This is a genomic window from Brevundimonas sp. (assembly GCF_031412435.1).
Classification (GTDB): Bacteria; Pseudomonadota; Alphaproteobacteria; order Caulobacterales; family Caulobacteraceae; genus Brevundimonas.
In genome coordinates, this window is the sequence record NZ_JANODA010000082.1 from 1 (window position 1) to 42,294 (window position 42,294).

Sequence of the window (42,294 nt, forward strand, 5' to 3'; positions counted from 1 at the left end):
GTGGGCGTCAGTGGCGGCCAGCTGTCCGGTGCCCAGGTCCAGGCCATCCGCAATGTGGTGGCCTCCTCGGTCACCAATATGAAGCCCGAGCGGGTCACACTGACCGACACCTCCAACCGAACGCTGGCGGCAGGCGCGGACGCAGGCGGCTTCAGCGCTGCCTCCGCCGAAGAAGCCAAGAGCTCGACCGAGGCCCAGCTTCAGGCCCGCATCAAGGACATCGTCGAGGGCGTCGTCGGCGTCGGGGCTGCCCGCGTCCAGGTCACCGCCGATATCGACCACAGCCGCTCGACCACCCAGCAGCAGGTCTATGACCCCGACGGCCAGGTCGTCCGCTCGACCTCGACGAACGGCTCCGAAAGCCAGGACACGACCGGCCAGGCTGACGGCGGCGCCACGGCGACCAACAACATCCCCGGCGGTCAGGCCCCCAATGTCACGCCCATCGGCTCCACCGACACCCAGAACACCGAGACCACCAACTACGAAATCTCCAATACCACCACCACGACGGTGAAAGAGGCCGGAGAGGTCAAGAAGCTGGCCGTGGCCGTGGCTGTCGACGGCAAATATACGCCTCCGGCCAGCGGCGACGGCGAGCCCACCTATGCGCCGGTCTCTGAAGAGGACCGCGCCAAGATCGAGGCCTTGGTCAAGGCGGCCGTGGGCTTTAACGCCGAGCGCGGCGACATCGTCCAGGTGACGGCGGTGCGTTTCAACCGCGACACGGCGGCGGTCGGTGGCGAGGAGGCGGGGTCGTCGCTGTTCAACTTCACCAAGGACGACATCATGCGCGGTGTCGAGCTGCTGGTTCTGCTGATCACGGGTCTGCTGCTGATCTTCTTCGTCCTGCGCCCGCTGTTGAAGTCGGCGAGCGGTCCCGGCGGCGTGCCCGCCCTGGCCGGCGCGGGCGGCGGCCAGGGCGGCGTCACCTCGCTGCAGACCAGCGTCGTCGGCGGCGCGGCCGGTCAGTTGATGGCCCCGTCGGAAATCGATCAGAGGCTCGATATCGCCCGGATCGAGGGTCAGGTGAAGGCGTCGTCGGTCAAGAAGGTCGCCGACTTCGTCGAGAAGCACCCGGATGAGTCGACCGCCATCCTGCGCGGCTGGGTTCACGAAGGCTGATGGTCGCCCGGGTGGCCAGCAAGAAAGCGTCCGTGGACGACGTCAAGAAACTGACCGGTCCGGAAAAGGCGGCTGTCATCCTGCTGGCGCTCGGCGAGGAGCATACCCGCCTGTGGCAAGGGCTGGACGACGACGAGGTCAAGGAAATCTCTCAGGCCATGGCGGGTCTGGGCACGGTCAGCGCCTCGGTGGTCGAGGAGCTGATGGTCGAGTTCGTGTCGGGCATGAGCGGCTCGGGCGCCGTTATGGGCTCGTTCGAACAGACCCAGCGACTGTTGGCCGCCTTCCTTCCGCCGGAACGTGTCGATGGCCTGATGGAGGAAATCCGTGGTCCCGCCGGCCGGACCATGTGGGACAAGCTGGGCAATGTGAACGAGGCCGTTCTCGCCAACTATCTGAAGAACGAATACCCCCAGACGGTCGCGGTCATCCTGTCGAAGGTGAAGCCCGACCACGCCGCTCGCGTTCTGACGTCCCTGCCTGAGGACTTCGCCCTCGAATGCGTCCAGCGGATGCTGCGTATGGAGCCGGTTCAGCGCGATATCCTCGACAAGATCGAACAGACGCTGCGCACCGAGTTCATGTCGAACCTGGCCCGTACCTCGAAGCGGGACAGCCACGAGGCGATGGCGGACATCTTCAACTCGTTCGACCGCCAGACCGAGGCCCGGTTCATTGGCGCTCTGGAAGAGCGGAACCGCGAAAGCGCCGAACGCATCCGCGCCCTGATGTTCGTCTTCGAGGACCTGAACAAGCTGGACCCCGGCGGCGTTCAGACCCTGCTGCGGTCGGTCGAGAAGGATTCCCTGGGCCTGGCCCTGAAGGGCGCGTCCGAGACCCTGCGCGAGATGTTCTTCACCAATATGTCCGAGCGCGCGTCCAAGATCATGCGCGAGGACATGGAGTCGATGGGCCCCGTCCGTCTGAAGGACGTCGACACCGCCCAGATGGCCATGGTCCAGGTCGCCAAGGATCTGGCGGCGCGCGGCGAGATCATGCTGGCCGGGGCCTCCGGCGACGACGAGCTGATCTACTGACATGACCGATCACGCCCCCATCAACAGCCGGCCCTTCTCCTTCGACACCGAGTTCGACGGTCAGGGATCGGTCGTGCGCGCCTCGACGTTCCGCCCGACCAAGCGCGCCTACATGCCGTCCGAGGTCGAGGCCCTGGTCGCCCAGGCCCGGTTCGAGGCGCGCGAGGCGGCGCTGGCCGAAGCCTCCAGCATCGAGGCCATGGGCGTCGCCGCCATCGGTCAGGCGCTTGCTCAGGCCATCCCCGCCCTGACCCACGTCGCCCGGACCCACCGCGAACAGTCAGCAGGCCTCGCTCTCGCCGCCGCCCGGGTCATCGCCGCCGCCGCCCTCGAGCGTCTGCCGATCGGCCCGCTGCAGTCGGCGCTGGAGACCCTGGGCCAGGAAATCGACGGGTCGCCCCGTCTGGTCGTCCGCGCCTCAGGCCTGGAGCCGGGCGTGCAAGAGAAGATCCAGGCGATCTGTGTCGACGCCGGCTTCACCGGCGTGGTGGCCTTCCGCGAAGACCTGTCCCTGCCGCTGGCCGCCTTCCAGCTGGAATGGGCCGACGGCCGCGCCGACTTCGATCCCGCCGCCGCCGCCGATCGTATCGCGACCGCCCTGAACTCCGCCCTGGCCTCCGAAGCCGGGCACGCCGAACCCCTCATCAACGGAAGTGACCTCTGATGGCCGCCGACGATCTCGCTTTGGAAGAGTTTCCGGAGTCCACAGCCCTCGCCATGGTTGACGACACCGGGGACAAGTCCGCCGCCGACCTGTCGACCGTGTTCGACGTGCCGGTGAACATCTCCGCCGTCCTGGGCAAGGCTCATATGACGGTGGCGCAGCTGCTGAAACTCAATCGCGGGTCGGTGCTCGAGCTGGACCGCAAGGTCGGCGAGGCCATCGATATCTTCGTCAACAACCGTCTGGTCGCTCGCGGGGAGGTCGTCGTCGTCGAGGATCGCCTGGGCGTGACCATGACGGAAATCATCAAGACAGAGGATTCGGCCGCCTAGGGCGCGCCGGTTCCGGTACGGATTAAGGGAGAAGACCCATGCGGCTTCTGGTGGTCGGACGGCTTTCGGGCCAACTCGCGGCGGCGGTGAAGATGGCCATGGCGCACGGCGCCAAGGTCAGCCACGTCGAACGCACGGATCAGGCGACGGAGCAGCTCCGGCGCGGGCAGGGGGCCGACCTGCTGATGGTCGACTACAACCTCGACATCGGGGCCCTGATCGCCGCCAACGATGCTGAGCGCATCTTCGTGCCGGTCGTGGCCTGTGGGGTCGACAACGATGCGGACAAGGCCGCCGCCGCCATCCGCGCCGGGGCCAAGGAGTTCATTCCGCTTCCGCCGGACGCCGACCTGATCGCCGCCGTCCTGGCCGCCGTCGCCGACGACGAGCGCCCGCTGATTTCCGCCGATCCGTCGATGCAGGCCGTGATCAAGCTGGCCGACCAGGTGGCCCGCTCGGAAGCCTCCATCCTGATCACCGGCGAGAGCGGCGTCGGCAAAGAGGTCATGGCGCGCTATCTGCACCAGCACTCCAAGCGTGCCGAGCGGCCGTTGATCAGCGTCAACTGCGCCGCCATTCCCGACAACCTGCTTGAATCCGAGCTGTTCGGGCACGAGAAGGGCGCCTTCACCGGCGCGGTCGCCCGCCGGATCGGCAAGTTCGAGGAGGCCGACGGCGGCACCCTGCTGCTGGACGAAATCAGTGAGATGGACGCCCGGCTTCAGGCCAAGCTGCTGCGCGCGATCCAGGAGCGGGTCATCGACCGCGTCGGCGGGACCAAACCCGTGCCGGTCAACATCCGCATCATCGCCACCTCCAACCGCGACCTTGCCAAGGCCGTTGCGGAAGGCGTGTTCCGCGAAGACCTTCTGTACCGCCTGAACGTCGTCAACCTGCGCCTGCCCAGCCTGCGCGAACGGCCCGGTGACGTGGCCGTGCTGGCCGATCACTTCGTCAAGAAATACGCCGCCGCCAACGGCGTGCCGGTCCGGCCGCTATCGCAGGACGCACGGCGGGCGCTTGCCGCCCACCGCTGGCCGGGCAACGTCCGGGAGCTGGAAAACGCCATGCACCGCGCAGTCCTCCTGGCCGTCGGCGCCGAGATCGACGCCGAGGCCATCCGTTTGCCAGACGGCCAGCCGTTGACGGGCGTCATCGCCGGTTCCGACGCGGGGCCCGCCGCCCGGGCCGCCCAGACCGCCGACGCCGTCTCGCGCGCCTATGTCGGCCAGACCGTCGCCCAGATGGAAAAGACCCTGATCCTAGACACCCTGAGCCACTGCCTGGGCAACCGGACGCATGCGGCCAACATCCTGGGCATCTCGATCCGGACCCTGCGCAACAAGCTCAACGAGTACGCGGACGAGGGCACGCGGATCATGGCGCCCCAGACGGGCATCGCCACGACCGCCTACGGCGCGAACGCGGCGTGATCGCCATTCTCACAGGGGCCGGCTCGCCGGCAATCCCCGCCTGTTCGCGGACGCCCTCGGGCGACCGCGCATGACCGACACGCCGGTCATGATGAAGGACGGTATGGCCCGTCCGACCGGCGGCGACATCCGCGGCTGGCTGATGCGCGGCGAGGTCGGGATGGCGATCGGCGTGATCGGCGTCATCCTGCTGCTGATCCTGCCGGTCCCGAAGTTCCTGCTCGACCTGCTGCTGGCCATCAGCCTCGTCTCGTCGGTGCTGATCCTGATGACGGCGCTGATGATGAAGCGTCCGCTGGACTTCGCCATCTTCCCGACTGTGCTGCTGATCTCGACCCTGTTCCGGCTGGGCCTGAACCTGGCGTCCACCCGTCTGGTTCTGACTCACGGGCACGAGGGCCACGACGCCGCCGGTCAGGTCATCAACGCCTTCGGCGCCCTGATGATGGGCGGCAGTTTCATCATCGGCATCATCATCTTCGCTATCATCCTGGTGGTGAACTTCGTGGTCATCACCAAGGGTTCGACCCGGATCGCCGAGGTGAGCGCCCGCTTCACCCTGGACTCCATGCCGGGCAAGCAGATGGCCATCGACGCCGACCTGTCCAGCGGTCTGGTCACCGAGGATCAGGCCAAGCTGCGCCGCAAGGAACTGGAGCAGGAATCGACCTTCTTCGGGGCCATGGACGGTGCGTCCAAATTCGTGCGCGGCGACGCCGTCGCCGGTCTGATCATCGTCGCCATCAACGCCATCGGCGGCATCCTGATCGGCACGATCCAGCATGGCCTGCCGGTCGGCGAGGCGGCCAACACCTATATCCAGCTGACCATCGGCGACGGTCTGGTCACCCAGGTTCCCGCCATCATCATCTCGATCGCCGCCGGCTTCCTGGTGTCCAAGGCCGGCGTCGAGGGCTCGGCCGACAAGGCCCTGGTCCAGCAACTGGCCACCAACCCCGTCAGCCTCGGCATGGTTGCCGCCGCTTCCGCCCTGCTGGCCCTGATCCCCGGCATGCCGATCATCCCCTTCGCGGCCCTGGCCATCGGGGCCGGCTACATGGCCTGGCATCACGGGCGCGCCAAGCTGAAGCCCCAGCCGACCGAGGCCGAGCTGGCCGCCGCCGCAAACGCGGGCAAGCCAAAGGATGACGCGGAAGAGCCGATCGGCACGGCCCTGACCATCGACGAGGTCAAGATCGAGCTGGGCTATTCGCTGCTGACCCTGATCAATGATCTGGAGGGCCGCCGCCTGACGGATCAGGTCCGCGCCCTGCGCCGCGCCATGGCGCAGGAGTTCGGCTTCGTCATGCCGTCGGTGCGCATCCTCGACAACATGCGCCTGCCGACCCAGGGCTACGCCATTCGCATCAAGGAGATGGAGGCCGGCGCCGGCGAGGTCCGTCTGGGGTCGCTGATGGCCATGGACCCGGCCGGACGTCAGGTCGAGCTGCCGGGCGAACACACCAAGGAGCCCGCCTTCGGTCTGCCCGCGACCTGGATCGACGAGAGCCTGCGCGAAGAGGCGACGTTCCGGGGCTACACCATCGTCGATCCCTCGACGGTGCTGACCACCCATCTGACCGAGATCCTGAAGGAGAATATGGCGGATCTGCTGACCTATGCCGAGGTGCAGAAGCTGCTCAAGGAACTGGGGCCGGAAGAGAAGAAGCTGGTCGACGAACTGGTGCCCTCGGTCGTCACCGTCACCACGCTGCAGCGGGTGCTTCAGGCCCTGCTTCGCGAGAAGGTTTCGATCCGGGATCTCGGCGCCATCCTTGAGGGCCTGGCCGAGGCGGCGCCGCATTCCTCGTCGGTCACCACCCTGGTCGAACACGTCCGCACCCGACTGGCGCGCCAGCTATGCTGGCAGCACAAGGCCGAGGACGGGGCCCTGCCGATCATCACCCTGTCGCCCGACTGGGAGGCCGCCTTCGCCGAGGCCCTGGTCGGTCAGGGTGAGGACAAGCAGCTGGCCATGGCGCCGTCCCGGCTCCAGGACTTCATCCGCAATGTCCGCGACGTCTTCGAACGCGCCGCCATGTCGGGCGAGAGCGCGGTCCTGCTGACCGGTCCGCAGATCCGCCCCTACGTCCGCTCGATCATCGAACGCTTCCGCGGCCAGACGGTCGTGATGAGCCAGAACGAAGTGCATCCGAAGGCGCGTCTGCGGACGCTGGGGTCGGTCTAGTCGACCCGTACGAACCCGCCGGCCGAGGCCGCGCGGGCCGCTTCGTTGGTGGGTCGGGCGATCAGACCGGACTGGGTGATCCAGACCTCGTAGGTCGCGCCATTCGCCATCGGCATGTAGGCGGCGGAGCCGTAGAGGGTGTCCACGGCGTCGATGTAGCGACGATACCGTCGCGCCACGTCCCAGACGCTCAGGTTCCAGGGCGCCCAGGCCAAGGGGCCCGTCTTTACGTCGCCGCCGGACAGGGCGTGGACGCTCCGGGCGCCCGTCCGTTCCTGTTCGATGTTCTGATAGCGGCCCGAAAGGCGATCGAGCCGGTACTGGGAATCAAGCCCGACGACGTTGGCCCACGGCTTCCATTTCAGGACCTGGGCCTCCATCCGCCATTCGTCGCCGTTGACGGGATAGACGGCCGTTCGCGCCGGCAGTTCGCCCTGCGCCGGCTGGGCCACCACGACCTCGAAATACTGGGGCGCCAGTTGACGGATCGACAGGCTCGCCACCGGCCGCTCATAGGTCAGGCGCGAATAGGTCTGGACGTTCTGGCCCAGAAGGGCCGCGCCGAGGCCCGCCGCGACCAGGGCGGCGCCTCCGGCGGTGCCGAAAAGACCGCCGAAGAACTTGCCCCGGAACAGTGAAGCCAGTCCGGCGAACAGAATCAGGACGCCGATGATGGCCAGGGCCGTCGGCGCGATCCACCACCACCAGAACATTATACCTACTCCCGAAACAGCACAGCTTGTTAACGTAACACTGTGGTCCTGCACAGCTTGCGTCGCGAATGACTTCGCTGGACACGCGAATGTGCGACGCTAAAGCTTGCACCGCATGTCGTCGATCTTTCCCCAAACCCTCTCGCAATTCGGCCGGTTCCTGCGTCAAGGCACCCTGGGTCGCTCGATCTTCCTGCTTCTGGCCGGCGCCATCGCCCTGCTGCTGCTGGTCAACCTCTCGACGTTAGTCCTGATTCAGCGAACGGCGGCCTTCAACGAGCAGGTGGACGCCACCTGGCAGGTGCGTCGCGCCGCCCGGAGCGTCCTGCTGAATATCAAGGACGCCGAGGCCGCCCAGCGCGGCTATCTGCTGACCGGCCAGACAAGCTTCCTGCTGACCTACGACCAGAGCGCACAGGCCGCTCCCCAACTGCTGGACCGGCTGAACGCGCTCGCCGGAGATGACGAGGTCGGCCAAGCTTCCGTGGAGGCCCTGACCCGCCTGTCGCGCGACAAGGTCCTGGAGATGTCCAGCATCCTCGACCTGTCCCGTCGGGGACAGACCGCACAGGCGCTGGATCAGGTCCGCTCCGGTCGAGGCAAGACCCTGATGGAGCAGATGGACACCGAGATATCCACCCTCGATTCCCAGCTCGGCGCGCGCCTGTCGGCCCAGCAGGCCAGATCCGAGGGCTCGGCGGTCTTCACCATCATCGTCAATGCGATCGCCGGCGCGTTGATCCTCGTCCTCGGCGCCATCGTCGCGGTGCTGGTTCGTCGGTATCTGATGGACCTGGCGAGGGCGCGCGCCGATCTCGATCGTGTCAACGCCGGGCTGGAGGACACGATCAAGGCCCGCACCGCCGCCCTGACGCGCGCCAACGAGGAGGTGCAGCGGTTCGCCTATATCGTCAGCCACGATCTGCGTTCGCCGCTCGTCAACGTCATGGGCTACACCGCCGAGCTGGAGCAGGCGGGCAGGACCATCGATCTGCAACTGACAAAGGTCGAGACGGTCGCGCCCGATCTGATCGAACAGGACGCCATCACCGCCGCGCGCGAAGATGTGCCCGAGGCGATCGGCTTCATCCGCGCCTCGACGGAAAAGATGGATCGTCTGATCAACGCCATTCTGAAGCTGTCGCGTGACGGCCGACGCGGGCTCACTCCGGAAACGATCGACGTCGGTGAGATGGCGAAGGCGGCGGCGGACAGTATCCGCCACCAGCTCGAGGAAACGAACACGGCGTTCGTCGTGGGCGAGATGGTCCCCTTCGAAAGCGACCGTCTGTCGATCGAACAGATCATCGGCAACCTGATCGAGAACGCCGTAAAATATTCCGACGCCAATCGCCCCAACCGGATCGAGGTCAGCGGGCGCGATCTGGGCGGCGGCTGGGTCGAGTTCGCCATCGCCGACCAGGGGCGCGGCATCGCGCCCAAGGACCACGAACGCATCTTCGAACTGTTCCGCCGGTCAGGCCGTCAGGACCGGCCGGGGGAGGGGTTGGGCCTCGCCTTCGTCCGGAACAGCGTTCGCCGTCTTGGCGGCTCCATCGACGTCGACTCCGCCCTTGGCGAAGGCTCGACATTCCGCCTGAAATTCCCCAAACGCCTGATCCTCGACGAGGCCGGAGACACCCAGTGAGCGCACCCGTAAAAATCGTGATGGTCGAGGACGACCACGGCCACGCCAAGCTGATCGAGAAGAACATCCGTCGGGCCAATATCTCCAACGAGATCGTCCACTTCGACCACGGCCAGCCGGCGCTGGACTATCTGTTCTCGGAAGAGGTCAGGGCCAACGGGCCGATGTTGATCCTGCTGGATTTGAACCTGCCGGATATGAGCGGGACCGACATCCTGGCCGAAGTCAAGCGGGACGAGCGCCTGAAGCGCGCCCCTGTCGTCGTCCTGACCACAACCGACGACAAGACCGAGATCCAGCGCTGCTACGACCTTGGCTGCAACGTCTACATCACCAAGCCCGTGGACTACGAAAGCTTCGCCGGCGCTATCCGTCAGCTGGGTCTGTTCCTGTCCGTCATGCAGGCGCCCGAGATAGAATGACGACCGAAAGGCCGCCCATCCGGCTGCTCTACATCGACGATGACCGCGGCCTGTCGCGGCTCGTGCAGAAGGAGCTCGGCCGTCACGGCTATGACGTCACCCTTGCCGCCGACGGGGACGAGGGCGTGGCGGCGCTGGACGCGGACGACTTTGATATCTGCGCGCTGGACCACTATATGCCCGGCCGCGACGGTCTCGACGTCCTGCCCGACATCCTGCACCGCCCTGCGCCCCCGCCTGTCGTCTATGTGACGGGAGCCCAGGAGGGGCGGATCGCCGTCGCCGCCCTGCGCGCCGGGGCTGCGGACTATGTGATCAAGGACGTGTCGGAGGACTTCACCGCCCTGCTGCGTTCGGCGCTGGAAGACGCATTGCTGCGTCGCCGGCTGGAGCGCGAGAACGAGGAGGCCCAGGAGCAGGTCCGGGTCGCCCGCGACCGCGCCGAGGCCATGCTGCGCGAGGTCAATCACCGCGTCGGCAACTCGCTCCAGCTTGTCTCGACCTTCATGTCGCTGCAACTGCGCCACATGGCCGACGAGGGCGCCCGCGATGCGCTCCGCGAAGCTCAGGCCCGGATCGAGGCCGTCGCCCACGTGCACCGCCGCCTCTACACCTCCGGCGACATGGAATCGGTGGACATGCAGGCCTATCTGGACGGCCTGGTCGGCGAACTGACCAAGTCGCTGGGATCGGATGCGTCCTCGCCCAACATCACGCTTCAGGCAGAACCGATGAAGGTCTCCACCGACCAGGCCGTGTCGCTGGGTGTCATCGTCACAGAACTCGTCACCAATGCCGTGAAGTATGCCTACGTCGCGGGCGAGGCGGGCGAGATCCGCGTCATCCTCCGCCCCGACGAGACCGGTCGCGCCATCCTGACGGTCGAGGACGACGGTCCCGGTCTTGGCGACGGCAAGCCCAAGGGCACTGGGCTGGGCGGCAAGATCATCACCGCCATGGCCTCGGGCCTGCGCTCGGCCGTCGAGATCGACGGGGCGCACAAGGGCGTCCGCGCGCGCCTGGCCTTCGATCTGTGAAGTCCTCGCTTCAGTTCGGCCACGCCGATGCCGGCGTCGACTATCTGTACCGCCCTGCGACTTTCGGCCTGGTTTTCCATGACGAGAAGATCGCCTGCGTCCGCGTGACCCGCGACACGCCCTACCATGACCTGCCGGGCGGCGCAGTGGACGGCGACGAGACCGAGGAACAGGCCCTGGTCCGCGAGTTCGTGGAAGAGACGGGCATGACCGTCCGCCCGATCGAGCGCATCGCCGAGGCCGGCCAGTATTTCCGCAAGTCGGATGGGGTCCCCGTCAACAATGTCGGCGGCTTCTGGATCGCCGAAATGCTGGCGCTGGATCCGTCCCGCAAGGTCGAGGACGACCACCAACTGGTCTGGCTCCACCCTCGCACGGCGCTCGCGGAACTTCGCCATGACGCCCACGCCTGGGCTGTCGCCGCCTGGCTGAGGCACAGAGTCTAAGCGGCGCCATACGGAACAGGCTCCGTCCTGAATCGCTCCCTATGTCGAAGTGTCGTCATAGTGGCGACGCCGAATTCAGGAGCCTCCCCATGGCTGATCATGATCGCATCGAAGGCGCCGCCAAGAACATCGGCGGCAAGGTCAAGGAAGGCGTCGGCAAGGTCACCGGCGACGAAAAACTGAAGGCCGAAGGCCGGGCCGAACAGGTCGAAGGCAAGGTCCAGAATACCGTCGGCGGCATCAAGGACGCCATCAACGACAAGCACTGATTTTCGTCCCAATGACGAGAACGAAGGCCGCCCCCCGGGGCGGCCTTTTGCTGTCTGGCCTCAGTCCTTGCCAAACAGCCGGAACGACAGGCCGCCGTCGCCGGCGTTCTCCGCCCGGCAATCGCTGACGAAGGCCACCGATCCTCCCTGGCGTTGCGGACGGGGGCGACAATCCGGAACTGTCGGCGTCACGGTCGCTGCGGCTTGGCGCTCGGGCACGCCGCACTCAATAGGATATTTCCCGTCGTCGCCCGGCGTCGCCAGGCACGGAACCGGCTCCCCCGCAGGCCTCAGCCCCGCCGGCAGACGGTCGCCGAGCGCGGCGGACAGTTCGACCCGCACCCGCGCCTGACAGACGTCGAGAGGCTCACGGCTCACCAGCGGGCTGCACTGGGACCGTTCCCAGGCGAAGGGATCGGCAAGGGCCCAGGCGGGCAGGTCGCTGGCCGGGGCCGCGATCTCGGCGGGTTCGGCTTCGGGCACAGGCGCCGAGGCTTCCCAAACGACGGCCTGCTGCAGAACCATGGCCATGGCCAAGGCGAAGGCGGTCAGCATCGGAAACTCTCCTGAACTGCAGCCACGCTCGCACGAAACGCCTGTTTTCGCACCTCACGCCTGCGTGTCAGCGTGTCAGCGCCCGCATCGCGCGGTCCAGCCCGTCCAGCGTCAGCGGGTACATCCGTTCGTCCATGACCTCGCTGAGCAGTTTGACCGAGGCCGTATAGCTCCAGAACCGTTCGGCCACCGGGTTCAGCCACACCGACTTGCCCCATTGCAGTCGCGCGCGCCGCATCCAGACCGCGCCGGCCTCTTCGTTCCAGTGCTCGACCGAACCGCCGGGCATCGTCACCTCATACGGAGACATTGTCGCGTCGCCGACGAAGATGGCGCGCCAGTCGCCCGGGTATTTGTTCAGCAGGTCCCAGGTCGGGATCTTCTCGGCATGGCGACGCCGGTTGTCCTTCCACACCCCCTCGTAGAGGCAGTTGTGGAAGTAGAAGAACTCCAGGTTCTTGAATTCGGTCTTCGCCGCGCTGAACAGCTCCTCGCAGAGCTTGATATGGCCGTCCATCGAGCCGCCGACGTCGAGGAACAGCAGCACCTTGATGGTGTTGCGCCGCTCCGGCCGCATGCGGATGTCCAGCCAGCCCTGACGCGCCGTGCCGTCGATCGTGCCGTCGATGTCCAGTTCCTCGGCGGCGCCCTCGCGTGTGAAGCGGCGCAGGCGGCGCAGCGCCACCTTGATATTGCGCGTCCCCAGTTCGACCGTGTCGTCCAGGTTCCTGTATTCGCGCTTCTCCCAGACCTTGACGGCCCGGCCGTGCTTTGGCTGGCCGCCGATGCGCACGCCCTCGGGATTGTAGCCGCCGTTGCCGAAAGGACTGGTCCCGCCGGTGCCGATCCACTTATTGCCGCCCTCGTGGCGCTTCTCCTGCTCCTCCATCCGCTGCTTGAGCGTCTCCATCAGCTTTTCGAACCCGCCCATGGCCTCGATCTCGGCCTTCTCCTCGTCGGTGAGGAACTTGTCATTGAGCAGTTTCAGCCAGTCTTCGGGAACGTCCAGGCTCGGCTCCTCGCCCGCCCCGTTCGTCTCGATGCCCTTGAACACCGTGCCGAACACCTGGTCGAACCGGTCGTAGTGTTTCTCGTCCTTGACCAGCACGGCGCGCGACAGGTGATAGAAGTCCTCGACCCGGCCCCCGGCCACGTCCTTGTCCATGGCCTCCATCAGATGGAGCCATTCCTTTGTGGAGACCGGAACTTTCGCCTGCCGCAGGGCGGCGAAGAAGGGGAGGAGCATGGCAGATAACCTGAGCCTCGATCAGCCGCGCCGCAAGATGAACTCGTGGTCCCGCCAGGCGCCGACGGGATACAGGTACTCGCCGGCCTTCGTGAACCCGTAGGCATCGTAGAGCTTCTGCGCCTTCCGGTTGCCGCTCCAGACACCGATCCACAGCGGCCCGTCGGTGTTCGCCTCCATCCACTCCAGCGACAGCGTCAGCAACCGGGTCCCAAGGCCCAGTCCTTGCGCCGCCTTACCGACATAGAGACGGCGCAGCTCCATGTTCCCGGGCGTGGCGTCCGGGTGGGGGAGAGTGTTCGGACCGGTGTTGGCGAAGGCCAGCAGTTCGCCGTTGCGATCCGCCACCCACCAGGCCGCGCCCGGCTCGGCCAGCTTCTTCGCCGTCGCGCCCGTCGAGAAGCTGGCGTCCAGAAAGGCCTCAAGATCATCGGCGGGATAGGGGATGGCGAACCCGTCCTCCGCCACGAAGGTGTCGATGAAGGTCTGGCGGCCCAGCGCGCCGAGGGCTTCGGCGTCTTCGGGGCGAGGGGGGCGGATCACGGCGTCGGTCATGGGGAGGGTTTGCCGCCAACCTGCGTTTTGCTCAACCCGCTTGGGTCTGCGAAGACTCGCTTCTATCGTGCCCCCATGCCCGTCGCCCTGTTCACCCACACCGACATGATCGCCCACGCCCCCGGCGCGGGCCATCCCGAACGTCCCCAGCGGCTGGCCGCCGTCCTCGCCGCGCTGGAGGACGCCGACCTGAACCTCGACCGCCGCGACGCGACCGAGGCCGCCGTCGCCGACCTGGAGCGCATCCACCCCGCCGCCTATGTCGCCCGGATGATTGAGGCCTCGCCCGCGACCGGGCTGGCCCAACTGGATGCCGACACCATCCTGTCGCCCGGCAGCGTGCGCGCCGCCCGCCTTGCCGCAGGAGCAGCCGTCGATGCGGTTCGGGCTATCGCAAATGGGCAGACCCAGCGCGCCTTCGCCGCGGTACGCCCGCCCGGCCATCACGCCGAGCCGAACCAGGCCATGGGCTTCTGCCTGTTCTCGAATGTCGCCGTCGCCGCTCGCGTCGCGCAGTCACTGGGCATGGCGAAGGTCGCCGTGGTCGACTTCGACGTCCACCACGGCAATGGCACCCAGGCCGCGTTCGAGGCCGACCCGACCCTGTTCCTCGCCTCCATCCATCAGATGCCCCTGTATCCCGGCACCGGCGCCATGTCCGAAACCGGGGTCGGCAATATCGTCAATGCGCCGGTTGAGCCGCACGCGGCCCGCGAATCATGGCGCGCCACCTTCTCGGGCGGACTGATGCCCGCGCTCGACGCGTTCGCGCCCGACCTGATCATCATCTCCGCGGGGTTCGACGCCCACCGGCGCGATCCGCTCGCCCACCAAAGCCTTGAGGCCGAAGATTTCGCCTGGGCGACCCGTGCGGTGCTGGAGGTCGCGCGGCGACATTGCGGCGGCAAGGTTGTCTCTTCGCTGGAGGGCGGTTACGACCTCGAAGGACTGGGTCAATCGGCCCTCGCCCACGTGCGGGCCCTGGGGGAGGCGTAAGGAAGGTCCATGTCGGCGCCCTGTTATCCTGGGCCGTCTTTCCTTTCATCCGCAGCATGACGTCAGACAGTGTCGAACAAGATGCCGGCCAGATGCTGAAGCCCTCGCGCCCCGGCTCGATCACACTCGCCCGTCACGGCGAGCCGGCCCTGTCGCGCAAATGCATGCTGACGTCTGACCAGTACCGCGACTGGTGGGCGAAGTATGAGCTGGGCGGCCTGCTGGCCGGCCAGACCCCGCCGCCGGAACTGCTGGCGACGGCGGCCGGCGCCGGCGTGATCTTCGCCTCGACCCGCCAGCGCGCGCAGGAAACCGCCAATGCCGTCTCGGCTGGACGCGAGATCACGTCCGACGTGATGTTCATCGAGGCGCCCCTGCCGCCGCCGCATTTCCCGTCCTGGTTCAGGCTGCCGCCGAAATACTGGGGCGCCGTCGCCCGCTTCTGGTGGCACGCCTTCGATCATCACGAGGGTCAGGAGACCCGTGCCCAGGCCGAGGCCCGGGCCGAACAGGCGGCGCAGCGGCTGATCGCCCGCGCCGAGACCGGCGAGGATGTGCTCGTTCTCGCTCACGGCTATTTCAATCACATGGTCGGCGCCCGGCTGAAGGTCGACGGCTGGAGGCTGGTTCACAACCAGGGCTTCAAATACTGGTCCCAGCGTCGCTACGAGCGCGGCTGATCGCCGTTTACCCTGCAACGCCGGTTCCCCGTTGAAGCGAAAGCGGCTCGCCTCTAGGGTCGATCCGATGTCAGACGCCGCTCCCCCCATCCCTGCCGATCTCAGCTTCGAAGATGCACTGTCGCGTCTGGAGACCATCGTCTCGCGCCTCGAGTCCGGCCAGGCTCCGCTGGAGGAATCCATTACGCTCTACGAAGAGGGCGCGCGCCTTAAGGCCCATTGCGAAGCCCGGCTCAAGGCCGCCCAGCTGCGCGTCGAGAAGATCGTCGTCGGTTCGGATGGCCAGGCAAGGGGCGTCGAGCCGGCCGAGTTCGGATGATGGAGGCCGCGATCGCCTCTCCCGGGACCGACCGCATCGCCTTCGACGACTTCCTCAAGGTCGACATCCGGGTCGGCGAGGTCGTGCGCGCCGAGCCGTTTCCGGAGGCTCGCAAGCCCGCCTACAAGCTGACCATCGATTTCGGCCCGGACATCGGCATCAAACGCTCCTCGGCCCAGATCACCCGCCACTACACCCTCGACCAGCTGACCGGCCGCAAGGTCGCGGCGGTAGTCAACTTCCCCCCGCGCCAGATCGGCCCCTTCATGTCCGAGGTCCTGACCCTGGGCTTCCCCGATGCGGACGGCGAGGTCGTTCTGGTCGGCGTGGATCGCGACGCGATGATCGGCGGGCGGTTGTTCTGATGAAACTCGCCGCCAACGCCCCGCCCCAGACCGTCGCCGAGCGCGTCGCCGAGGTCGCCGACCTCGTCACCGTCGCCCTGGACGAACTGCTGCCGCGCGCCGACGGTCCCGAGTCCCGCCTGACCGAGGCCATGCGCTATGCGGCGCTCGGTCCGGGCAAGCGGCTGCGGCCCTATTTCGCCATGGAGGCGTCGCGGCTGTTCGACATCGACGAGCGGCCGGTGCTTCGCGCCGCCTGCGCCCTGGAATGCGTCCACGCCTACAGCCTGGTCCATGACGACCTGCCCGCGATGGACGATGACGACATGCGCCGGGGCCGGCCGACTGTTCACATCGCCTATGACGAGGCGACGGCCATCCTTGCCGGCGACGCGCTCCAGACCGCCGCCTTCGACATCATCCTGCATCCGGACACGCACGAGGACGCCGCCATCCGGTGCGCCCTGGCCGCCCGGTTGTCCCTGGCCTCGGGCGCGCGGGGCATGGCCGGCGGCCAGATGATCGACCTGCTGGGCGTGCGCGACGATCTCGGCGGCGTCGCCCGGATGCAGCGGCTGAAGACCGGCGCCCTGTTCACCTATGCCTTCGAAATTCCTCTGATCATCGCCGGCGCCTCGGACGATCAGTGTCAGGCCCTGACCGCCTTCGCCCACGACATCGGGCTGGCCTATCAGATCGTCGACGATCTGCTGGATGTCGACGGCGACGAGACCGTCCTTGGAAAGGCCGCCGGCGGCAAGGACGCCGCCCAGGGCAAGACCAATTTCGTCACCCTTCTGGGCGTCGATCAGGCGCGGCATCGCGTCGCGCATCTGGCCGATCAGGCCCGCAGCCACCTCGACCTGTTCGGTCCCGACGCCGAAAACCTCAAGTCGAGTGTGGACTTCGTGCTAAACCGTCGGTCCTGACGCGCGTTAGAGTTCTAGATGCCTGACACCCCCTTGCTCGACACAGTCCACGTCCCCGCCGACATGCGCGGTTTCGACGCCGCACAGCTGCGTCAGCTGGCGGACGAGCTTCGGGCCGAGACGATCGACGCCGTGTCCACGACGGGCGGCCACCTCGGCGCGGGTCTCGGGGTGGTCGAACTGACGGTCGCGCTCCACCACGTCTTCGATACGCCCAGGGACATCCTGATCTGGGACGTCGGCCACCAGTGCTATCCGCACAAGATCCTGACCGGCCGTCGCGACCGGATCCGCACCCTGCGCATGGGCGGAGGCCTTTCGGGCTTCACCAAGCGGAGTGAGAGCGAATACGACCCGTTCGGCGCGGCCCACGCCTCGACCTCGATCAGCGCAGCGCTCGGCTTCGCCGCCGCCCGCGATCAGAAGGGCGAGAAGAACAGGGTCGTAGCCGTGATCGGCGACGGCTCCATGTCGGCCGGCATGGCCTATGAGGCAATGAACAACGCGGCCGAGACGACCGGCCAGCTGACGGTCATCCTTAACGACAACGACATGTCGATTGCGCCCCCGGTCGGCGGCATGAGCGCCTATCTGGCCAAACAGGTCTCGGGCGGCGCCTACCGGAACTTCCGCGAGTTCGGAAAGAAGGTCGCCGAACACATGCCCCGCCCGTTCCGCAATGCGGCGCGCAAGGCCGAGGAATACGCCCGCGGCATGATCGTCGGCGGCACCTTCTTTGAGGAGCTCGGCTTCTACTACATCGGCCCGGTCGACGGGCACGACATGGATAACCTGGTCCCCATCCTCAAGAACGCCGCCGCCATTACCGACCGGCCGGTCCTCGTCCATGTCGTGACCCAGAAGGGCAAGGGATACGCCCCCGCCGAAAGCAGCGCCGATAAACTGCACGCGGTGGTCAAGTTCGACGTGGTTTCCGGAAAGCAGAACAAGACCGTCTCCAACGCCCCCAGCTACACCAAGGTGTTCGGGACGGAGCTGATCAAACGGGCCGGGCGCGATCCGTCCATCGTCGCCATCACCGCCGCCATGCCCTCGGGCACAGGTCTCGATCTGTTCGGACAGGCCTTCCCCGACCGGACCTACGATGTCGGCATCGCCGAGCAGCATGCGGTGACCTTCGCCGCTGGTCTGGCCGCCGACGGCATGAAGCCCTTCTGCGCCATCTATTCGACCTTCCTCCAGCGCGGTTATGACCAGGTCGTCCACGACGTGGCGATCCAGAAACTGCCGGTCCGCTTCGCCATGGACCGCGCGGGACTCGTGGGCGCCGATGGCTCGACCCACGCCGGATCGTTCGACATCGGCTACATGGGCGCCCTGCCGGGCATGGTGCTGATGGCGGCCGCCGACGAGGCGGATCTGGCCGCCATGATCGCCACCGCCTGCGAGATCGATGACCGTCCGTCCGCCTTCCGCTATCCGCGCGGCGACGGCGTCGGGGTGGAAATCCCCGAATTCTCCGCCCCGCTGGAGATCGGCAAGGGTCGGATCGTCCGCGAGGGCACGGCCGTCGCCATCCTGTCGTTCGGTACGCGCCTGCAGGAATCACTGAAGGCCGCCGACATCCTGGCCGCACACGGCGTCTCGGCCACGGTCGCCGACGCCCGCTTCGCCAAGCCGCTCGATCATGACCTGATCACCCGCCTGGCGCGCGAGCACGAGGCCCTGATCACGGTCGAGGAGGGCGCCATGGGCGGCTTCGGCGCCTTCGTGCTTCAGTATCTGGCGAGCGTGGGCGCGCTGGATGCCGGGTTGAAGATCCGCACCCTGCATCTGCCCGACGTTTTCCAGGATCAGGACAGCCCGGCGGCGCAGTATGTCGAAGCGGGACTGGACGCCGAGCATATCGCGGCGTCGGCGCTCAAGGCGCTGGGTATCGACCGCCTACCGCTCTCCCAGCGGGAGAGGGCTTGAGCGAACGGCGGCGACAGCCGTCGTCCTTGCGCACAAGGTTGAAGAGCTGGCGCTGACCGGTGAGGGCATGACCCCTCACTCTTTCGGCCAGGACGCATCGCTAACGCTTTGCGGGCCTCAGGCCCTCTCCCGACGGGACAGGGGAGCTTCTCAGGCCGCCGCCTTCACCACATTGCCTTCATCCAGCAGCACCACGGTCGGCGACCACTGGCGGGCCTCATCGGCCGGCAGCTGGCCGTAGGTCACCACGATGACCTTGTCGTTCTTCTGCACCAGACGCGCGGCTGCGCCGTTGACGCCGATGACCTTCGACCCGCGCGGGGCCTCGATCGCATAGGTGGTGAACCGGGCGCCGTTGGTGATGTTCAGCACATCGACCTGCTCGTTCGGGAAGATGCCGGCGGCATCCAGCAGATCGCCGTCGATGGCGATCGAGCCTTCATAGTCCAGGTCGGCCTGGGTCACCGTAGCGCGGTGCAGCTTGGCCTTCATCAGGGTGACCAGCATGGGAGGTGCGGTCCAGTCATGACGCGGGGCGATAGGCCCCCGCTCGCAGACGGGGGATATAGGGATTTCCCGCCTCGTCATCAATCGCGATGCTGCGAATGCGAAATGACCACTCCTGACGGATTCCCCTGTTACCCGACGTTCATTTGACCGCAACGCCCCCGCCACTATGTTCAGGACAGGTCGACCCTGGCCGCCGGACCGGACGCTCCCCCGCCCATGAAACAATTCTTCCTGACGGTGCTCGGTGTCTTCACCGGCCTGATCCTGTTCGTCGTCGTCCTGCCGATCGTGTTGATCATCGCGGCGGCGGCGTCCTCCAGCGAGCCGGCCACGCCTGCCAACGCGGTCCTGGAGCTGGATCTGCGCGAAGGCATCACCGATCAGGTTTCGACCAATCCGTTCGCCGCCTTCGGGGGCTCGGGCCTGTCGGTCGTCGGCATCGTCGACACCCTGGCGCAGGCCGAGAAGGACGACCATGTCAAAGTCCTGCTGGTCCGTCTGCCGGAAGCGGGCCTGGCCCCTGCCGCCGCCGACGAGATCCGTCAGGCCGTCCGCCGCTTCCGCGCGTCGGGCAAGCCGGTCATCGCCCATTCCCAGGGCTTCATGCCCCTCGGCACGGTGATCTCCAGCTATATGGTCGGCGCCGCCGCTTCCGAGCTGTGGATGCAGAACACCGCCAACTTCCAGGCCACGGGCTTCTCCGCCGACAGCGTCTTCCTGGGCCGCGCGTTCGAAAAATACGGCGTCCGCGCCGAGTTCGAGCAGCGCTACGAATACAAGAACGCCGTCAACGAGTTCACCCAGTCGGACTACACCGGCCCGCACCGCGAGGCGATGACGGCCTGGATGACGTCCATCTATGACTCGGCCCTGGCCAACGCCGCCTTCGACCGCAAGGTCGAGGCCCCGGCGCTGAAGGCCACGATCGAGGCGGGGCCCTATTCCGCGACCCAGGCGCTCCAGCTCAAACTCGTCGACAAGATCGGTCAGGTCGAGGAGGCGGAGGCGGAAGCCAAACGCCGCGCCGGAAACGGCGCCGACATCATCGAGTTCTCCGACTACGCCTCGTCCCAGGGCGAGCGGATGGGCGCGGGCCGCGACGCCATCGCCATCGTCGGCGGCGAGGGCGCGATCATGACCGGGACGGGCGGAGGCGGCGGCTTCGGCGGCGGATCCTCCATCGCTTCCGACGCCACGGCCGAGGCCATCTACGACGCCATTGAGGACAAGTCGGTCAAGGCCATCGTCTTCCGCGTCTCTTCGCCCGGCGGATCGCCGGAAGCCTCCGAACAGATCCTGGCCGCCGTCCGCGCGGCCAAGGCGGCGGGCAAGCCGGTCGTGGTCTCAATGGGCGACTACGCGGCCTCCGGCGGCTACTGGATCAGCTCCGAAGCGAACTGGATCGTGGCCCAGCCCTCGACCCTGACCGGCTCCATCGGCGTGTTCGGCGGCAAGTTCGTGGTGTCCGAGGCGCTCGGGCGCTTCGGCGTCGACCTGCGCGGCCTGACGGTCGGCGGGCAGTACTCCGACGCCTTCAGCCCCTCGTCCGGCTTCTCCGAATCGCAGCGCGCCGCCTTCTCCGCCTCGATGGACCGCACCTATGAGGAGTTCGTCCAGCGCGTGGCGACCGGTCGTCGCATCCCCATCGCCCGTGTGCGCGAGATCGCACGCGGCCGCGTCTGGACCGGCGCGCAAGGCAAGACGCTTGGCCTCGTCGACCAGCTGGGCGGCCTGACCGAGGCGATCGGCAAGGCGCGTGAACTGGCCAATATTCCCGAGAATCAGTCGGTTCGCTTCAAGCGCTTCCCTGAGCCGCAGTCACCGTGGGAGGCTCTGTCCGAGGCCTTCGGCGTCCAGTCCGAGGCAGCCCGGGCGCTGGTCGCGCTTGGCGGCGTCATGGCTGACCCGCAAGCTCAGGCCATCCTGTCGCGAGCAGAGACCGAGCGGATGCGCGGGCAGGGGGCCTCGGTCCTGGCCGATCAGCCGCTGTAAACGATCCGGGTGCGACGATTAACACTCGCCTGTGAAGCGGCTGGTCATTGACGGTTCAGCTCCGGGGACCGACATTGGGGGTTCAGGCGTTTTGCGGAACGCTCGACAAGGAATAGAGATGACGCAGGATCCGTTCGCCACCCTGGGTGTCCAGAATCGCCGTCGGCCCCAGGGCCTTCTCGCGCCGATCATGTGGCTCGGTGGCGTGATTGCGACCGTGGCGGCCCTGACCGTGGGCGCGCTGCTGGCGGTCTTCACCGCCGCAGCCGTCGCCGTGATCGCGCTGTGCGCCAGCATCCTGATCTTCTTCGCCGGTCTTGCCATGCGCGCCCGTCGCCGCGTCACCGTTCGCGCCCGTCGCAATGACGATGTGATCGAGGCCGAGAAGGTCGGCGACACCTGGGTCGCCTACGGGTGGGAACGTAACGGGCGCTAAAGCCGCCTATGCTGACCATCACCGAGGCGCCCTCGCCGAATTTCGACCAGCGTCGCGGCCCGCCCGACATGGTCCTGCTCCACTACACCGGCATGCAGACCGCCGAGGCCGCCGTCGCGCGCCTGCGCGATCCCGAGGCCGGGGTGTCGGCCCACTACGTCATTGACGAGGACGGCTCGGTCCTGCGCCTCGTGCCCGAGGAGCGCCGCGCATGGCACGCCGGCAAGTCCTGGTGGAAGGGCGAGACCGACATCAACGCCGTCTCCATCGGCATCGAGATCGTCAATCCGGGCCATGAGTTCGGGTACCGGGACTTCCCCGACGCCCAGATCGCCTCCGTCGTCACCCTGATCGACGAGATCCGGACCCGGTGGGCCATCGAGGATGCGCGCATCCTCGGCCACTCCGACGTCGCCCCGACCCGAAAGCAGGATCCGGGCGAACGCTTCCCCTGGAGGACGCTGGCCGAACACCGTCAGGGCCTGTGGTTCGAGCCCGCCCGGGAGCGCATCGCCGCCCTCGGCGTCCCCCTGGCTGTCGGCGATGAGGGCCTCGGCGTCCACGTCCTGCAGGCGGGCCTGCACCGCCTCGGCTACGAACCCCTGCCGGACGGCAAATACACCGACGAAACCCGCATCACCGTCGAGGCCTTCCAGCGTCACTGGCGTCCCTCCCGGGTCGATGGCGTCGCTGACGGCGAGACCCGGGCGACCCTGATGGGGGTGCTGCAGCTCGCGACGGCGGAAAGCATCACCGGCGTCCTGAATTGACCTTGCGGCGCAAAGCGTCCACCTAGCCCTCGCCAGACGGCCGGGCGGTCGCGGCGGGACTTGCTCCCGTCGAGGAAAGTCCGGGCTCCACGGTGAAAAGGCGGCGGGTAACGCCCGCCCGGGGTGACCCGAGGGACAGCGCCACAGAAAGCAAACCTCCTGCGTTTCGGCGCGGGAAAGGGTGAAAGGGTGGGGTAAGAGCCCACCGCGTCTCTGGTAACAGCGACGGCATGGCAAGCCCCGCCTGGAGCAAGACCGAATAGGGACGTCGCGCGGGTTCGCCCGCAGGGTTCACCGCCCGAGGCGTCCGGGTAGGTCGCGAGAACCATCCGGCGACGGGTGGTCCAGAGGAATGATCGTCACGTCTTCGGACGGACAGAACCCGGCTTACAGGCCGTCTGGCATTTTCTCTTTTTGGCGGGCTACCGCTCGCGACGCGGTCGCTCGCTGTTTGAGCCCGGTTCTTCCCCGACGGGGAGGATTGCGGGTGCCGTTAACCCCTTCGACCAAACCGGGGCGCACTATCCCCAGCCTGTTAATACTTGCGATGTTCTGTGTATGTTCTGATTTATGCTGTCGCGACGCTGCAACATCCCCAACTTGGTTAAATATCGTCAACCAATCCCATTGAGACCCAGTCCATCCCATGCTATCCCATAACAACGATGCGGGGATTGGCGGCGCCGGCTTTTCGGGCGCGGGGATGAACTCTTGGGGCGGGCCGACAGGCTCGATTGGGACGGGCGTGTTTCTCGGAACCAGTGAGAAGCAGCTGGACGGCAAGCGCCGCCTCCTGATCCCGCAGGAGTTCCGCACCGCCGACAACGGCGCCGACCTGGGCGTCTTCTGCTTCTTCTCGGTCGAGTCCGACTGCCTTGAGGCCGGCGGCGACAAGCTGATGGCGGAATACGTCGCCATGATCGAGGCCCTGCCGTTCGGCGACGACTGGCGCACGGCGCTCGAGGAAACCGTCTACGGCGGCCAGAAACAACTCGCCTACGACGGCGGCGGCCGCATCACCCTGCCCGAAAACCTGTGCCAGGAAGCCGGTCTCGGCGAGGACGTCGTCATCGTCGGCATGGGGCCGCGCTTCCAGATCTGGGACCGCGCGCGCTGGAACGCCCGCAAGGACGACCGCCGCGTGCTGGCGCGCAAGGCCATGCGCGAACGCGGCGACGTCGCCCGCCGTCGCATGCCGGGGAACGACGCATGAGCGCTCCAATGTCTGGGCCCCACGCCCCCGTCCTGCTGGATGAAGTCATCGAGGCCCTGGCCCCCAAGGCCGGCGATGTGATCATCGACGCCACCTTCGGCGCCGGCGGCTACACCCGCGCCATCCTCGCGACCGGCGCCCGGGTCATCGCCCTCGACCGCGACCCCACGGTCCAGCGGCATGCCGACGCTGTCGCCAACGACTATCCCGGCCAGTTCCAGCTGGTCCGCACCGCCTTCTCAGGCCTGTCCGACGCCTTCGCCGAAACCGGTGAAGCGAAGCTCGACGGCACGGTCTTCGATATCGGCGTCTCCTCCATGCAACTGGACGAGGCCGAACGCGGCTTCTCCTTCATGCGCGACGGCCCGCTCGATATGCGTATGTCGGGCGAGGGTGAAAGCGCCGCCGACATCGTCAACGGCTGGGATCACGGCCCTCTGGCCCACATCCTCAAGCAATACGGCGACGAGCGTCAGTCAGGACGCATCGCCACCGCCATCCTGCGCCGCCGTATCGCCCAGCCCTTCGCCCGCACGCTCGACCTCGCCGATGTCGTCGAGAAGGCGCTGGGCGGCCGTCGCGGCGCCCCGACCCATCCAGCGACCCGCACCTTCCAGGCCCTGCGTATCGCCGTGAACGACGAGCTCGGCGAGCTGACCCGGGGGCTTGAAGCCGCCGAGCGCACCCTGTCGCCGGGCGGGCGTCTGGCCGTGGTCACCTTCCATTCGCTCGAAGACCGGATCGTGAAGGCCTTCCTGACCGAGCGCAGCGGCAATGCGCCGGGCGGTTCGCGCCACGCCCCCGTCGCCATCGAGACGCGCAAGCCCAGCTTCACGCTCCAGTTCAAGGGAGCCCGCGAGGCAGGCGACGCAGAACTGGCCGCCAATCCGCGTTCGCGTTCGGCCAAGCTGCGCGCCGCCGTCCGCACCGGGGCCCCTCCTTGGAAGACCTCTTCCTGGAAGTCGGCCGCATGATCCGCAATCCGGTTCAGCGCCTGTTCGACTGGAAGATCCGCGGCATCCGCTGGATCGAGATCATCGGCGTCATGTGCGTGGCCGCCATGGTCTTCTCCGTCTATGTCGCCAAGGCCGCCGCGGCCCGCGAGAGCGCCGCCATCGGCCAGCTGGAACGCCAGATCGCCGAGAACGCCCAGCGCGTCCGCCTGCTGCGCGCCGAGGCCGCCCGTCTGGAACAGCCCGGCCGTCTGGAGACCCTTTCGCGCGGCGCCGAGCTCGCCCCCGTCGAGGCCGAACGTCAGGTCGACGAGACCGCCCTTGCGAATCTGAAGCCGGTCCACGTCCCGGCTCCGGTCGCGCCTGAGCCCGAAGTTACCGAGCCGGCCGCTCCGGCTGATGCGCCCGCCGAAGTCGCCGCCCGCCCTGCGGAGACCGTGCGATGACGGTTCACGATCCGCGCCCCTTCCGCCCGGCCCCCGGCGTCGGCCGCCCCCTGACCTCGACGGTCTCGCCCTGGCTCCGCTGGATGGGCGAGGCGGTCTGGTTCGTCGAGCACGCCTTCGAGCGCGCCCGCGCCGACGCCAGGCCGGAAGAGGACACCCGCGTCCGCATCTTCCTGATCCGGGCCGTATTCATGGTGGTGTTCGCAGCCCTGGTGCTGGGCGCCGCCCACGCAGCCCTGCTGGCGCCCCGGGTCGGGCACGGCGCCTCCGTCGTCGCAGGCGCCCTGCAGCGCGCCGACCTGACCGACCGCAACGGGGCGCTGCTGGCGACCAACATCACCCACTACGGCCTCTACATCGATCCGTCCGAGGTCTGGGACAGGGACGCCGCCTTCCGCCAGATCCGTCGCGCCCTGCCGGACATCTCCGCGACCCGCCTGCGTCGCGTGCTCGACGGCGACCGTCGCCTGATCGCCCAGCCCGGCCTGACCCCGGCCGAGCGTCAGGCGGTTCATGCCCTCGCCCTCGGCGGCGTGTCGTTCGAGCCCGAGGACCGCCGCGTCTATCCGCTGAACAGCTCGGCCGCCCACGTCATCGGCACGGCGGATTCGGGCGGTCAGGGCGTCTCCGGCGCCGAACTGGCCTTCAACGACGCCATCCGCGACGCGGGCGCCAGAGGCGAGGATTTCGCCCTGTCCATCGACCTGCGCGTCCAGGGCGTGCTCGAGAACGAACTCGGCGCCGTCGCTTCCGAAGTCGGCGCCAAGGGCGCGGTCGGGGTCGTCGCCGACGCCCGGACCGGCGAGATCCTGGGCATGGCCTCCTGGCCGGCCTACGACGCCAACCGCCGGGGACAGGCCTCGGACGCCGCCGCCCTGAACCGCGTGACCTCGGCCCACTACGAGATGGGGTCGGTCTTCAAGACCTTCACCGTCGCCGCCGCCATCGACACCGGCCTGGCCGATCTCGACACGATGATCGACGCTTCCCAGGCCTATATGATCGGTAACCGCCGCATTCAGGACTTCCACGCAACCAACAAGATCCTGTCGCTGGAAGAGGTCTATCTGCACTCCTCCAACATCGGCACCTCGCGCCTTGCGGTCGAGATGGGCGCCGACACGATGCGCTCGTATTTCACCAAGCTGGGCCTGCTCGACGCCGCCCCGATCGAGCTGAAGGAAAGCGCCCGTCCACGCCGTCCGCACGACTGGTCAGACTCGACCCGGGCCTCGATGTCGTTCGGCTACGGCATCATGATCACCCCGCTGCAGATGACGGCGGCCACCGTCGCCCTGGTCAACGGCGGCATCTACCGCCCCCTGTCGCTGCGCCGCGGCGGCGTGGGCTCCGAAGGCCATCGCGTCGTCAGCGCCGAGACCTCGGCCGCGATGCGTGAACTGATGCGCGCCAACGTCCTGCGGGGCTCGGGCGGCCAGGCGAACGCCGAGGGCCTGCGCGTCGGCGGCAAGACCGGTTCGGCGAACAAGCTGGTCAACGGCCGCTATGACGCATCGCACGGGATCGGCTCCTTCGCCGCCGTCTTCCCGGCCGACGGTCCGGCGGACGCCCAGCGCTACGTCATCTTCGTCCTGATCGACGAGCCCAGCCAGGGGTCCCGCCTCGGCGGAGCGATCGCCGCGCCCGTTGTCGGCCGTGTCGCCGACCGGATCGCGGGCTTCCTCGGCATCCAGCGCCGCATCGATCCGCCCGCTCCGGTGGTCGCCCCATGAGCGCGATCCGCCTGTCCGACCTCCTGCGCCGCGATGTCGCCGCCGATCCGATGATCACGGGTGTGACGGCCGACAGCCGCAAGGTCGCCCCTGGCTCCCTGTTCGTCGCCTTGCCGGGCAACGCCGCGGACGGCCGCGCCTTTATCCCCCAGGCCCTGTCCCAGGGGGCGGCCGCCATTCTCGCTCCTCAGGACACGCCCGAGCACCTCGCGCCGCTCTTGGTCCGCTCGGGCGACGTCCGCCGCGCCTACGCGCTCGCGGCGCGCGGCTTCTACGGCGCCCAGCCCGCCACCTGCGTCGCCGTCACAGGCACCAACGGCAAGACCTCGGTGGCCGCCTTCTGCCGCCAGATCTGGGCCGGTTTGGGCCTGAAGGCGGCGAGCATGGGCACCCTCGGCGTCGTGGCCCAATCGGGCTCCGTCTCCGAAGCCCTCACCCCGCCGGGCCTGACCAGCCCCGACGCCGGCGACGCCGCCCGCCTGCTGGCCACCTTGGCCGAAGGCGGGGTGACCCATCTGGCGCTCGAAGCCTCGTCTCACGGCATCGACCAGCGCCGACTGGACGGGGTCAGCCTCAAGGCCGCCGCCTTCACCAACCTGACCCAGGACCACCTCGACTATCACGGCGACATGGGGGCCTACCGGTCCGCCAAGCTGCGCCTGTTCGAGACCCTCCTGCCGCGCGGCCGCACCGCCGTCCTGAACGCCGATTCCGATGCCTACAACGCCTTCGCCGCCGCCTCGATCATGTCGGGTCTCGGCGTCATGGGCGTAGGCGAGCGGGGCCGGGACCTGTCGCTGATCGAACGCCGCGCCGTGCCCGAGGGCCAGCGGCTGGTCCTCGACGTGCGCGGGGATCGCCACGACGTCCTCCTGCCTCTGGCCGGCGCCTTCCAGGCCTCCAACGCCCTGGTCGCGGCGGGCCTGTGCATCGCCGCCGGCGAGGATGCGGGCCGGGTCCTGCACGCTCTGGAGAAGATCACCGGCGCGGCCGGCCGTCTGCAACGCGTCTCCGGCGGCCGGGGTGAGGCCTATGTCGACTACGCCCACACGCCCGACGGCCTCGAAACCGTGCTCAAGGCCTTGCGCCCCCACGCCACCGGCCGTCTGATCGTCGTCTTCGGGGCCGGCGGCGATCGCGACAAGGGCAAGCGCCCGCTGATGGGCGAGATCGCCTGCCGCCTCGCCGACGTCGCCATTGTCACCGACGACAATCCCCGCTCCGAAGACCCCGCCGTCATTCGCGCCGAGGTCCGTGCCGGCTGCCCCGGCGCCAGGGAGATCGGCGACCGCCGCGCCGCCATTCGCGAGGCCACCGCCATGATGAGCGACGGAGATGTGGTCGTCGTCGCCGGAAAAGGGCATGAACAGGGACAGATCGTGGGCGGGACGACTCATCCCTTCGACGACGCATTCGAACTTGCCGAGGCCCTGCGCGTAAATGCCTGAAACGACCCTGCCTCTCTGGACGGCTCAAGAGATAGCCGTCGCCACCGGAGGGCGGATCGAGGGTGGCGACTTCGCCGCCGAGGGCCTCACCTACAACAGCCGCGAGATCGGGCCGGACGAGCTGTTCCTCGCGCTGAAGGGCGCGCGCGACGGCCATGACTTCGCCGCCTCCGCCTTCGCCGCCGGAGCCTCGGGCGCCCTGGTCGAACGCGCCGTCGACGGCGGTCCCTGCGTCATCGTTCCTGACACCCTGCACGCGCTGGAAGCCATGGGCGCCGCCGCCCGCGACCGCGCGCCGCATGTCCGCCGCGGCGCCGTCACCGGCAGCGTCGGCAAGACCAGCGTGACCCAGGCGATCAAGGCCGGTCTCGACCTCGCCGGTCCGGCCCACGCCTCGATCAAGAGCTACAACAACCATATCGGCGTGCCCCTGACGCTGGCTCGCATGCACCCCTCGGTCGAGCGCGCCGTGTTCGAGATCGGCATGAACGCGCCCGGCGAGATCGCGCCCCTGTCGAAGATGGTCCAGCCGCACGCCGCCTGCGTGACCACCGTTGGCCCAGTCCATATCGAGGCCTTCGCCGATGGCGAGGCCGGGGTCGCGGCTGAGAAGGCCGCCATCTTCCAGGGTCTCGGGCCGGGCGGTCTGGCCGTCATCAACGGCGACAACCCGTGGGAACCGATGCTGCGTCAGGCGGCGCTGCATGTCGGCGCCCGGGTGGCGGCCTTCGGGTCCGAGCCCGCCCATGACGCTCGCCTGATCGACTTCACTCCAAATCCCGCCGGCGCCGTCGTCACCGCCGAGGTCTACGGCCACCGCCACGTCTTCCCGCTGAAACAGTCGGGCTTCCACTGGGGCCTGAACAGCCTGGCCGTGATCCTGATGCTCGACGCGCTGGATGTTCCGGTCGGGACCGCCCTCGCCGCCCTGGCCGATTTCGAACCGCTCAAGGGCCGGGGCGAGACCCGCAGCGTCCGCATCCCCGGCGGCGCCTTCACCCTGATCGACGAGAGCTACAACGCCAATCCTCTGTCGATGACGGCCGGGTTCCGCTCGCTCGGCGCGAAGCCGGTGCAGCCGGGCGGCCGCCGCATCGTGGTCCTCACCGACATGCTTGAACTGGGCGACCAGTCCGAAGCGCTTCACGCCGGCCTCGCCGCGCCGATCGATCTGGCCGGCCTCGACGTCGTCCACGTCGCCGGACCTGAGATGCGCCATCTGTACGACGCCCTGCCGCCCGCCCGTCGCGGCGTCTGGGCCGGGAGCGCAGCCGATCTCGCCGCCCGGGCCGCCGATCTGGTCGGACCGAACGACATCGTCATGGTGAAGGGCTCGAACGGGTCCAAGGCATCGCTTGTGGCCGCGGCCCTTGCAGCGCTAGAGCGCTAGAGACACCCGGGGGCCGCCATGTTCTATCTGCTCTATCTCTACTACGCCGACGTGGCGAACGAGTATCCGCTGCTGAACCTGGTCCAGTACCAGACGGTGCGCGTCGCCCTGGCCATGGCCACGGCCATGATCGTCGCGGTGGCGATGGGCAGCCGGTTCATCGCCTTCATGCGGGTTAAACAGGGCAAGGGTCAGCCGATCCGCGCCGACGGCCCCATTTCCCACCTGTCCAAGGTCGGCACCCCGACCATGGGCGGGCTGATGATCCTGGCGGGGATCGCCGTCGCGGTCTTCCTGTGGGGTGACCTGACCAACCCCTATATCTGGATCGTATCCGGCGTGACCGGAGCCTTCGGCGTGCTCGGCTTCATCGACGACTACGCCAAGGTGACGAAACAGACCTCTGCCGGCCTGACCTCGAAACAGAAACTGGTCGCCCAGATCGTCGTCTCGGTGATCGCCGGAGTTCTGGTGGTGCTGTGGATGACCCAGTCCCCGACCTCGCCAGGCCTAGAGACCTCGATCGCGTTCCCCTTCTTCAAGGATGTGCTGCTGAACGTCGGCTGGTTCTACGTCGCCTTCGCCGCCTTCACCCTGGTCGGGTTCTCGAACGCTGTGAACCTGACCGACGGCCTCGACGGCCTGGCTATCGTGCCGGTGATGATGTCGGCGGCGGCCTTCGGCGTGATTTCCTACCTCGTCGGCAACTTCGTCTTCTCGGAATACCTCGGCGTCCACCATGTGCCGGGCTCGGGCGAACTGGCCATCTTCTGCGCCGCCATCATCGGCGGAGGCGTGGGCTTCCTCTGGTACAACGCCCCACCGGCCAAGATCTTCATGGGCGACACCGGGTCGCTGGCTCTGGGCGGCGCGCTCGGAGCCATCGCCGTCGCCACCAAGCACGAACTGGTCCTCGGCATCGTCGGCGGCCTGTTCGTCATCGAGGCCGCCTCGGTCATGATCCAGGTCGCCTATTTCAAGGCCACCAAGAAGCGCATCTTCCTGATGGCCCCGATCCACCACCATTTCGAGAAGATGGGCTGGCCGGAATCGACCGTGGTCATCCGCTTCTGGATCGTCGCCGCCATGCTGGCCCTGATCGGCCTGTCCACCCTCAAGCTGCGCTAGACCCGTGATCCCGGTTCCCGGCTTCGAAGGCCAACGCGTCGCGGTCTTCGGCCTCGGCCGCTCGGGCATCACCGCCGCGCGCGCCCTCAAGGCCGGCGGGGCCGAGCCCGTCCTCTGGGACGACGGCGTGTCCGGCCGCATGCAGGCCGAGGCCGAGGGCTTCGTGCTCGAAGACCTGACCGTCGCCGACTGGTCCGGGTTCGCCGCCCTGGTCCTCTCGCCCGGCGCGCCCCTGACACACCCGAAGCCCCACTGGACCGTCGACAAGGCGAGGGCGGCGAACGTCCCTGTCATCGGCGACATCGAACTGTTCGCCCGCGCGCTCGCCGCCACCCCGGCTTCCCTGCGGCCGAAGGTGATCGCCATCACCGGCACCAACGGCAAGTCCACGACGACCGCCCTGATCGGCTGGGTGCTGAAACAGGCGGGGATGAAGATCGCCGTCGGCGGCAATATCGGCATCGGCGTCCTCGCCCTGCCGCCCCCGGCCGAGGTCGAGGCCTATGTCATCGAGGTCTCCAGCTACCAGCTGGACCTGACGACCTCCTTCGCCCCCGACGTCGCGATCCTGACCAATATCAGCCCCGACCACCTCGACCGCCACGGCGGCATGGGCGGTTATGTCCTGGCCAAGACCCGTCTGTTCCAGGAGATGACGCCGGACAAGGTCGCCCTCGTCGGCGTCGACGACGACTGGGGCTGGACCACCGTAAACGCCCTGAACTGGCGCGGCCTGCGGATCAGCACCATCACCACCCGCACCCCGCCCCGTTTCGTCGATCCGACCGGCGGCGTCCCCGTCGCCGAGCTCGCCGAACGCCTGCCGGACCATATCCCGGCCTTCGAGGCCGGGCGTTTCATCATCGTCGATGCGACCGGAGGCAGGCTCATCGCCGACGGCGTGGCCATCGCCGACCTCGCCCCGGCCCGCTCTCTGCCCGGCCGCCACAACGCCCAGAACGCCGCCTTCGCCTATGCCGCCGCCCGCGCCGTCGGCGTCTCGCACGAGAGCGCCGTCGAGGGCCTGATGACCTTCCCCGGCCTCGCCCATCGCATGGAGACGGTCGGTCAGCTCGGCGCGGTCCGCTTCGTCAACGACTCCAAGGCCACCAACACCGACGCCGCACGTCAGGCCCTGATGTCCTGGCCGACGTCCTACTGGATCGCTGGCGGCCGGGCGAAAGAGGGCGGCATCGCCGAACTGGCCGATCTCTTTCCCCGCGTCGCCAGGGCCTATCTGATCGGAGAGGCCGCCGAGGATTTCGCCGCCACCCTTGGCGACACGCCCCACGTCATCGCCGGGGACATGGCCAAGGCCGTCGCCCTTGCGGCCGCCGACGCGGCCGAGGCTGGCGGCGATCAGGTCGTCCTGCTCAGTCCCGCCTGCGCCAGCTTCGACCAGTTCCCCGACTTCGAGGCGCGCGGAGAAGCGTTCCGGGCCGCTGTTCTTAACCTCGGAGCTACCCCTTCCGTTCATGGTTGAGAAACCATGACCCAGGCCGTCTATTCCCACCCCTTCTCGCGCAACGACCAGAGCCCGATCGCCCAGTGGTTCTGGACGGTGGATCGCGGCCTGCTCGGCGCGGCGCTGGCGCTGATGGGGCTGGGCGTCATGCTCAGCTTCGCCTCGTCTCCAGCCGCCATCCTGGCCGACCAGTCGATCACCGATCCCTTCCACTATTCCTGGCGCATGATCGTCTGGGCCTCGGGCGGCGTCGGCCTGATGCTGACCATGTCGCTCCTGTCGCCTCGAGGCGTGCGCCGGATCGCGGTCCTGGGCCTGATCGGGGCCATAGTCGTCATGGCCCTGCTGCCCTTCATCGGCGACACGGTGAAGGGCGCGGCGCGCTGGGTGAATCTCGGGCCGTTCAGCCTCCAGCCGTCTGAGTTCGCCAAGCCCAGCCTGATCGTCTTCGCCGCCTGGATGTTCGCTGAAGGCCAGAAGGGGCAGGGCGTGCCCGGCGTCTCCATCGCCTTCGGCTTCTACGTCGTGACCGTGGCCCTGCTGCTGATCCAGCCCGACATCGGCCAGACGCTTCTGATCACCACGACCTTCATGGCCGTCTTCTTCATGGCCGGGGTGCCGCTGCGCTGGGTGGCGGTGCTGGGCGGGATGTTCGTCGCCGGCATGACCGCCATCTATCTGCTGTTCCCGCACGTCCAGTCGCGGGTCGCCAAGTTCGTCTCGCCCGGCGTCGAGGACACCCACCAGATCGACCGCGCCTCCGAGGCCATCCGCGCCGGCGGCCTGGTCGGACGCGGGGTGGGCGAGGGGGTCATGAAGCGCTCGGTCCCCGACCTGCACACCGACTTCATCTATTCCGTCGGCGCCGAGGAGTTCGGCCTGGTCCTCAGCCTGATCATGATCGGTCTCTACGCCTTCATCGTCTTCCGCGGCATGGGCCGGGCCATGAAGCTGAACGACCCGTTCGAACAGACGGCGGCGGCAGGCCTGTTCATGCTGATCGGGCTGCAGGCCTCGATCAACGTCGCGGTGAACCTGAACCTGATCCCGACCAAGGGGATGACACTGCCCTTCATCAGCTACGGCGGCTCCTCGATGATGGCCATGGGCCTGACCATGGGCTTCGCCATCGCCCTGACCCGCCGCCGCCCCGGCGCCTACGAACCGGGGGCCAGCCTCCAGCGGCCCCGTCGGTTGTTGATGCCGTAACTTCTTTCGTCATTCCGGGCGAAGGCGCGCAGCGCCGTAGACCCGGAACAAGGCGGCGCGCGAGAGCGCGAAACTGTCGCACACGCCGTCTCTCGCCGCTAAGATCGCCTACGCTTCGCTTCGGCGCCGCCCTGTTCCGGGTCTTCGCTTCGCTGCGCCCGGAATGACGAAAGAGAGAGACCCCCGCCGATGACCACCGCGAAGCTCTGCGTCGTCGCCGCCGGCGGAACCGGCGGACACATGTTCCCGGCCGAGGCCCTCGCCCGCGAGATGGCCTCGCGCGGCTGGCGCGTGGTCCTCGCCACCGACCATCGCGGCGAACAGTACGCCCACGCCTTCCCGGCCGAGGAACGTCTTGCGCTGGACGCCGCCACCGGCTCCGGCCCCATCGGCCTCCTGAAGGCCGGCGTCGCCATCGTGCGTGGCGTGCAACAGGCCCGCTCCGCCTTCAATCGCCTGGACGCACAGGTCGTCGTCGGTTTCGGCGGCTATCCGTCCGCCCCGGCCCTCGTCGCCGCGATCCTGCAGAAGCGCCCGACCCTGATCCACGAACAGAACGCCGTCCTCGGCCGGACAAACCGCGCCCTGGCCCCCCACGTCCGCACCGTCGCCTCGTCCTTCCCGACGCTTGAACGCGCCGGCCCCGCCGTGAAATCACGGGCGCTGGTCGTCGGCGCCCCCGTCCGCGCCGACATCCGCGCCCTGTTCGACCGCGCCTGGGCCCCCCCGGGAGACGGTCCGATCAACATCCTGGTCACCGGCGGCTCGCAGGGCGCCCGCCTCCTGTCCGAGACCACGCCCCGCGCACTGGCCGCCCTGCCGGACGCAATCAAGCGCCGCCTCAAGGTCCAGCAGCAATCCCGCCCCGAAACCCTGGATACCTCGCGCCAGATCTATCTCGACGCCGGCATCGAGGCCGAGGTCGCCCCCTTCTTCCGCGACATGGCCACCCGCCTGTCCGCCGCCCATCTGGTCATCGGCCGCGCCGGCGCCTCGACCTGCGCCGAACTGGCCGTCGCCGCCATGCCGTCGATCCTGATCCCCCTGAAGATCGCCACCGACGACCACCAGCGCCTCAATGCGAAACTTCTTACCGACGTCTCCGCCGCCGAGGTCATCCTCGAGGACGACGTGACCGTGGAGGCCATGGCCGCCGCCGTCGCCGGGGTCCTCGCCGATCCCGCTCGCCTCGCCGCCATGAGCGCCGCAGCCCGCTCCGTCGCCATCCCCGACGCGGCCGAACGCCTCGCCGACCTGGTCGAGGCCACGGCCGGATGACCGGCGCGGCCCTGCCGCCGGTGGGAACAGAAGACGCCGCCGACACGCTGTTTGCGTCCATGCCGCCCGAAATCACCAACCTGACGCATCAGATCCTGATGCTCTGGCGCCAGTTCTACTGGCTGCCCGAATGGCTGGTCGTCGCCATTGTGGTGACGGTCTTCGTGGCCGCCGGCTGGCTGGTGAACGCCGTCGTCTTCTCCATCCTGCGTCACGCTGTAAAGAAGCGCGATCTGTTCTGGCGCGGTGTGGTCGAACGGGCGCGGGAGAAGCTGCGAGTTCTCATCATCCTGATCGCCATCGGCTTTTCGGTCACCGTCTCGCCGCTGGACCCCGACCCGTCACAGACCATCCGCGCCATCCTGCTGTTCCTGACCATCCTCGTGCTTGGCTGGATGGCGGCAGGCGCCGTCGAGATGTGGGCGGTCGTCTATCTGCGGAAGTTCAACATGGCGGCCGAGGACAACCTCGTCGCGCGCAAACACATCACCCAGACCCGCATCCTCCAGCGTGCGGCCATCATCATCATCGGCATCGTCTCGGTCGGCCTCGCCCTGATGACCATCGGGGCGGTGCGTCAGTGGGGCGTATCGCTTCTGGCCTCGGCCGGTGTCATCGGCATCATCGCCGGCCTGGCGCTCCAGCCGGTGCTCAAGAACCTGTTCGCCGGCATCCAGATCGCCACCGCCCAGCCCATCCGCATCGACGACGCCGTCATCGTCGAAGGGGAGTGGGGCACGATCGAGGAGATCACCTCGACCTACGTCGTGGTCAAGCTGTGGGACTGGCGGCGGATGGTCCTGCCGCTCACCTATTTCATCGAAAAGCCGTTCCAGAACTGGACCCGCGAGACCTCCCGCCTGATCGGCACAGCCATGCTCTATGTCGACTACGAGGCGCCGATGGACCGCCTCCGCGCCGAGCTCGAACGCATCTGCAAGGCCTCGCCGCTGTGGGACGGCGACGTGGTCAATCTCCAGGTCACCGACATAACCGACCGCGTCGCCCAGGTCCGCTGCCTGGCCAGCGCGCGGTCCGCGCCGGTGGCGTTCGATCTGCGCTGCGAGATCCGTGAGAAGATGCTGGCCTTCATGCGGGATCACTGCCCGGAGGCCCTGCCGCAGGATCGGCTGAATATCCCTCTCCCACCGGGATAGGAATCAGTCCGCCATCGCCGCCCGCCCGATCCTCACGGCATCCTCCACCGTCGTCGCCACGACCTCCGGCTCCACCGTCCCGCACGCCACGGCCATCAGTTCCGCCGCATCCCCGCCGGGCGCCGCCGGATAGGCTGGCTGTCCTTCCGGCATCGGCGGACCCTTGGTCCCGTCTACGGCGACCGAGGCAAAGTCCAGCCGATCCGCCATCCCGGCGTCGCAGTCGAACCGCCATAACGACCAGCCGCCGAGGTATCGCGTCGTCCCCACCGTGAAATCTTCTTCCACAACCTGAAGCGACCGCATCATGACGAAGGTCGGTTGACGCCAGATCGTCGCCAGATCGGCGAACACCACGAACCGCCCAACGCCGGTCATGGCCAATGCGTGCCCGACAGGAGGCGGCGGCAGGGGTGGGGGCGGGACGTCCTGCATCACGCGACCAGCTTCTCGGCCTGGGTCAGGTCCACGCTGACCAGCTGCGACACGCCGCGCTCGGGCATGGTCACCCCGTACAGCCGGTCCATCCGGCTCATGGTCACCGGGTTGTGGGTGATGACGATGAAGCGGGTGTCCGTGCGGTTCCGCATCTCGTTCAGCATCCGGCAGAAGCGGTCGACGTTGGCGTCGTCCAGCGGCGCGTCCACCTCGTCCAGCACGCAGACCGGCGCCGGATTGGCCAGGAAGACCGCAAAGATCAGCGCCGCCGCCGTCAGGGCCTGCTCGCCGCCCGACATCAGGCTCATGACCGACAGCCGCTTGCCGGGCGGGCAGGCGAAGATCTCCAGCCCGGCCTCCAGCGGATCGTCGCTTTCGACAAGCTTCAGTTCCGCTTGGCCGCCCCCGAACAGGGCCTCGAACAGGCTTTTGAAGTTGTCGTTGATGACGTCGAACGCGGCGACCAGCCGTTCACGCCCCTCGGCGTTCAGCTCGTCGATACCGTCGCGCAGCCTGGCGATGGCGTTGGTCAGGTCCGACCGTTCCAGCCGCATGGTCTGCAGCCGCTCGCCGTATTCCTCGGCCTCTTCCTCGGCCAGCAGGTTGACCGCGCCCAACAACTCGCGTTCCCGCTCGAGACCGAACAGCAGGCTCTCGGCCCCGGCCGCGTCCGGCGGACGGGCGATGGCGTCGTCGGTCAGCTTCTGGCCCAGTTCCTCGGGCGATATCTGCGCCGCCTCGCGGACGTTGTTGTGGGCGTCCAGCAGCCGCTCCGCCGCCGCCTCCGACCGGGCCGCCAGCCCGGCCCGGGCCTCGCGCGCGCTCGACGCCGCCGCATCCGCCGCCCGGCTGGCGCGATCGGCCTCGCCGGCGTCCGCCTCCGCCACCGCCAGGGCATCCGCCGCCGCCTTCCGCCGCGTCTCGGCCGAGGTCAGCATGTCCATCAGCTTCGACCGCTGCGCCCCCAGAGCCTCGGGCGCCCGCTCGGCCTGCAGCAGCATGGCCGCCGTCTTGCCGGCATCGCCTTCCAGCACCGTGATCCGCGCCGCCGAATCCTTCGCCCGCGCCGCCCAACTGTCGCGCTCCCGCGTCAGGGAGCCCCGCCGCTGCTCGCGCCCGGCCCGGTCCCGAGCCTCGGCATCCCGGTCCGCCCGTGCGCCCGCCGCCGCGCCGCGCGCCGCATCGGCCGCCTTGCGCGCCGCCGCCAGCTCGGCCTTCAGCGCGTCCAGCGTCTCCGACGGCGCATCGGTCGTCAGGGCCTCGCCCAGGGCCGCCTCCGCCGCCTCGTGCTCGACCGTCAACCGCGCATGCGTCTCGTCCAGCGCCGTCGCCCGCGCCTCGCGTCGCGCCTGTTCGTTGGCCAGCCGCTGCACCGCATCCCGCGCCGTCGTCACCGCCTTGTCCGCCGCAAAGGGCAGCAGCCGCGCCGCCTTCACCGTCTCTTCCGACGCCCGGAAGGCTTCGGTCGCCGCCTTCAGGGCCGCCTGCGCCGTCTCCAGCGCCGGCTTGCCCGCGTCGATGTCCGCTTCCAGCTCCGCCAGCCGCGTGCGCTGGGCCAGACGTACCGCCGCCGGTCGCGGCGCCTCGGCCCGGCTGACGAACCCGTCCCAGCGGTAGAGGTCGCCCTCCCGCGTCACCAGTCGCGCGCCGGTCGGCAGCGCCTTCGCCAGCCCCGCCGCCTCCGTCTTGCCGGCCACACCGCACAGGGCCAGACGCGCCGCCAGGGCCGCCGGCGCGGTCACATGATCCGCCAGCGGCTCGACCCCGGCCGGCCACAGCGGGGAGGGCACGTCCGCCCCGCCCCAGTAGGCGGCCGCCCTGGCATCCAGCGCCGCGTCCAGATCGTCGCCGAGCGCCGCCGCCAGCGCCGCCTCGTAGCCCTTGTCGGCCCCGACCTGATCCAGCGCCGGCGGATGATCCCGCCGCCCGGAGACCAGCAGGGACGCCAGCCCCCGCGCCTCGGTCTGCAACCGACCCAGCCGGTCCTCGGCCGCCCGCGCGCCGTTGCGTGCCTCCTGCTCCGCCCGTGCCCGCTCCGCCCGATCCGCTTCGGCTGTCTCAACGCCCGCCCGCGCCTCGGCCAGCGCCGCCGTCGCCGCCTCCAGCGCCTCGTGCGCGGCGGCGAGCTCCGGCGTCTCGAGCGGCCCCAACGCCGCGCGCTCCCGCTTCGCTCCGTCCAGAGCCGCCACCGCCCGCGCCACCCGCGCCTCGGCGTCGCGCTTCCGCGCCGTCTCGGCATTGGCCCGCGCCTCGACCGCCGCCAGCGAGCCCGCCAGCCGCTCGACCTCGGCGTCCGCCGCCCGACGGCCGTCTTCGGCCGCCGCCAGCGCCCGCTCCAGCTCCGGCCCACGCTCGGGCGCCGCCGCGATCTCGGCCGTCAGCACCTCCAGCTCGGCGCCCAGCCGCGCCAGTTCGGCCCCGGCGTCGCCCGACATGGCGATCTCGCGTTCGGTGTCGTTGGCGATCCGCTGCGCCTCGGCGGTCAGCCGGTCGACCTCGGCCCGTGCCGACTGCTCGGCCATGTCCAGCCGGTCGCGTTCCAGCGAGGCCCGGTGCAGCAGGGCCGCGGCCACCGCGTCCTCCTCCCGCGCCGGCTTGAGACCCTCCTGCGCCGACAGAGCCGCCGTCTGGGCCCTGGCCGCCGCCGCCGTCGCCTCCGCCACCGCCCGGTCCGCCGCGCTCAGTTCCGCCGCCGCCGCCTCCGCCGCCAGCCGCGCATCGTTCCAGCGCACGAACAGCAGGGCCGATTGCAGGGCCCGGATCTCGGCCGAAATCTTCTTGTACTTCTCCGCCTGCCGCGCCTCGCGCTTCAGCCGTGTCAGGGCCGTCTCCAGCTCCCGCCCGATATCGTCCAGCCGTTCCAGATTCGCCTCGGCCGCCTTGAGCCTCAGCTCCGCCTCGTGCCGACGGGTGTGCAGACCGGCCACCCCGCCGGCCTCTTCAAGGATGCGCCGGCGGTTCTGCGGCTTGGCGGCGATCAGCTCGCTGATCTGTCCCTGCCGCACCAGGGCCGGAGAGTTCGCCCCCGTCGAGGCGTCGGCGAACAGAAGCTGGACGTCCCGCGCCCGCACCTCCTTGCCGTTGATGCGATAGGTCGACCCTTGCCCCCGGTCGATCCGGCGCGACACCTCGATGATGGCGCTGTCGGTAAAGGGCTGGGGCGCGCGCCTCTGGGCGTTGTCGATGGTCAGCTGGACTTCGGCGTGGTTGCGCGGCGGCCGGTTCGAGGCCCCGGAGAAGATCACGTCGTCCATGCCCGTGCCGCGCATGGCCTTGGCCGAGTTCGCGCCCATGACCCAGCGCATCGATTCCAGCACGTTCGACTTGCCGCAGCCGTTCGGTCCGACGATCCCCGTCAGGCCGGGCTCGATCTGCACCTCCGCCGGATCGACGAACGACTTGAAGCCGACGAGCCGGAGGCGCTGGAACTGCATGCCTTCGTCAGGTGCGCGGCAGAAGAGGCCGGATCGCCGCCGTCAGGCCTTCCAGCGAGGTGTCCGAGACGGCGCGGCCGTTGACGAAGAAGCTGGGCGTGCCCTGGACGCCGGCGGCCGTTGCGCCCGCGACCTCGGCGCGGATGCCGTCCAGCGTCGCCGGATCGGCCAGACAGGCGTCGATCTGGGCCTGGGTCCGGCCGCTCGCCGCGACGCCGTCGGCGTACCAGGTCGCCAGCGGCCCGCCGTCGATGATGGCCTGCTGGCCCGTCATGAAGGCGGAGGCCACATCGAAGAACCGCGCCGGAACCGCGCATCGGGCGATGCCGGCGGCGCGGGCCGCGACCTGCGCCGGATTGGTCGGCAGGTTGCGGTACACCAGCCGCACCTGGCCGGTGTCGATGAACCGCGCCTTGAACGACGGCAGCACGGTCGTGTGCCAGTGGGCGCAGTGGTTGCAGACGAAGGACGCATACTCGATCACCGTCACCGGCGCATCGTCGCGGCCCAGCACCCGGTCGCTCGCGCTCACGGCGGGCAGGCCGGAGGCTGTCTGGGCCGAGACCGAAAGCGGCGCGGCGACCAGCGCCAGCATCAAAAGGAGCGAACGGATCATTTGGCCAGCTCCGCTTCGATGGCGGGGGCCAGGTCGGCCATGACCGCGCCCTCGCCGCCGGGCGACGAGACCTGTTTGCCGTTCACGAAGAAGGTCGGGGTGTTGATCACGCCCGCGTCGACTGCGGCCTTCACTCGCGCCTCGAGGGCCGCGATGGCTTCCGGGTTGGTGACGCAGGCGGCGAACTCGTCCTCGTCGATGCCCACGCCGCCGGCGATCCGGATCAGGCTGTCGCGCGGATTGCCGCCCGCGCCCCATTCCGTCTGGCTTTCCATGATGGCGTGGATCACGTCGAAATACCTGTCCGGTCCGGCGCAGCGGGCCAGCAGGAAGCCGGCGGCCGCGACCTCGGCCGGCGGCGTCGGCAGTTCGCGGAAGACGTAGCGGACCTTGTTGGTGTCGACATAGGCCGCCTTGAACGCCGGCCAGGTGTTCTCCTGCCACAGGGCGCAGTGGGGGCAGGTCGGCGAGGCGTATTCGACCACGGTGACCTTGGCCCCTTCCGGCGCGCCCATGGCCATGTCGCCGTCTACCACGGCCTTCGAACCGCCGCCGCACGAGGCCAGCGTCAGGGCCGCCACGGCCAGGATCAGGTTGCGGAACAGGGTCATCGGCTCAGCTCGCGGCCAGGGCGGCGTCGATCTTTTCCGACAGCCCGGCCAGGGAGCTGTCGGGGACGTGTTCACCGTTGACAAGGAAGTAGGGGGTGCCGGTGATGCCGACCTCGAGTGCGGACTTGATGCGGGCGTCCATCGCCTTGATCGCGTCGGCGTCGGTGACGCAGGCCTGGAACTGTTCCTCGCTCAGGCCGGCGCCGTTTGCGATGCGCAGAAGGACCGTGCGGGGCGGCACGCCGCCGAAGATCTCGCTCTGGCTGGCCATGAGCTCGTGGATCACCGGGAAATACTTGTCCGGCCCGGCGCAGCGGGCCAGCAGGAAGCCGGCGACGGCGATGGATTCCGGGGCAGTCGGGAACTCGCGGAAGACATAGCGGATCTTGTTCGTGTCGACGTATTTGGCCTTGAACTCGGGATAGACCTGCGTCTGCCACGTGGCGCAGTGGCTGCAGGTGACCGAGGCGTATTCGACCACGGTGACCTTGGCGCCTTCCGGCGCGCCCATCGCCATGTCGCCCTCGGCGGGCGCGCTGGTCTGGGCGCCGGAGCAGGCGGCCAGCATCGTCATGGCCGCGAGCGCGGCTCCGGTGACGGCCGCGCGGCGGCTCATGGAGGCGTATTTGAACGGGCCGCTGGCGCGCATGGCGTCTTCCTTAAGAACTCAAGTTCCGGATGATCGCGCGATTCCCCGGGGCCCGCGCGAATTCCATGGTTGTCGAGAACAGGTGCGGCGGAAAAAGGTCAAGGGGCAGGCGTCGGAATCTGACTGGAGCGGCGCCGGCGGAAGACGACACGGCGGAAGAATCCGTGCCCTACATCCAGTCGCTGTGGCTGTGTCCGGGCGTCAGGGCGTCGATCGGCGTAAGATTCGGCTCGATCGCGGCGTCGAACAGGCTCTCTTCGTGACCGACGATGAGCGGATCGTCCCGGGTCGCGTGAAGGAAGGTGTCCAGACCGGTCCGGAGATGATTCACATCGTGGACTGCCGCTGTCGCCGCCTCGCCGTCCGGATCAGCCGGTATGACGAAAGCATCCATGTCCTTGCTCGAGATCGTCTCCGCCACGATCGAGGTCGGCTCGACATAGTTTTCATAGCGGATGCCGCCGGCCCAGGTCGGGGCCGTCAGGTTCACGTGCTCGACGCTCTCGGAGAAGATCACCACCATCTCGGCGCGCGTGGTCCCCGCG

42 protein-coding genes and 1 other RNA gene are annotated in these 42,294 nt (G+C 68.5%); 32 read left to right on the top strand and 11 right to left on the bottom strand.

Features of this window, described 5'->3' with window-relative positions:
* From RMO01_RS16040 to flhA, 6 genes are all read left to right on the top strand, one after another.
* Positions 1 to 1,125: flagellar M-ring protein FliF C-terminal domain-containing protein (locus RMO01_RS16040; protein WP_309630070.1), on the top strand; the 1,125-nt coding region annotated here is incomplete at its 5' end.
* Positions 1,125 to 2,162: a flagellar motor switch protein FliG gene (fliG, locus tag RMO01_RS16045; protein ID WP_309630071.1), complete on the top strand. Its 1,038-nt coding sequence runs from the start codon at positions 1,125 to 1,127 to the stop codon at positions 2,160 to 2,162. The genes RMO01_RS16040 and fliG, both read left to right, overlap by 1 nt.
* 1 nt (position 2,163) lies before the next feature.
* Positions 2,164 to 2,826 (top strand): flagellar assembly protein FlbE, encoded by a 663-nt coding sequence (locus RMO01_RS16050; RefSeq protein ID WP_309630072.1) that lies wholly within the window; start codon positions 2,164 to 2,166, stop codon positions 2,824 to 2,826.
* Positions 2,826 to 3,158 (top strand): flagellar motor switch protein FliN, encoded by a 333-nt coding sequence (gene fliN / locus RMO01_RS16055; RefSeq protein ID WP_309630073.1) that lies wholly within the window; start codon positions 2,826 to 2,828, stop codon positions 3,156 to 3,158. Before RMO01_RS16050 ends, fliN begins: the two co-directional genes overlap by 1 nt.
* A gap of 38 nt (positions 3,159 to 3,196) precedes the next feature.
* Positions 3,197 to 4,591, top strand: coding sequence for a sigma-54 dependent transcriptional regulator (locus RMO01_RS16060; protein WP_309630074.1), 1,395 nt, complete (start codon positions 3,197 to 3,199; stop codon positions 4,589 to 4,591).
* Between the two features lie 88 nt (positions 4,592 to 4,679).
* Complete coding sequence (flhA, locus tag RMO01_RS16065) at positions 4,680 to 6,779, top strand: flagellar biosynthesis protein FlhA (RefSeq protein WP_309630108.1); 2,100 nt, start codon at positions 4,680 to 4,682, stop codon at positions 6,777 to 6,779.
* Here the strand turns inward: flhA and RMO01_RS16070 are convergent.
* Positions 6,776 to 7,492 (bottom strand): hypothetical protein, encoded by a 717-nt coding sequence (locus RMO01_RS16070; protein ID WP_309630075.1) that lies wholly within the window; start codon positions 7,490 to 7,492, stop codon positions 6,776 to 6,778. The genes flhA and RMO01_RS16070 overlap by 4 nt on opposite strands.
* 115 nt (positions 7,493 to 7,607) lie before the next feature.
* Here RMO01_RS16070 and RMO01_RS16075 point away from each other — a divergent pair, with 115 nt between their 5' ends.
* From RMO01_RS16075 to RMO01_RS16095, 5 genes are all read left to right on the top strand, one after another.
* A complete protein-coding gene (locus RMO01_RS16075; RefSeq protein ID WP_309630076.1) occupies positions 7,608 to 9,140 on the top strand; it encodes a CHASE3 domain-containing protein in 1,533 nt (510 codons plus the stop codon).
* Positions 9,141 to 9,160: 20 nt separating this feature from the next.
* Positions 9,161 to 9,562: a response regulator gene (locus tag RMO01_RS16080; protein WP_309630109.1), complete on the top strand. Its 402-nt coding sequence runs from the start codon at positions 9,161 to 9,163 to the stop codon at positions 9,560 to 9,562.
* Positions 9,559 to 10,599 (top strand): histidine kinase dimerization/phosphoacceptor domain -containing protein, encoded by a 1,041-nt coding sequence (locus RMO01_RS16085; RefSeq protein ID WP_309630077.1) that lies wholly within the window; start codon positions 9,559 to 9,561, stop codon positions 10,597 to 10,599. The genes RMO01_RS16080 and RMO01_RS16085 overlap by 4 nt, the downstream gene beginning before the upstream one ends.
* Complete coding sequence (locus RMO01_RS16090; protein ID WP_309630078.1) at positions 10,596 to 11,045, top strand: NUDIX domain-containing protein; 450 nt, start codon at positions 10,596 to 10,598, stop codon at positions 11,043 to 11,045. The genes RMO01_RS16085 and RMO01_RS16090 overlap by 4 nt, the downstream gene beginning before the upstream one ends.
* A gap of 89 nt (positions 11,046 to 11,134) precedes the next feature.
* Positions 11,135 to 11,314, top strand: a complete 180-nt coding sequence (locus tag RMO01_RS16095) for a CsbD family protein (protein WP_309630079.1) — start codon at positions 11,135 to 11,137, stop codon at positions 11,312 to 11,314.
* A gap of 60 nt (positions 11,315 to 11,374) precedes the next feature.
* Here RMO01_RS16095 and RMO01_RS16100 read toward each other — a convergent pair whose 3' ends face one another.
* The 3 genes from RMO01_RS16100 to RMO01_RS16110 all read right to left on the bottom strand — a co-directional run bounded on the left by RMO01_RS16100 (position 11,375) and on the right by RMO01_RS16110 (position 13,670).
* Positions 11,375 to 11,869, bottom strand: coding sequence for a hypothetical protein (locus RMO01_RS16100; RefSeq protein ID WP_309630080.1), 495 nt, complete (start codon positions 11,867 to 11,869; stop codon positions 11,375 to 11,377).
* Between the two features lie 67 nt (positions 11,870 to 11,936).
* Entirely contained in the window at positions 11,937 to 13,115 is a 1,179-nt protein-coding gene (locus RMO01_RS16105; protein WP_309630081.1) for a VWA domain-containing protein, read from the bottom strand.
* A 21-nt stretch (positions 13,116 to 13,136) separates the two neighbouring features.
* Positions 13,137 to 13,670 (bottom strand): GNAT family N-acetyltransferase, encoded by a 534-nt coding sequence (locus tag RMO01_RS16110; protein ID WP_309630082.1) that lies wholly within the window; start codon positions 13,668 to 13,670, stop codon positions 13,137 to 13,139.
* A gap of 75 nt (positions 13,671 to 13,745) precedes the next feature.
* Here RMO01_RS16110 and RMO01_RS16115 point away from each other — a divergent pair, with 75 nt between their 5' ends.
* The 6 genes from RMO01_RS16115 (at position 13,746) to dxs (ending at position 18,873) form a co-directional block, all read left to right on the top strand.
* Positions 13,746 to 14,666 (top strand): histone deacetylase family protein, encoded by a 921-nt coding sequence (locus RMO01_RS16115; RefSeq protein WP_309630083.1) that lies wholly within the window; start codon positions 13,746 to 13,748, stop codon positions 14,664 to 14,666.
* Positions 14,667 to 14,758: 92 nt separating this feature from the next.
* A complete protein-coding gene (locus tag RMO01_RS16120; RefSeq protein WP_309630084.1) occupies positions 14,759 to 15,346 on the top strand; it encodes a histidine phosphatase family protein in 588 nt (195 codons plus the stop codon).
* Positions 15,347 to 15,413: 67 nt separating this feature from the next.
* Positions 15,414 to 15,665, top strand: a complete 252-nt coding sequence (locus RMO01_RS16125) for an exodeoxyribonuclease VII small subunit (protein ID WP_309630085.1) — start codon at positions 15,414 to 15,416, stop codon at positions 15,663 to 15,665.
* The gene (locus RMO01_RS16130; protein WP_309630086.1) at positions 15,665 to 16,030 is read left to right on the top strand and encodes a tRNA-binding protein; all 366 of its coding nucleotides are present in this window, start codon (positions 15,665 to 15,667) and stop codon (positions 16,028 to 16,030) included. The genes RMO01_RS16125 and RMO01_RS16130 overlap by 1 nt, the downstream gene beginning before the upstream one ends.
* Positions 16,030 to 16,938, top strand: coding sequence for a farnesyl diphosphate synthase (locus RMO01_RS16135; RefSeq protein ID WP_309630087.1), 909 nt, complete (start codon positions 16,030 to 16,032; stop codon positions 16,936 to 16,938). The genes RMO01_RS16130 and RMO01_RS16135 overlap by 1 nt, the downstream gene beginning before the upstream one ends.
* A gap of 18 nt (positions 16,939 to 16,956) precedes the next feature.
* The gene (gene dxs, locus RMO01_RS16140) at positions 16,957 to 18,873 is read left to right on the top strand and encodes a 1-deoxy-D-xylulose-5-phosphate synthase (protein ID WP_309630088.1); all 1,917 of its coding nucleotides are present in this window, start codon (positions 16,957 to 16,959) and stop codon (positions 18,871 to 18,873) included.
* A 150-nt stretch (positions 18,874 to 19,023) separates the two neighbouring features.
* Here dxs and panD read toward each other — a convergent pair whose 3' ends face one another.
* Complete coding sequence (gene panD, locus RMO01_RS16145; protein ID WP_309630089.1) at positions 19,024 to 19,380, bottom strand: aspartate 1-decarboxylase; 357 nt, start codon at positions 19,378 to 19,380, stop codon at positions 19,024 to 19,026.
* 219 nt (positions 19,381 to 19,599) lie between these two features.
* Between panD and sppA the strand changes: the two genes are divergently transcribed.
* The 15 genes from sppA (at position 19,600) to RMO01_RS16220 (ending at position 36,001) form a co-directional block, all read left to right on the top strand.
* Positions 19,600 to 21,375, top strand: coding sequence for a signal peptide peptidase SppA (sppA, locus tag RMO01_RS16150; protein ID WP_309630090.1), 1,776 nt, complete (start codon positions 19,600 to 19,602; stop codon positions 21,373 to 21,375).
* A 118-nt stretch (positions 21,376 to 21,493) separates the two neighbouring features.
* Entirely contained in the window at positions 21,494 to 21,811 is a 318-nt protein-coding gene (locus RMO01_RS16155) for a hypothetical protein (RefSeq protein WP_309630091.1), read from the top strand.
* A gap of 8 nt (positions 21,812 to 21,819) precedes the next feature.
* The gene (locus RMO01_RS16160) at positions 21,820 to 22,581 is read left to right on the top strand and encodes an N-acetylmuramoyl-L-alanine amidase (RefSeq protein ID WP_309630092.1); all 762 of its coding nucleotides are present in this window, start codon (positions 21,820 to 21,822) and stop codon (positions 22,579 to 22,581) included.
* Positions 22,582 to 22,613: 32 nt separating this feature from the next.
* An RNA gene (rnpB, locus tag RMO01_RS16165) (RNase P RNA component class A) lies at positions 22,614 to 22,987 on the top strand.
* Positions 22,988 to 23,326: 339 nt separating this feature from the next.
* Complete coding sequence (locus tag RMO01_RS16170; RefSeq protein WP_309630110.1) at positions 23,327 to 23,794, top strand: division/cell wall cluster transcriptional repressor MraZ; 468 nt, start codon at positions 23,327 to 23,329, stop codon at positions 23,792 to 23,794.
* A gap of 8 nt (positions 23,795 to 23,802) precedes the next feature.
* Entirely contained in the window at positions 23,803 to 24,768 is a 966-nt protein-coding gene (rsmH, locus tag RMO01_RS16175) for a 16S rRNA (cytosine(1402)-N(4))-methyltransferase RsmH (RefSeq protein ID WP_409013095.1), read from the top strand.
* Positions 24,735 to 25,193, top strand: coding sequence for a cell division protein (locus RMO01_RS16180; RefSeq protein ID WP_309630094.1), 459 nt, complete (start codon positions 24,735 to 24,737; stop codon positions 25,191 to 25,193). The genes rsmH and RMO01_RS16180 overlap by 34 nt, the downstream gene beginning before the upstream one ends.
* An 83-nt stretch (positions 25,194 to 25,276) precedes the next feature.
* On the top strand, positions 25,277 to 26,926 hold the full coding sequence (locus tag RMO01_RS16185; RefSeq protein ID WP_309630111.1) for a penicillin-binding protein 2: 1,650 nt from the start codon (positions 25,277 to 25,279) through the stop codon (positions 26,924 to 26,926).
* Positions 26,923 to 28,374 carry a UDP-N-acetylmuramoyl-L-alanyl-D-glutamate--2,6-diaminopimelate ligase gene (locus RMO01_RS16190; protein ID WP_309630095.1) on the top strand — a complete coding sequence of 484 codons (1,452 nt, stop codon included), beginning with the start codon at positions 26,923 to 26,925 and terminating at the stop codon, positions 28,372 to 28,374. Before RMO01_RS16185 ends, RMO01_RS16190 begins: the two co-directional genes overlap by 4 nt.
* Positions 28,367 to 29,764, top strand: a complete 1,398-nt coding sequence (gene murF, locus RMO01_RS16195; protein ID WP_309630096.1) for a UDP-N-acetylmuramoyl-tripeptide--D-alanyl-D-alanine ligase — start codon at positions 28,367 to 28,369, stop codon at positions 29,762 to 29,764. The genes RMO01_RS16190 and murF overlap by 8 nt, the downstream gene beginning before the upstream one ends.
* An 18-nt stretch (positions 29,765 to 29,782) precedes the next feature.
* A complete protein-coding gene (gene mraY / locus RMO01_RS16200; RefSeq protein WP_309630097.1) occupies positions 29,783 to 30,892 on the top strand; it encodes a phospho-N-acetylmuramoyl-pentapeptide-transferase in 1,110 nt (369 codons plus the stop codon).
* Positions 30,893 to 30,896: 4 nt separating this feature from the next.
* Complete coding sequence (gene murD / locus RMO01_RS16205; RefSeq protein ID WP_309630098.1) at positions 30,897 to 32,375, top strand: UDP-N-acetylmuramoyl-L-alanine--D-glutamate ligase; 1,479 nt, start codon at positions 30,897 to 30,899, stop codon at positions 32,373 to 32,375.
* A gap of 6 nt (positions 32,376 to 32,381) precedes the next feature.
* On the top strand, positions 32,382 to 33,566 hold the full coding sequence (locus RMO01_RS16210) for a putative peptidoglycan glycosyltransferase FtsW (RefSeq protein ID WP_309630099.1): 1,185 nt from the start codon (positions 32,382 to 32,384) through the stop codon (positions 33,564 to 33,566).
* Positions 33,567 to 33,755: 189 nt separating this feature from the next.
* The gene (gene murG / locus RMO01_RS16215; protein ID WP_309630100.1) at positions 33,756 to 34,844 is read left to right on the top strand and encodes an undecaprenyldiphospho-muramoylpentapeptide beta-N-acetylglucosaminyltransferase; all 1,089 of its coding nucleotides are present in this window, start codon (positions 33,756 to 33,758) and stop codon (positions 34,842 to 34,844) included.
* Positions 34,841 to 36,001 carry a mechanosensitive ion channel family protein gene (locus tag RMO01_RS16220; protein ID WP_309630101.1) on the top strand — a complete coding sequence of 387 codons (1,161 nt, stop codon included), beginning with the start codon at positions 34,841 to 34,843 and terminating at the stop codon, positions 35,999 to 36,001. The genes murG and RMO01_RS16220 overlap by 4 nt, the downstream gene beginning before the upstream one ends.
* Positions 36,002 to 36,004: 3 nt before the next feature.
* On the opposite strand, the gene RMO01_RS16225 is transcribed toward RMO01_RS16220, so the two are convergent.
* From RMO01_RS16225 to RMO01_RS16250, 6 genes are all read right to left on the bottom strand, one after another.
* The gene (locus RMO01_RS16225) at positions 36,005 to 36,379 is read right to left on the bottom strand and encodes a surface-adhesin E family protein (RefSeq protein WP_309630102.1); all 375 of its coding nucleotides are present in this window, start codon (positions 36,377 to 36,379) and stop codon (positions 36,005 to 36,007) included.
* Between the two features lie 56 nt (positions 36,380 to 36,435).
* On the bottom strand, positions 36,436 to 39,873 hold the full coding sequence (locus RMO01_RS16230) for an AAA family ATPase (protein ID WP_309630103.1): 3,438 nt from the start codon (positions 39,871 to 39,873) through the stop codon (positions 36,436 to 36,438).
* Positions 39,874 to 39,880: 7 nt separating this feature from the next.
* Positions 39,881 to 40,489: a DsbA family protein gene (locus RMO01_RS16235; RefSeq protein ID WP_309630104.1), complete on the bottom strand. Its 609-nt coding sequence runs from the start codon at positions 40,487 to 40,489 to the stop codon at positions 39,881 to 39,883.
* Positions 40,486 to 41,100: a DsbA family protein gene (locus RMO01_RS16240; protein WP_309630105.1), complete on the bottom strand. Its 615-nt coding sequence runs from the start codon at positions 41,098 to 41,100 to the stop codon at positions 40,486 to 40,488. Before RMO01_RS16240 ends, RMO01_RS16235 begins: the two co-directional genes overlap by 4 nt.
* A gap of 4 nt (positions 41,101 to 41,104) precedes the next feature.
* The gene (locus tag RMO01_RS16245; RefSeq protein WP_309630106.1) at positions 41,105 to 41,749 is read right to left on the bottom strand and encodes a DsbA family protein; all 645 of its coding nucleotides are present in this window, start codon (positions 41,747 to 41,749) and stop codon (positions 41,105 to 41,107) included.
* 169 nt (positions 41,750 to 41,918) lie between these two features.
* Positions 41,919 to 42,294 (bottom strand): hypothetical protein (locus tag RMO01_RS16250; RefSeq protein WP_309630107.1); only part of this gene is annotated, 376 nt, incomplete at its 5' end.

Bases quoted from the DNA above. Each gene is read 5' to 3' on its own strand.
- fliG (WP_309630071.1), top strand. From the start codon at position 1,125: ATGGTCGCCCGGGTGGCCAGCAAGAAAGCGTCCGTGGACGACGTCAAG.
- RMO01_RS16050 (WP_309630072.1), top strand. From the start codon at position 2,164: ATGACCGATCACGCCCCCATCAACAGCCGGCCCTTCTCCTTCGACACC.
- fliN (WP_309630073.1), top strand. From the start codon at position 2,826: ATGGCCGCCGACGATCTCGCTTTGGAAGAGTTTCCGGAGTCCACAGCC.
- RMO01_RS16060 (WP_309630074.1), top strand. From the start codon at position 3,197: ATGCGGCTTCTGGTGGTCGGACGGCTTTCGGGCCAACTCGCGGCGGCG.
- flhA (WP_309630108.1), top strand. From the start codon at position 4,680: ATGATGAAGGACGGTATGGCCCGTCCGACCGGCGGCGACATCCGCGGC.
- RMO01_RS16070 (WP_309630075.1), bottom strand. From the start codon at position 7,492: ATGTTCTGGTGGTGGTGGATCGCGCCGACGGCCCTGGCCATCATCGGC.
- RMO01_RS16075 (WP_309630076.1), top strand. From the start codon at position 7,608: ATGTCGTCGATCTTTCCCCAAACCCTCTCGCAATTCGGCCGGTTCCTG.
- RMO01_RS16080 (WP_309630109.1), top strand. From the start codon at position 9,161: ATGGTCGAGGACGACCACGGCCACGCCAAGCTGATCGAGAAGAACATC.
- RMO01_RS16085 (WP_309630077.1), top strand. From the start codon at position 9,559: ATGACGACCGAAAGGCCGCCCATCCGGCTGCTCTACATCGACGATGAC.
- RMO01_RS16095 (WP_309630079.1), top strand. From the start codon at position 11,135: ATGGCTGATCATGATCGCATCGAAGGCGCCGCCAAGAACATCGGCGGC.
- RMO01_RS16100 (WP_309630080.1), bottom strand. From the start codon at position 11,869: ATGCTGACCGCCTTCGCCTTGGCCATGGCCATGGTTCTGCAGCAGGCC.
- RMO01_RS16105 (WP_309630081.1), bottom strand. From the start codon at position 13,115: ATGCTCCTCCCCTTCTTCGCCGCCCTGCGGCAGGCGAAAGTTCCGGTC.
- RMO01_RS16110 (WP_309630082.1), bottom strand. From the start codon at position 13,670: ATGACCGACGCCGTGATCCGCCCCCCTCGCCCCGAAGACGCCGAAGCC.
- RMO01_RS16115 (WP_309630083.1), top strand. From the start codon at position 13,746: ATGCCCGTCGCCCTGTTCACCCACACCGACATGATCGCCCACGCCCCC.
- RMO01_RS16120 (WP_309630084.1), top strand. From the start codon at position 14,759: ATGCTGAAGCCCTCGCGCCCCGGCTCGATCACACTCGCCCGTCACGGC.
- RMO01_RS16125 (WP_309630085.1), top strand. From the start codon at position 15,414: ATGTCAGACGCCGCTCCCCCCATCCCTGCCGATCTCAGCTTCGAAGAT.
- RMO01_RS16130 (WP_309630086.1), top strand. From the start codon at position 15,665: ATGGAGGCCGCGATCGCCTCTCCCGGGACCGACCGCATCGCCTTCGAC.
- RMO01_RS16135 (WP_309630087.1), top strand. From the start codon at position 16,030: ATGAAACTCGCCGCCAACGCCCCGCCCCAGACCGTCGCCGAGCGCGTC.
- dxs (WP_309630088.1), top strand. From the start codon at position 16,957: ATGCCTGACACCCCCTTGCTCGACACAGTCCACGTCCCCGCCGACATG.
- panD (WP_309630089.1), bottom strand. From the start codon at position 19,380: ATGCTGGTCACCCTGATGAAGGCCAAGCTGCACCGCGCTACGGTGACC.
- sppA (WP_309630090.1), top strand. From the start codon at position 19,600: ATGAAACAATTCTTCCTGACGGTGCTCGGTGTCTTCACCGGCCTGATC.
- RMO01_RS16155 (WP_309630091.1), top strand. From the start codon at position 21,494: ATGACGCAGGATCCGTTCGCCACCCTGGGTGTCCAGAATCGCCGTCGG.
- RMO01_RS16160 (WP_309630092.1), top strand. From the start codon at position 21,820: ATGCTGACCATCACCGAGGCGCCCTCGCCGAATTTCGACCAGCGTCGC.
- rsmH (WP_409013095.1), top strand. From the start codon at position 23,803: ATGTCTGGGCCCCACGCCCCCGTCCTGCTGGATGAAGTCATCGAGGCC.
- RMO01_RS16185 (WP_309630111.1), top strand. From the start codon at position 25,277: ATGGGCGAGGCGGTCTGGTTCGTCGAGCACGCCTTCGAGCGCGCCCGC.
- RMO01_RS16190 (WP_309630095.1), top strand. From the start codon at position 26,923: ATGAGCGCGATCCGCCTGTCCGACCTCCTGCGCCGCGATGTCGCCGCC.
- murF (WP_309630096.1), top strand. From the start codon at position 28,367: ATGCCTGAAACGACCCTGCCTCTCTGGACGGCTCAAGAGATAGCCGTC.
- mraY (WP_309630097.1), top strand. From the start codon at position 29,783: ATGTTCTATCTGCTCTATCTCTACTACGCCGACGTGGCGAACGAGTAT.
- RMO01_RS16210 (WP_309630099.1), top strand. From the start codon at position 32,382: ATGACCCAGGCCGTCTATTCCCACCCCTTCTCGCGCAACGACCAGAGC.
- murG (WP_309630100.1), top strand. From the start codon at position 33,756: ATGACCACCGCGAAGCTCTGCGTCGTCGCCGCCGGCGGAACCGGCGGA.
- RMO01_RS16220 (WP_309630101.1), top strand. From the start codon at position 34,841: ATGACCGGCGCGGCCCTGCCGCCGGTGGGAACAGAAGACGCCGCCGAC.
- RMO01_RS16225 (WP_309630102.1), bottom strand. From the start codon at position 36,379: ATGACCGGCGTTGGGCGGTTCGTGGTGTTCGCCGATCTGGCGACGATC.
- RMO01_RS16230 (WP_309630103.1), bottom strand. From the start codon at position 39,873: ATGCAGTTCCAGCGCCTCCGGCTCGTCGGCTTCAAGTCGTTCGTCGAT.
- RMO01_RS16235 (WP_309630104.1), bottom strand. From the start codon at position 40,489: ATGATCCGTTCGCTCCTTTTGATGCTGGCGCTGGTCGCCGCGCCGCTT.
- RMO01_RS16240 (WP_309630105.1), bottom strand. From the start codon at position 41,100: ATGACCCTGTTCCGCAACCTGATCCTGGCCGTGGCGGCCCTGACGCTG.
- RMO01_RS16245 (WP_309630106.1), bottom strand. From the start codon at position 41,749: ATGCGCGCCAGCGGCCCGTTCAAATACGCCTCCATGAGCCGCCGCGCG.